Below are 57,671 nucleotides of genomic sequence, written 5' to 3' on the forward strand. Positions count from 1 at the left end.
AGGCAATGAGTTTTTCGGGCACTGGCGCTACTTGGTATTGGCGCTCAAAACCACCTTGGCTGTTTATTTCGGTAACGCCTTTTACTTTTAAAAGCTGCGGGCGAATAACCCAATCTTGTAAAGTACGTAAGTCTTCGGCGTTGTAGGCGGTGCCATCTTCTTTTAACGCATTAGGCGTGGCGTGCACACTATAAGTAAATATTTCGCCTAAACCACTGGCAATAGGACCCAAGTTTGGCTCTACGTTATTAGGTAAGTCGGAGCGAATACTTTGAATGCGCTCACCAATTTGCTGACGCGCCCAATAAATATCGGTGCCTTCATTAAAAATAACCGTTACTTGCGAAAGCCCATAACGCGAAAGCGAACGGGTATAATCAAGCTTAGGTATGCCCGCCATGGCGGTTTCTACCAAATAGGTAATGCGTTGCTCTACCTCTAATGGCGTAAAACCCTGCGCTTTGGTATTAATTTGCACTTGTACGTTAGTTATATCGGGTACTGCGTCTACTGCTAAATTTTGAATGTTGTATACACCAAATCCAGCAAATAAAAATGTAAGCGCAAGCACCAGCATGCGGCGTTTAACCGCAAAAGAAACTATCCAATTAATCATGGTGCCTCCTAGTGAGCGTGGCTTGCGCCGCTTTTTAAAATATCGGCTTTAATGACATAACTATTGTCTGTTACGTATTCGCTACCTGCGTTTAAGCCTGTAAGTACTTCTACCCACTCGCTATTTTTTGCACCTAAGGTAACGGGACGCACTTCAAATACATTGTTTTTACGAACAAACACACTGAATTGACCGTTAAACTCTTGAATTGCTTGTGGCTTTACACGCACGCTGGCATTTATTTTAGCCACACTTACATCGCTATTTATATGCATGCCTGGGCGCCAATGCCCGTCTGGGTTATTAAGCTCTATACGGGCGCGCGCTATGTGCCCGCCAGTCATCATTGGAGCTATAAAAAACACTTTTCCTTGCGTATTTAAATGATGATGTAGGTCGTACACTTTAGCGCTTTGACCAATGGCGAGTTTTTCAATGTTTTCAGGAAAAGCCGATAACTCAACCCATACTTTATCAAGGTTAACTACCTGCATAAGTGCGCTGGTGCTTGCAAGCTCGCCACGCTTTAAGTATTGCTCGGTTACAACGCCGCTAATTGGGCTTTTAATGGGGTAATTTTGCAGTGTTTCGCGGTTGGTTACATTGGCAAGTACTTCGCCTTTTTTAACGTTTTGACCAATGCTTACAAAAATATCACTGATCAATCCGGCATACGGCGCCATTACTTCTACCGTGCCGTGTTGTGTTGGAGCAATAACACCAAAAAGCGTATCGGTAATATCTACTTCACCACTTTGCGCTATCTCGGTTTTAATGCCTGCGCGCTCAATAGCTCGCTCTGTTAACGTGGTTTGCCCTTCGTGTTGATCGTACTCATAGCTAATGCTCTCACTGTTATAATTAGCAGTAACGGTAAGTGCAAACGAATGCGGTTCGTTAATTGATTGCGTGCTCACAAGGTAGTCGCCCTCAGCTGTAAACTGTATATTTTGCGGGGCTTCAACTAAACGTTTTAAACTCATTGTTATGTTTAAGTCGTTTATATTAATTGGCTGATTTTGTTTATAGCCATATACACGTAGCTCAACATTACCTGCAAATTCTTGCAATTTAAGCTCAAGTGTTAATTTAGGGTCAGTTAATAAAAAGCCGCCGTGTGGACCTTGCTTTTGCTCGTGTTGCTCAGTTTCTTTATGACCTGACTCGCCATGCTCAGCAGAGGCAAATGCATGTGTACTTACAAAGCTGCTGGCAAACGAAAGTGATACTAGTAATGCGATTATATTTTTATTCATGATTGATGAGTCTCAATTAAAGATTGGCCTGTTAAACGCTCAAGAGTAAGTAGCACTTGGTACAGCTCTGCGTGAGTTGTAATAAGTGTGCGTTTAGAATCAAAAAGTGCTTGTTGAGCATCAAGCAATTGCAACACCGAAATTTGTCCGCGTTGATAACTTTTTAAGCTTTGCTCAATCAATGTTTGTGCCTGAGGAATAATTTGATCAGATAATAGCTTTGCCTGATTAGCTCGACCTTGATAATAAGCGTACAAAGTACGTACTTGCTGGCGTAGCTGGATGCGCAATTGCCCTTGCTGCTCATTTAAAAGCATGAGCTGACTATTTGCAGCTGCAATATTGCCGCTATTAGAATTGCTTAATTGCAGTGGCATAGAAAACGAAAACACTAACGAGCTGGAGTCATTTTGCTGGTTATAGCGCACGCCTCCCCCTACGTTAATATCGGTTTGTCCGTTTGCTTTTTGTAGTGTTAAGTTGGCTGTTTGCTGTAAATATTGCTGCTGTAATAATGCAAATTCAGGAGCTTGGTTAACCGCATCTAAAAGTGCTTGTGCTGATTTAAGCGCAGTAATTACATTAATATTGCCAGCAAAAGTATCGTAGGGTTGCTCCTCACTCCACAGCTCGTTAAGCGATAAACTTGCTCGCTCAAATTCACTATTAAGCATGGCTTTATCAAGCTCTACTTGGCTAAGTGCATAACGCATGCGCGTTACATCAGCTTGCGACGCAGCACCCGCATTGGCTCTTTGTTCAATCGCTTTAAGCGCCTGGGTAACTACCTGTTTACGTTCACTATTTAAACTTAATAATGTTTGAAATTTAAGCCCTTGATAGTATCGCTCAGCAGTGGTTGCCAATAACGCTAAACGGGTATTTTGATACTGTATTGCTTGGGCTTTAATATTGGCGGTTGCGTAATTAATACGGCTTTGGCGCTTATCGCCCAGCTCTATTAGTTGGCTAAGCCCAAGTGTTATTTCAGCGCCTTGAATGCCACGCGCCTTGTTTGTGCCCAGTAAGTTTTCAGCTTCAATATTCAATACAGGATTAGGCGAAAGAGCAGCTTGAGATTTAAGCGCACTCAATATTTTTTGATGATAAGGGTAGCGTTTTAATACCAGATTTTGTTGTTCGGTATTACTCAGTGCCTGCTTAAGGGTTAATGTTTTAACATTCGCCAAAGTACTAAAAGCAGGTAGCGCGCACATTAGCGCCACCAGCATAATTGGTTTTTTATTCATATAGCGTGTCCGTTTTTTAACAAACAGAGTTAACTTAATCACTACGCCTATTTTAAAAACAAGCGCGATCAAGCAACCTAAATATGTAAATAACTAGCCTAATAGCGCACAAGCGCAGGCAGTTTTTACAAAGTATTTAAAATTAAAAGCTAGCTATAAAAATTTGGTGGCGGTACATCTGGCGGGTAATTTAACCCGTTATAGCACGCAGGCGAAGTTGCTTTACTTTGCTCTGGGCTTATTGAATGGCTAGAGGTGCTGTTGTAGCCACAATGGCAATGTTGGTGGGCATGAATCTCGGTAGTTGATGTTTTATCGCTTTGGTTATCATCGGCTGTGGAGTCGCCTTGCGATAACGAACTGGTTACGTGATCAACGTCTTCTTGCAAATGATACGCAGCACCATCACAGCTAATAAAGCTGTGTACAAGCACTAATAATATCACTATTAAAAAACGGTTTGAGCGCATTACCTACCTAAAACTCTAAAATGCAATTTAAGAAATCGCACAATACCTTAAATTTATTCAAATGTAGAGAGCCGCTAACGTTATTTTCTAAATTCGCTTGGCGACACACCTACCGACTTCTTAAAACGTTTGGAAAAATTAAAAATATTAGAGTACCCCACATAACTTGCCACATGCGAAATTGGCCAAGCCGTGTTTAACAATAAGTTTTTAGCCCGTTCAATGCGTAAATAAATAAGTTGTTGTATTGGACTTTTACCAAATTGCGCTTGGCATAAACGATGCAAATGCGGCGATGAGTAATGCACATGTTCGCACATTACCTCTATTGTCCAATCAAACTGCAAGCGCTTATCTACCTCTTCAAACAGACTAATTAAACGATTATGCGCCGCACCCTGTGAATTATTTTGCAGCGTAGCATTTAAGTAATGACTTAAAATAGGCGTTACGCTTTCGCGTAAATTAGCATTGGGCTCGCTGTATAAAAGCTCCATAGCAAGGTGTAACGGTTCAAGTTTTTGCTCGGTTAATACCAATGCTTGCGCTAAGTTTAAATGCTGCCAACGTTTAGTATTTGCAAGGTTTAACCAAATAACATCCCAATGTTCAGCATCAATTTTCACTTCAAAGCTTTGCTTTGCTGGTAGCACAATAAGTGTATTGGCATTAAGTGTGTACTGCTCATTTTGTGTTGTTAATTTACCCTGCCCTGCAAGCGTATAAAAAAGTGTATGTTCTAGCGGTGCTGAGCGTGCTACGCAATAACGACCCGATAGGTTTGAGCAACCCGCAAGTGCTATTTCAAGGTTTGGCATTTGCGCGAGCGTTTGTGAATCAATAAAGCGTTCTATACAACGCGGACCAATATCGAGTATGTCTTTAATGTTATAGCGCATAATTACAATGATAGTTTTGGACAAATAAAGGAGAGCTTTAAGCATAACCCCTGCGATTATTTTTAGCTATATTTAGCGCATTATAATTGCCCGCTTATGCAATAGGATAAACATGACCTCTTTACAGCACATAATTAATCGCCGAGATTGGGAAAACCCAATTTCAGTACAAGTTAATCAAGTAAAAGCGCACAGCCCACTCAATGGATTTAAAAGCGTTGACCATGCCCGTACTAACACGCAATCGCAAAAACAAAGTTTAAACGGTCAGTGGGACTTTAAATTATTTGATAAACCCGAAGCGGTTGATGAATCGTTGCTAAGTGAAACACTAAACAGCAACTGGCAAAGTATTACAGTGCCTTCTAACTGGCAATTACACGGCTTTGATAAACCTATTTACTGTAATGTTAAGTACCCATTTGCAGTTAACCCGCCTTTTGTACCAAGCGACAACCCTACAGGCTGTTACCGCACTGAATTTAATATAAGCGAAAGTCAGCTAACTCAGCGTAATCATATTATTTTTGAAGGCGTTAACTCGGCGTTTCACCTGTGGTGTAACGGACAGTGGGTGGGTTATTCACAAGATAGCCGTTTACCGAGCGAGTTTGATTTAAGCGAACTGTTAGTTGCAGGCACTAACCGTATTGCCGTTATGGTTATTCGTTGGAGCGATGGCAGTTATTTAGAAGATCAGGACATGTGGTGGCTAAGCGGTATTTTTCGCGATGTTAACTTACTTACAAAACCACAAAACCAAATACGTGATGTGTTTATAACCCCCGATTTAGACGCTTGCTATCGCGATGCAACGCTACATATAAAAACGGCGATTAATGCGCCAAATAACTATCAAATAGCAGTGCAAGTTTTTGATGGCGAACAGGCGCTATGTGAGCCGCAAATTCAAAGTACTAACAATAAACGTGTTGATGAAAAAGGTGGTTGGAGCGATGTTGTATTTCAAACAATTGATATACAAAGCCCTAAAAAATGGACCGCCGAAACCCCATACTTATACCGCTGCGTTGTGAGCCTGCTTGATGAGCAAGGCAATACCATCGACGTTGAAGCTTATAACATTGGCTTTAGAAAAGTAGAAATGCTTAACGGGCAGCTTTGCTTAAACGGCAAACCGCTACTCATTCGCGGTGTTAACCGCCACGAACACCACCCAGAAAACGGCCATACAGTTACTACCGCCGATATGATTGAAGATATTAAGCTGATGAAGCAAAATAACTTTAATGCCGTGCGTACTGCTCACTACCCTAATCATCCACGTTTTTACGAGCTATGTGACGAGCTAGGTTTATACGTAGTAGATGAAGCCAACATAGAAACCCATGGTATGTTTCCTATGGGGCGTTTAGCGAGCGATCCGCAGTGGGCTAGCGCATTTATGTCGCGTTATACACAAATGGTTGAGCGCGATAAAAACCACCCCTCTATTATTATTTGGTCACTGGGTAACGAATGCGGGCATGGTGCCAACCACGATGCCATGTACGGCTGGTCAAAAAGCTTTGACCCGTCTCGCCCAGTGCAATACGAAGGCGGCGGAGCAAATACAACGGCTACCGACATTATTTGCCCAATGTACGCCCGTGTAGATACCGATATAAAAGACGATGCAGTGCCTAAGTATTCAATTAAAAAATGGTTGAGCCTACCAGGTGAAACTCGCCCGCTTATTTTATGTGAGTACGCGCACGCTATGGGTAACAGCCTAGGTAGCTTTGACGATTACTGGCAAGCATTTAGAGAATACCCACGCCTACAAGGTGGCTTTATTTGGGATTGGGTAGACCAAGGTTTATCTAAAACAGACGAAAATGGCGAGCATTACTGGGCTTACGGTGGCGACTTTGGTGATGAACTAAATGACCGTCAATTTTGTATAAACGGTTTATTATTCCCTGACCGTACACCGCACCCAAGCCTATTTGAAGCTAAATACAGCCAGCAACATTTACAATTTACACTGCGTGAGCAAAATAAAAATCAATACAGTATTGATGTATTTAGCGATTACGTATTTAGGGCAACAGATAACGAAAAACTCGTTTGGCAATTAATGCAAAATGGCATATGCGTTGAGCAAGGCGAGCAAGTACTTAATATAGCGCCGCAAAGTACGCACACTTTAACAATTAAAACCAAAACAACGTTTGAGCAAGGCGCACAGTATCACTTAAATTTAGAGTGTGTGCTAATTAACGACTCGCACTTTGCAAACGCTAATCACGTTATGGATACCGCGCAGTTTAAGCTTATAAACAGCAAGAGCTTAAGCTGTAATGTGTTTGCATCAGCTACAGAGCAAAGCGCTATAAGTGTTAATGAAACAGACTCTCACCTAAGTATTGAAGGCGATAAGTTTAAACTTATTTTTAGTAAGCAATCAGGGCTTATAGAGCAGTGGTTACAAAACGATACTCAGGTTATTAGTAGCCCATTAGTTGATAATTTTTATCGTGCACCACTTGATAACGATATTGGTGTAAGCGAGGTAGACAACCTCGATCCTAATGCATGGGAAGCTCGTTGGTTGCGCGCAGGTATAGGACAATGGCAGCGCACATGTAGCTCAATTAATGCAGTGCAATCAAGCGTTGATGTACGTATTACTTGTGTATTTAATTACGAGTTTAATGGCGCGCTACAAGCACAAACACAGTGGTTATATACCCTCAATAATACCGGCACTATTAGCATCAATATTGATGTGCACTTAAACGACACTCTGCCACCAATGCCGCGAATAGGGTTAAGTACAACGCTTAACAAGCAAAGTAATACACAAGTAAACTGGCTAGGGTTAGGGCCTTTTGAAAACTACCCAGATCGCAAAGCCGCAGCACGTTTAGGTTATTACAGCTTGAGCTTAAATGAGCTACATACCCCGTATATATTCCCAACCGATAACGGACTGCGTAGCGATTGCCAATTACTGAGCATTAATAACTTAACCGTAACTGGCGCGTTTTTATTTGTCGCCAGTGAGTATTCACAAAGTATGTTAACACAGGCAAAGCACACTAATGAGCTAATTGCTGATGATTGCGTGCATGTACATATTGATCATCAACATATGGGCGTGGGTGGCGATGACTCGTGGAGCCCAAGCACCCATAAAGAATATTTACTTGAGCAAAAGCAGTATAGTTATTCTTTAACTTTTTCAGCTAAATAGGTTATTTAAACAAAAACAGCGGCCAAATTGGCCGCTGTTTTTTAAATTTATAAACGTTATTTATTAGCTAGTTTTTTAGCTAATACGTTATCAAGCGAAAAACTTCCTGCCCCTTGAATAACAAGTACAGCCATTACAACAAGTAACGTTAAAGCATATTCGTAGCCATTGTTTGCCATAAACAAACCATTACTAATATGCACGCTAAAAATAGCAATCAACATTGTAAAGCCGGCAACAACCGCTGCTGGGCGTGTTAATAAACCAATAACCAAGGCAATACCACCAAAAAACTCTGCACTACCGGCCATCATTGCTAACCAGTAACCTGGCTCTAAGCCAATGCTTGCCATCCATTGCCCTGTGCCTTCAAGGCCATAACCGCCAAACCAAGCAAATAGTTTTTGTGCACCATGCGCCGCTAAAATAAGGCCAACTGGCACTCGTAAAATTAATGCTGCTACGCCTGCTTTTGAGCTTAATATTTTTTGCAATAGTGTCATGAGTTTTTATCCTGTGTAAATTTATAAGGTGTTAGTTCTGCTAACCGATGAACACAGTTTACTATCATCATTTGGAAATGTTAATATCGGTATTATTGGTTAATTATCAATGCAGTGTTTTTAATGTGTTTTATGCACAAAAAAGCCGCTAACTTTAAACGTTAGCGGCTTTTAGTTTTAAGTTACTTAAAAGTGATTAAGCAACTGCTTGCTCTAAAATTTCACGGCTTTCTTTAAGCGTAATTGCTTGGTTTTCACCAAGTGCTAGCATGCCGTGCGCTTCAAGTTTACCAATAATATTGTCAATAGCCGCGGCTTTATCATCGCCATGTTCAGTAAGCACAGTTGCTACGTCAAGGCTGTGGTAAAACGCTTCAATTGCTGCAATTGTTTTCTCAGCTAAGTCGTCAGATTGCTCAAGACCAAATACGTTTTTACCCATTTGCTCTAGTTTTGCTTTTTTAACTGCAAATTGGTTGCGCAGTAAAGAAGGCTGAACAATAGCAAGTGAACGTGCATGGTCAACACCGTAAGCGGCTGTAAGCTCGTGGCCAATCATGTGCGTTGCCCAATCTTGCGATACACCAGAACCAATTAAACCGTTAAGTGCTTGGTTAGCTGCCCACATAAGGTTTGCGCGCCATGCATCGTCTTGGTTTTCAAAGTTATCGCCTAATGATTTAAGTGCTTTTAATAGCGCTTCAGCGTAACCATCTTGTACAAGTGCACCGGCAGGGAATGTTAGGTACTGCTCACACGTATGAACCCATGCATCTACTAAACCATTTACAAGTTGGCGCTGTGGTAATGTTTTCATTACATCAGGGTCCATAATTGCAAACTTAGGTTGTACCGCAGGAGACATAAACGGAAGTTTTTGTTTAGTCGCAGCTTTGCTCACAACAGAACCTTGGTTAGACTCAGAACCTGTAGCTGGAAGCGTAAGTACTGCCCCAATAGGTAATGCGCTAGTTACTTTATGCTTACCAGTAGGAATATCCCAACCTTCGCCATCATAAACGGCAGATGCTGCAATGTATTTAACGCCGTCGATTACAGAACCGCCGCCTACAGCTAGTACAAAGTCGATATCTTGTTCTTTACAAATTTTTACTGCTTGGTCTAACACTTCAATTGTTGGGTTAGCGCCAACTCCCGAGAATTCAACCCAATCAAAGCCTTCAAGTGCTGCTGCAACTTGGTCGTACACGCCGTTCTTTTTAATTGAACCGCCGCCGTACACTACAAGTACTTTTTGATCTTTTGCGATCAAATCAGTTAGTGAGGCAATTTGTTCTTGGCCGAACTGGATAAGTGTTGGATTTACGTAGCTAAATTTCATTATTTTGCTCCTAGGTGACGGTTAAATACTAAATATAATGCTTAGTTACTAACTAAGCCAAACTTCAATGAGTGCATATTAGTGGCAAAACAAACATTAAAAAAGCCCAATAACTCGCAAAAGCTTGCCTAAAACTGTCAATATTGATATTTTACACAAAATTAGTACGATAGTAGATGCTTTAATGTTCTCAATAGCCAACATGATGCAAAAATTTGCAGAGCACAATAATTTACTCAACTTTGAAGGCAACATGGAAACCATTATTCCAGGTGTGTATTTTCATCGCGCAAGTAAAAGCTCGCCACGCCAGCCACTCATATATAACTCAGGTATTATTATTGTTGGCCAAGGACATAAAATAATTCATTTCCCTGAACATCAAATAAAGTATGGCGAAGGTGACTACCTTGTTTTAGGTGTCCCCGTGCCACTTGAGTGCGAAGCTTTTACCGATAACAACCTGCCTGTAATGGGCATTATTATAGATATAAACCCGGTAATGTTACACAAGCTAGTAAACCAAATTGGTACACATAAGCCATTCACCACAGGGCAAATGAGTGGCGTTCAATCGGCTAAAATAGATGGCGTTATGGAGCAAGTAACCCACCGCTTACTTAGCGTGCTTAATAACCCTATTGAAGCAGACATTTTTGGCGAAGATATAGTAAAAGAATTAGTATATCGTGTGCTTTGCGGCCCACAAGGCGACACGTTAATAGGCCTTGCCATGCACGACGGGCACTATGCGCGCATAGCACGTACGCTGTCGACTATGCACAGTAGTTATGCCAATCAAATTACGGTTGAAGGGTTAGCTGAAGATGTAAATATGAGTGTGTCGTCGTTTCATCGTGCTTTTAGGCAAGTAACGTTTGAGTCACCTTTGCAGTATTTAAAAAAAGTACGCTTAGCTAAGGCTAAAGAGCTTATAACCAGTAGTGGAAGCAAGGCAAACGAAGCCGCATTAAAAGTTGGCTATACCAGCCCATCGCAATTTAGCCGCGAATTTAAGCGTCACTTTAATAAAACGCCAAGTGAAATGTTAACTCAATTACATAGCTAAACTACGCTACAAACAATTAGCTAATTGTTACTTTTATAACGTAACAATTAGCTAAACGAGTAAGCTCTGCTACTATAAAAAAGTAGTTGAGTTTGGATGCGCTTATGGCCGATAAAAAAAATCATAAAAATACAGACCCTAATATTTTGCAGGGAGGGGTTAAATATGTATTTCTATTTTTTATCTACCTAATAGCATTTATTAGTAATGCAGCCGACAGTAGCAATGCAGCCGACTTTTGCAATATAACACCTTTAAATAGCCAATCTTCTCTCTCATCTTTACAACTTAATACAGCATCTAAACTTCTGGCCAAACGTGGCACAAACGAATTTCAGCTCAACTGCTCGTTAAAGCATGGTGGCGTACTTTCGTTTTTGCATCCTGGCTTTACATGGCAGCAAAACGATATAATAAAACAGCCATTGAAATCGGGGCAAATTGCCTTTTTAATGGATTCAGGAAGCTTTACTGCCGTTATTACTCTTGAGTCAAAACTCAACTATACACCTCGATTTAAGTGGCAAAATACACAATTGTTTTTTAAAAACACACAACAACATAATCTCATTATGGGTGCTTTTTATGGGCTATGTATTACGCTCATTTTTTACGTATTAATAATGGGCCATAGGCTGCATGACAGTATATTTAAACTATACAGCGCCTATATTTTTTGTATTGGCAGCTTTATTTTACTTCAAGAAGGCCAGCTCTATTTATTCATAACTGAGCACGTTTCATCACTCCTATTTGATTTATATTTACTCAGCGTAGGCCTAACGGTACTCAGTGCTACATGGTTTATGTGCGCGCTGCTTGAACTAAACACAAACTGGCCAAAAACAAGTAAAGCTTTAAAAATTATGGCAAGTATTGTTATGTGCTTTTGTTTAATAAGAATATTGTTCAGCAATATTTTGATTTGGCAAGTAGCGGGCAACATAATGGCTTACGGCTCATTAGTTATTGTTACTGTCATTTTTATTTTAGCAGCACTGCAAGCTCGTAAAGGAATACACGAAGCAACACTTGTTTTTATAGCGTTGAGCTTGGTGCTCGTAAGTATGATATTTAGAGTATTACTTATTAATCAAAATCCATTTATGCAGCGTTACGGATTTATTTTAGCTTTCGCTATAGAATCATTTTTACTTGCTGTGGCGGTGTCTAGAAGAGTAAGTCGAATGCGTATAGCCAAAAAACAAGCAGAGTCGGAGGCGAACTACGATCACTTGTGTAATATTTTAAATAGGCGAGGTTGGAGCAAAAAGGCCAATTTACTCATTAAACAACACAGCGAGCAATCGGGTATTTTGTGCCTAATGTATATCGATCTTGATAACTTTAAACAAATAAACGACACACACGGCCACGATAGTGGCGACAAAGTTTTATGCTGTGTAGCCAATTATTTAAAAAACAGCATGCGAAGAAGCGATGCTGTAGGAAGGATTGGTGGTGACGAATTTGTCGTACTTGCTCACTTTAACAATAACGACGAAGTAAACAGCAAAGTACATGAACTAGAACGCCAGTTAAACGAACTTGTAATAACACTAAACGGCAATAAGATTAATATACACGCAAGTGTGGGGCTTACTAACTTTAATGTTCCACCACACAGTATTGATCAAATTTTAAAGGCTGGCGACAGCGCCATGTATCAGCAAAAAATGCTGCGAAAAGTAAAACCACTGACTTTAGTTGATGGCTAGAGTCTCTTAGTTTAATTACTTAAAGCTGGCGTTGGTTGGCTAAGCTGTTTACGATTTACAAAATAACTAACAACGATAGTAAACAATGTTGAGCAAACCGCTGCGGCTGCATATACCTGCCAAATAACAAAGTTAAGCTTAAGCGCTAAGGCAATTACTGCAAAAAATACACACCCACCTAATGAACCAATAATACCGCCATTAAGAATTTTAAACGTTGAGGCTTGTTTGTCACTAAAGTGAGCAACACTGCCCATCACCGCTAAAATAACCGGAAAGGTAGATATTAATCCGCTCCAAGCAGACCCTATATGTTGTGATATAAACGTAACAAGCACAATAAAACTTGTTACGAGTACCATTTTTACTGGCAGCTCCCAGCGAGCATTTAATGGTTTTGCATCAACTGATATATTTAGCTTTGTGGAGATAACAGTTAAACCGAGTAAAATACACAGCGAAACCACACTCGCCACAATAATATCCACAGGCAAAAATAAAGTAATAATGCTAAATACACACCAAATGCTTAACGCTGTAAAAAGCGACTTAAACACACCAAATCTTCGTGATACAACCAAGTAACTAAAACAAAATAAACCTATACCACTCATACCGTATAAAGATGCCACAGCAGAGTTTGCAGCAAATAGCTTACCTTGCTCCAGCGCTATAAAATAAGATATTGGCCCCGAGGTGATAGGCAATCCAGGAATAATCCCACTAACAAAACTACCAAAGCGCTTTTGGGCATATGTTATCAGTAAAATAAGCAAAGGTGCGATTGTAAGTTTAAGTAGCATAAATAACAATAAAGTATGAGAGTTAAGATTAAGTCTACGCGGCTGTTACTATATTGTAGAGTGAATAAAAATCACTCATATAGTGTGATTTTTTTCACCTATAAATATTAAGTCATTTATCAAAAAACACTGATTAACAGTTATAAAAAAGCCACTAATTAAAGTGGCTATAAGCTTTACTAATACAACTGTATTTATACTTTTTTAAATAAAACCTCTGGGTTTACCATGGTTTTCATTTCAAGCACATTGCCATTTGGATCTTCAATAAAAAACGTTTCTTGCTCAAACTCATCACCAATAAAACGACGGTATGGTTTATCTAGGTATTCAATACCCGCATCTTCAATACGTTTTTTTAATCCATTAAATTCATCTTCAGATAAGTGAATTCCAAAGTGAGGTACTGCTACAGCTCCCATATCTACATCATGGCGAACTGTTGGTAGGCGCTCAACACTTTGGTGCAAGGTAAGTTCATTACCCCAAAAATCTATATCTACCCAGCGACCTTCTTCACTGTTACCCGTTTTACAGCCAAGTACGTCACAATAAAACGCTTTAGCCACTTTTAAATCGCCAGCCGGAATAGCCAGATGCAAACAGTTAGACATAAATTACCCTTGGTTAACTCTTTAATACATTAAATTATCGTTATTATACATAACTTGTGATTTATAGAACATTAACAACGATACTATTAAGCATATTTAATACCTAAAAGTTGTTTGAAAAACACTCTTTTTAGGTTTGTAATTACTTATAACATTTATTTGTTAGAGAGTATTAGAAAGCGCTAAAGGATTAGTTTAAAATGCGCCGCTATGATTAAATTCCTACTTTTAAAATTCATCACTTTCTTTTTAGGCTTTGTAGCTTGCTTTGCGATGCACACTACTTTTGCCTTGCCTTTAGTGATTTCTGCTGCACTAACGGGGCTTATTGGCTCGTTTATTCCTTTTCCTGCGCATTATAAAAACCATCCTTATGCTGCAATTTATGCTGGCAGTTTTGCAGGTATGTGCTCAACCCACTTAATTACCAGTTACTGGGAAATTGCTATTATTTCGCTTATTGGCTCAAGTTTGTATGTGCTTACTATGAATATGTTTACAGGCTTTGGCGGTAAGCTTGGCAGTGTTGCCTTTGCTAGTGTGGCACTTTTTGTATTAGCTAAAGGAATTGTATTATGAGTATTGAATACCCTTTACTGGTACTGCTTGGTGCTTTTTTAACATTTTATTTGGCTAAACATAGCCGCTTTGATGGTGTAAGAGCGTCATCTTCACTGTCTATTATTGCTTATTTAATTTTTAGCGCCTTAAATTTAAACCCCGATTTATACGCAATTGTATTTTTTGGCGGTACATTTATAGGTATGAGCGCCCCACATCGCTTTGGTATTTATACCGTAGCAAGCTCATCTATTTTGTTTTCAATATTATTTGAGTACCTTGTACCAAAGCTTGACGGCTATGGCGGTGCATTAGGTATTAGCGCATTTTTGTCTGTATGTATTTGCCATACTTGTATTTTATTGGGTGCGCCAAGAAGTAAAAAGCCACAATAACTTACTTACGTTTAATACTAGTTGTAGGGTAGCCAAATAGCACTCTACATTTAGCTTTTATTCCCGATGCCTTATAAACACTTTTCAATAAGTGCTCCCACTGATGAAACGTAATAACGACTGGGTTATTGCTATTAAGCTGCCCTATAATTCCGTATTTACAAGGCTTTGATTTATCTTCTTCTACAAAGGTGCCAAATAGCTTATCCCAAATAATAAGTACACCGGCAAAGTTTTTATCAAGGTAACCTGCATTTATTGCGTGATGAACTCGGTGATGCGAAGGCGTATTAAATACTTTTTCAAACCAGCCTAACTTACCTACTATTTGAGTATGTACAAAAAATTGATACGCCAAATTTAATGCAACCACGCTAAATACTGTTAGCGGTTCAAATCCAATTAAAATCATAGGTAGCCAAAACATCCACATACCGGCTACGGGGTACATTAAGCTTTGCCTAAATGCGGTGGTGAAATTCATTTTAGTTGAGCTATGGTGCACCACATGTGCAGCCCACAACCAATGAATATGATGCGATGCTTTATGAAACCAATAATACAAAAAATCTTGCAGTAAAAATGCAAATGCAATACTTAATACACTCACTTCAATATCAAACAATCTATAGTCATACAACCAATTAAATAAAGGCATTAACAGCAGTAACGCAATAGCATCTGCGCCTTGGTGTAATAGCGCTAACACTGTATTTGCTAGGCTATCTTTTATGTCGTAATAGCGCTTAAACTTAATAAACTCACAGCAAACAAATATCAAAAATAACGGGCTAAGAGCGAGCAAAATAATTTCTGAGTTCATACTTTACCCGCCAAAAAATAATTATTTAAATTGTTTAACGCTTGGGTTATATCTTTTGTAATAACATATTTAAGTAATGCATTTGGCATCCACCATGGAGCTGAGCAGCTTATGCAATAGTTAAGTTCGGTAACTAAAGTATTGATGTCTTTATTTGCAGTGAGGTATATATCGCCTCGATGATTAGCTACTGGTTTATCGCCTACTATTTGGTAATGGATATGATTTTGATCGGCACTGATTATTTGCTCTGAAAAAGTTATTTTACCTATTTTTACTTGCCTAACAGATCCTTTTCCGCCTTCTATTTGCCCTTCGTCTTGTGCTTGTAGCAGCGTAAATTTGGCGTTAAAAAATCGATGCAACTGTTGATGATCCAATAGTGTGCTTATTATTTGCTTTGGCTGTGCATTAAGCGTTTGTTTAATTGTTATAAGTATCATTTTTACAGCAAGAGGTTATTAGGCATTCAACTAGCATATAAAAATTTAACGTGGCAAACTTGCTAATACACGACTATTTTTTAGCTTTAGATGACAAATGCACACATTGGCTGATCATTACTTTTCAAGTATTCTTGATTACTTACAAGCGCAAGGCATTAGTACTAAAACGGCTTTGCACGCTATTAGCTTTGACGAATTTAGTAATCAACGTGCCCATCAATTAGCGCCGCGTATTAGTTTAAATAGTTACAATGCTTTATTAGTTTATGGCAAGAAAACACTTAACGATCCTCTTTTTGGTTTTACCCTAGGTCAGCAAATTCGCACTGCTGACTACGGCGTTTTAGGTTACTTAATTGAATCAAGCGATAACTTAAGCAGTGCCATTAAAGCATTGTTAAGCTACGATAGTTTGGTGGCTGATATTGGTAAAGCCAAGTTTGAACTAAATACTGATACAGCAACTATTCGTTGGATTGCTCACCAAAGTTGCAATGAGCATGTTGTTTTACGAAACATGACCGCGTGGGTAAGTGTGATTCGCCAGTTAATAAATTTAACGCTTTCGCCAAGTAGTATTAGTTTCACTTATAATTGGTTGCCATCGCAAAGGCGCGCCCTTGAATCATGGTTTAAATGCCCTGTAAAAAGCAGTGCTGAATATAATCAAATTAGCTTTCCGAGCCATTATTTAACGCTGCCCTTTAAAACCGATAACGCCATTATTAATTCTACTTTTAAGCAATTGTCAGAGCAGCAACTCTCTAACTTTAAAAGCCAGCAGTGCATTGACGATAAAGTTAATCAGTTACTTACAGCTAAAACCACCTTGCAAAACTGCAACCTAATATCCATAGCTAATGCGCTTAATTTAACACCCCGAACGCTACAACGACGCTTAAAACAACAAAACTTAACCTTTGCTCAGCTACTTGAAAAAGAACGTAAAAAACGAGCTAATACCTTAATCGGTAACATGCCACTTGCTGAACTATCTAATATTTTAGGATTTCAAGATCAAAGCTCTTTTAATCGAGCTTTTTTACGCTGGCATGAGTGCTCGCCTTTAAAATTTATAAAAATATCCACATCAAAGTAAGGCCACTGCGTTGTTTATTTACATTAAATAAACATAACGTGTATACCTTTTAACCAGCACTCTTTACACTAGCGATAATATTATTTAAAAAGATTTGTTTATGTTAGTTCGTGTTGTATTTAGTGCCTGTGTATTTATGTTTTATAGCGTCATATGTAACGCAGATACGATCACATTTATAGCTGAAGACCTTCCTCCTTATCACTTTAAAAATCAGCAAGGTGAAGTAAGCGGCGCTTTAGTCGACATTGCCAAAGCAGTTGTGAAGCAAACAAACTTAACCGCTAATTTTGAAATAATGCCTATGGCCCGCGTTTTTAAGGAGCATCAAACAAATACCAACGCCATAATGTTGTCTTTGTTAAAAACCCCAGAGCGGATTAATAAATATACGTGGTTAGGCGAAGTGTATTTTGCAGATGCTTATTTAATTAGCTTAAAAAGCCATGTAGATGAAGTTGTTCACTTAAATTTTGCTAAAGAGTATAAAGTAGCAACCATTCGTGGCTACCTGAGCGAAGCCTACTTAAAGCAAAAAGGCTTTACCGAAAATAACAATTTAATACTGGTCAGTTACTATAATCAACTTTGGCAAATGCTTTATAAAAACCGGATCGACTTTGTAGTAACTAATACACTTACACTTAATAACGAGCTAAAAAGCCTAGGACTCGATCCTAGCCTAATAACAAAACGAATTCATTTAAGCGATCTTCCCTCTTCACTTAATTTTGCAGCAAGTAATCAACTTAATCCTAAAACAGCTAAAGCACTCTCTGACGCATTAAGTAACATTAAAGAAAATGGTGAATACCATGCCATTTTAAACAAGTGGCAACTTTTATTACCAAACACGACTAACATGCAGCACTAACCATAGTTAAAGCCCGACATTAGTTATTGGCAGTGGTTATTTAGTTATTTGCTAAACGCTGCAAAGCAAACTAAAAAGTTAAAAATCTCCTCTCCCCCCAAAAAATAGACTGCGCCTTAGCGCCAAAATCTACGTTATACATCACTAAATGAATAGCCAAGCACATAAAAAACACATACCGCAAACACTTCCATAAAAGCCGTTAAAAAACACCCAAACCAAATTGGTATAACAAAAAAATCATTTAAAAAATATTTAATTTTACTAATTGGTAAGTTTTAATTGTTAAATTGGTATGCTAGATTGAGATTAAGCGATGCCTGTACCGCACAATTTTTACTTCATCACACAGAGACAATAATGATAAAAAATACATCCACATTTAAACTTACGGCTTTAGCCGTTATCACCCCTTTACTTTTTACCGCTTGTTCAAGTACCCAAAGCACTAATCAGCAAAGCGATGCGCCAGTACCTGCAACAAAGTTTGATTTATCTCACTGGAAAATAAATGTACCAGTTGATTTAAACAACGACGGTAAAATTGATGAAATAGATGTAGAAGAAATTCAGACTTACGCACACCCTGATTTTTTCTACCTTGATGAAAAAGGCTACATGGTATTTACCTCCCCTAATAAAGCGCTTACAAGTGCTAACTCTACTAATACCCGTAGTGAACTTAGACAGATGATCCGTGGATCAAATACTAAAATTAAAACTAAACATTCTAAAAACAATTTTGCTTTAGCTGTTCACCCGCTATCTGACCGATTTGGCTCTGTTGGTGGAAAAATGGAAGCAACATTAAAAGTAGATCACGTTGCGCTACGTGCGACTGATCCTGATAAAAAAGCAGCTTACTCGGTTGTTGTAGGTCAAATTCACGCAGGTAAAGATCAAGCTCTTATTGATACCAAGCTTGGTTACGGCTGGGGTAATGAGCCGCTTAAAATTTATTACAAAAAATGGCCAGGACATAAAACAGGCTCAGTTTTTTGGAACTACGAACGTAACTTAGCTAAAACGAATCCTGACCGTACAGACATTACTTACCCTGTTTGGGGTAATACATGGGAAAACCCTAACGAGCCAGGCGGTGCAGGTATTGCACTAGGTGAAGAATTTAGCTACACGGTAAATGTGTATAAAAATGTTATGCACCTTACATTTAGCGCACAAGGCAAAGAAGACGTTAATTACTCTATTAACTTAGGTAATAACGTAGATGCTTATGGCAAAGTGGACGAAAAAGACCATCCACATGGCTACGCTGCAGATTGGCATTACTTTAAAGCCGGCGCTTATAACCAATGTAGTACTAAAAGCGCGAAAGGTATTTGGTACCCAGGTTGTTTAGGTACTGGCGATTGGTCTACAGATAAACAAAATGGCGATTACGCTCAAGTAAGCTTTAGTAAACTAGAGTTGAGCCCTGCGACACCGCCAACAAAATAACGCCTTAGCCTAATACTGCTTCAGATAAGTAATTTTTTAGTGATGTAAACAGTGGCGTTGGTAGATTATTAATATCGCACCAGCGCCACTTTAAACATTTATTAGGTTCTTTAAGCTCAGGCTCTCCGCCTTCAAAATCAGCTTTTACATACAACGTAATATAGTGCTTGTTCTCTGCTGTAAAAATATCATTGGTAAAATCAAGCTTGGTAATTTTACTTACTTTTAAACCTGTTTCTTCAAACACTTCTCGTATTGCACATTGCTCAACACTTTCACCAAATTCTAAATGCCCGCCGGGCGTTGCCCATGTATTTTCACCATGTGCACCTATTCGCTCACCTAATAAAATAGTGTTTTGGCGCATAATAATAACTGCTACGCCTACTCGTACTGTGTTACTCATAAATTTTTTTCACTTATTTTAATTGCCCGCCATGCTGAGCTACACGCTTTATTTTGTCAATTTTGTATTTTTAAAACCAGTGTGTTGTTCAACTTTTAGCCGACCAAGGTCGAATAGCTTGCTTGCTAAAAAAAGCCTACATTTTGTAAGGTCTCTCACACATATCTAGTTTTAGGAGCCTTACATGTCAGGCAAATATCAACAGCAATATAATGAATTCAAGCAAAACCCAGCCGAGTTTTGGCTTAAACAAAGTAACAATATTCCATGGTATAAAGTACCAAAGCAAGCATACACACAAGACGACGACGGGCTTTACCATTGGTTTAGCGACGGGCAATTAAATACTAGTTTTTTAGCGCTAGACCAACACGTTATTGCCGGGTTTGGCGAGCAAACTGCACTGATTTACGACTCCCCTGTCACTAATACAAAGCAAACTTATAGCTACTCACAACTACAACAAGAAGTGGCTAAATTTGCAGGCGTAATACAATCGTTAGGTGTTAAAAAAGGCGACCGCGTTGTTATTTATATGCCAATGATCCCACAAGCTGTTATTGGTATGTTGGCGTGCGCTCGCTTAGGGGCGATTCATTCGGTGGTATTTGGTGGGTTTGCTGCGCACGAGCTGGCTGTACGCATTGATGATGCCAAGCCCAAACTTATACTTAGCGCCTCATGTGGTGTTGAAGTAAACAGCGTTATTGAATATAAACCACTTATTGATAACGCAATAGACTTAGCTGCGCACAAAGTAGAACACTGCATTATTTATCAGCGCCCACAAGTTACCGCCACTCTTAAGCCTAAACGAGACATAGATTGGACTCAGGCAATGCAAACAGCTGCAATCGCAGATCCGGTGCCTGTAAATGGTAACGATCCGCTTTATATTTTATATACCTCAGGCACGACAGGCACACCCAAAGGCGTAGTGCGCGAAAATGGCGGTCACGCAGTGGCAATGCAATACAGCATGGAAACCGTTTATGGTATGAAGCCCGGCGACGTATTTTGGGCAGCGTCTGACATTGGCTGGGTAGTTGGGCACTCTTATATAGTTTACGCACCGCTAATGTATCGCTGCGCGACCGTATTATATGAAGGTAAACCGGTTAAAACACCCGACGCCAGTGCATTTTGGCGCGTGGTTGAAGAGTATAAAGTAAATGCATTATTTAGTGCCCCCACCGCCTTTAGAGCAATTAAAAAAGAAGACCCAAATGCCGATGGTTTTAATCAATACGATACCTCTAGCTTAAAACGTTTGTTTTTAGCCGGCGAGCGATTGGACCCTCCCACTTACGAGTGGCTTAAAGAAAAAACCAAACTGCCAGTGCTCGATCATTGGTGGCAAACCGAAACTGGCTGGGCTATTGCTTGTAACCCTGTAGGGCTTGAGTACTTAGCAACAAAACCTGGCAGCTCTACCGTGCCTACTCCAGGTTTTGACGTGCGAATATTAGATATGGATGGCAATGAATGCGCAGCTAACGAGCAAGGCGCCGTGGTAATTAAACTGCCACTTCCACCGGGTTGCCTACCAACAATTTGGCAAGATACCCCGCGCTTTAAAGCAAGCTACCTAAATGAATACGAGGGTTATTATTTATCTGGAGATGGCGGTTATATTGATGAAGACGGCTACCTATTTATTATGGGCAGAACCGACGACGTTATAAATGTAGCAGGACATAGGCTTTCTACCGGCGAAATGGAAGAGATAGTAGCCGCGCACCCTGCTGTTGCCGAATGCGCTGTTTTTGGTGTGAACGATCCTCTAAAAGGGCAGCTTCCTATGGGAATGATCGTGCTTAAAAATGATTTTATGGGCTCAAGTACCGACGTAGAACAAGCGCTTGTTTTAAGTGTTCGTAATCAGATTGGCGCTATTGCGTGCCTTAAAAATATAGTTAGCGTAGATAGGTTGCCCAAAACACGCTCGGGTAAAATACTGCGTAAAAATTTACGTCAACTAGTTGATGGCGAAGAGCTACAAATACCTTCAACCATAGATGATGCCAGTATCTTTGAAGAAATAAACCAACAACTAACACAAAGATAAACCCAACCAACCTATCTAAAGCCATTTTTATAATGGCTTTTTATTTCATCCTTATATTTGATCCTTTTACTTAAGTTTAGGTTTAGTTTTAAGTTTTAAGTTTTAAGTTTTAAGCTTTAATTAAACCAATCACTGAAATTTTTTGCGACTTTGCGCTTTCTTCTTTTAATAGCGTTATTAATTTAATCTATTTAAAAAAGGAATGGTGTATGCCCCGCTTGCTACAAAAACTATTAACTACAGCCCTATTATTTATAGGCTTTGCCACACAAGCCTATGAAATAGAAGACTTAGGGGACGGCCTCCACCGCTTTATAGACGACAGACACCGCTCCGTATTTTTAATCACTCCTGAGGGCGCAGTTGTTACCGACCCACTTAATAAAAAAGCCGCCACCTGGTTAAAAGAGCAAATTAAAACTCGCTACAACGTACCGGTAAAGTATGTAATTTATAGCCATAATCACAGCGATCATATTTACGGCGCCGAGGTATTTAAAAGCCCGCACACCACTTTTGTAGCGCATAAACTCGCTGCGCAAGATATTAAAAACACACAAATGAAAACCGTAACACCCAACCTTACCTTTGATAACGAGCTACTGCTTACCCTTGGTGATTCAACAGTAAAGCTTAACTATCATGGTCCAAACGATGGTCGTGGTTCGGTTAGTGTATTATTCGAAAAGCAAAAAACATTGTTTGTTGTTGATTGGATTGTTATTGGCAGAATGCCGTGGCAAAAACTGTGGAGTTACGATATTCAAGGCATGATTAACTCAACCCAAGCGGTACTCAAATACGACTTTAATACTTTTGTAGGTGGACATGCCGATATTGGCAGCAAGGCTGATGTAGCGCGTTACTTAAGTTACTTAGAGCTTTTATATAGCCAAGTAACCGCAGGCGTTTTAGCTGGTAATACACTTGACAAAATTAAACAAAATGTAAAGTTAGACCAATTTAGTGACTTTAAGCAGTTTGATGCATGGTTACCGCTTAACATAGAAGGCGTGTACGAGCGTTTAATGGAAGAGTCTGGTATGGGTTGGCGCAGCGATTTGTAAGCTTTAGTCTAATAATCATTGGTATTGCCGTATTTAACGCAATACCAATGTATTCATTAATTAAATAAGGTTATTACTGATCAAACCTTTTTAATCTATCCCAATTACTTTAAGCAGTAACCTACATATAAACCGAGTAAGTAGTACTCCAAAAGCTCGCTAACATTGCCAACATTTACTGCGCCTAGTTCATTTACACAAACCCACGCTTTGGGAATAAACATGCTTTATAGGCTGGGTATATTTAGGTATTTTAAAAACGTCTTAGGTTTACCAAGCATTCATAGGGATTTTTAAAGGTACCTTGCTACCATCTTCATTCTCTAAAAGTAATTGTAAAATCTCTCCAGACTCCTTGCGCATTAATTCTTTTGCTTCACTGGCAGGGCAGCCTGGAATTTTACAATTTTCTATAGAAATTATTTTCTGCCCAGCAACAATCCCTGCTTTTTCAGCGGGTGAATTAGGCTCTACTTTTTCAATAACAAATGATGTTACCGTCGGGCTAAAAAAACCATCAGCGCCAACGTTCCCCGAAATTCCAAGTTTAACCTCCTCTGCAGCCAAGGCATTGAAAGAAATAATTGAGATTAAAATAATTATGAATTTGAACATATGAATTAACACTCCATGTAAGTCTATAGATGGTGAATAATAATTCACCAAAATTTTGATCTAATTAGAAATAGTCAACTGTCATTTTTCTGTTTTATGCTTGTTATGTGATTTATAACGCACGAGCTAAATCAACTTCATATCCTGAATGCTGTAGCTCTTTGATAACGTCCATTTTCCATGCGCCACGATCATCAAAATCATTATAAACGACTCCACTAATGTCATTTGGAGTTTCTATATTTCCCTTAACCAACGCAGTAACTTTTCTTCGTCCCAATCGTCCAATAAAATAGCCATGTTCAAAAACTACATTTTGGCGAGCCCTTGGTTTGCAATCGTCACCGCTTTTAGCTCCTACATCACATGGAGTGTAAAGCACTATTGCATAACCAACATCGCCGTAAGATTCAATTTTTTCAATAATCGTCTGGCTTGAACTAGCCTGCTCATGCAAAATAATTGGTGTTAAACCAATTTTTTCTATGAACCTTGCTAAGGTAACTTTTGCTAATTCATCTTGCCCATGAACTATAAATATTTTCTTATTCGTTTCATTGGAAACTGATGGATAATGAGATTTAGGAGAAAAATTTTTATTCATCTTTTTTACATCTATTTGATAGCCAGAAGGAAGCCCACCCATTTTTTCATGAAAACCAGGATCGACAACTTCATAAAGTTCAACGCCACCATTTGACATAGTACGTTCAATAAAATCACCAGCTTCAATTAATACATCAGATCTATGAATGAAAATTTTATTTTTCTGCACGCTAGCAGCAATATCATCATGCTCTTCGCCACTAGACCGCATAATTCTAACTTTATCTTTAAGTAAATCACCAAATGGCATATCGCCTCCTTGCTTTTTAATCACATAATTATTTGATAGTGGTCGATCCACACGCATTTCTACTCGCGTTACGCTCACATATTTTCTTACTTATAGTTTTAGCAAATTACTTAACACATTACTATCACTAAGTTTTTTATATTCTCAGCGTTAAATTAAATATTTTTGAATGTAAAAAAAGCGTATTAACTAAAATCGACCACCACTTCATAACGCCCTGGCATGTCGTTTACTTCATATACCCAACCATGTCGTTTTATTATTTTTTCGCTTAACTCTAATCCTAAACCGTAGCCAATATTGGTAGGCTTATTTGCGCTATTAGTAACGTGTGACGTATCAGTTTGTGCGCTGCTATTTACTATAATCACGCGGCTACCTTGTTGAGTAATACGCACTTGCCCTTGTTGCGTATGCTGATACGCATTACGAATTAAGTTAGTAAGCACAATGTGGCATGCAGTGGCTTCGGTATTAATAGTCGCACTTTGATTGTCGGTATTTATAAGTACATCAACTTGTTTTGAATTGAGTAAATAATCGAGTTCGTTACCTAAGGTCGTTATTTTTTCGGCTAAGTTTACAGGCCCTGGTGAACCTTGCTGGTCGTCATTTCTGCTAAGCCACAATAACGTCTCGGTTAAATCGCTCATGGTTAAACCGGCGCGTTCAATTCGCTGCAGTGTAAGTTGTTGCTTATCGCTTAAAGGCGCTTTTTCGCTTAAACGGTTCAGTAACTCAACGTTGCTGCGAATAACCGAAATTGGCGTACGTAACTCGTGGCTTGCATAACTTAAAAAGCGCTGCTCTCGCTCAAGGCTATCATGAGCCGAAAGTAAACTGCTGCGCACTAAGGTTGCCAACGTATTTAACTCATTGTAAGTAAAGTCAGGTGGCGCCTGTTGTAAATTTGTTTGATTTAACGATTTAGCCCAACCCCGCAGGGACTCTACCGGTTTTGCTATCTTTTTCATTACCATAAACAAAAAGAAGGTAAACAGCGCTATTGCCGTTATCCCCGTTAACGCTATCCATAATAACCTTTGTATTGGTTTTTCGGGTTTTCCTTTTTTTGGAAGGCGGTTTTCCTCAAGCATAATACGTGATACATAACGAGCTTCACCAGCAGGGTTTTCAAAATACACAACAAAATATAAGTCTTTTGGCATAGAAAAAAACGCTGTTTTTTCTTGGCTTTTTTGCAATATACCTCGCTCTGTAGGCTTTATAAAACGTTTCTTAATCTCATTTGGCACATCCTCCCAACGACTCGCTATTTTAAAACCAATCATTTCTTTCGGTTGCCCGTTTTTAACCTCAGCCGATTGCGAAAGTGCATGCATTACGCCATTCAAGCCTTTGTCTAAACCATCGGTAAAATAGTTAACACTTAAAAACGAAAAACCAATAGCCATTAACGAACTTAAAAGCATCATGCTGACAAAAAAGTACAACCTTAAACTAGGTCTTATTTTCATGCATGTGTCTCATTTTTTAGTTTTAATACAAACCCTACACTGGGAATTGTCTCAAGTACCGCTTGGCAATTAGCTTGCTCTAACTGTTTTCGTAAATGGTAAATATGTACTTTTAGGCTGTTACTGTCGGGCTGCTCGTCTCCCCAAATGGCTTGCATAATTGCGTGTCGGGTAACTGGCTTTTGTTGCTCCCTAATAAGTAATTCTAATAACTTAAAAGTAATGGGTGATAACTTTAAATTGTGCGCCGCAACAGTTGCCGTATGCGCGGTTAAATTAAGCGTTAAATTAGCAAGTGTAAGGCGCTTTACCTCACCACTTTTGCGTTTTGCTAATACTTTAACGCGCGCTACTAACTCTTTCATAGCAAATGGTTTTACGAGATAATCGTCACTACCGGCTGCAAATCCCTCAAGCTTATTGTCGAGGCTATCACGCGCTGTCAGCATTAATACTGGTGTATCAATGCCTCGCTCACGTAATGTTTTGCACATGGTTAAACCATCCATTTTTGGCATGTTTACATCTAATATAATCATTTGATATTGATTACGTTCTATTAAATTTAAGCCCATTACGCCATTACTTGCATGGTCACACTCTATTGACTCAATTTCGAGATAATCAACAATGGTGGTTGCCAAGTCGATGTCGTCTTCAACCAGTAGTACGTTTATCATTAAGAGGCTGTTTCCTGCGTTTTATTTTTAGCACCTAGCGATTTTAGCACAGCATCAATACCGCGTTTAGCGTCGGTTTGAATCATCAATAATGCAGGTATAAGTATTAAGGTAATAACTGTGGCAAACAAAATACCGTAACCAAGTGATGCAGCCGCAGGGATTAAAAATTGTGCCTGAATTGAGGTTTCACTAAGAAGCGGCACCAAGCCTGCGTAAGTTGTAATTGAGGTTAGTAAAACAGCACGCAGACGACTCGTACACGACTCAACTATGGCATCATGCGTATTCATATCCTCTTCTTTTGTTAGTTCGTTAAAACGCGAAACAAGTAATAGGCTGTCGTTTACCACCACACCACTGAGCGCCAATATACCGTTTAATGACAATATGCTAATGGTTAAGTCGTTCCACCAATGCCCAAGTATTGCACCAACTACACCAAACGGAATTGCTACCATGATCAGTAAAGGTTGAACATACGATTTAAGCGGAATAGCCAACAGTACATATATAACTAATAAAGCAGCGACAAACATGCCGTACATTGACCCTGTTGTTTCGTCTTGCTCTTCAGCTTCACCCGCAAAATGAATATTCAAAGTAGGAAATTGCTGAGTTAATTCTGGTATTAAGTCGCGTTGTAAATCAGCCACTAATTCGTTTGGAGCAATCACATCTTTATCTACTTGCGCACTTAAATAAATTGCACGAAGTCCATCAATACGCGTTATTTCATCGTGTTGGTATTCACTGTTAATTGTCGCTACGTTTACAAGCGGTACAACGGTGCCATCAGGCAATCGGATACGCGATTGCATAATATCGGCAGGTGTTTGACGGGCGTTCTCTGGATAACGTACACGTACTTTTATTTCGTCTTTATTACGTTGATAACGCTGTACAATTGCGCCGCCAAAGGCTTGCAGTATTTGCTTTGATAAGCTCGCGGTATCCATACCTAGGGCGCGACCTTGCGCGCTTAGTGTAAATTTTAACTGCGGTTGACCGGGATTTAAATTGTCGTCTATTCCGTTAACCCCTGCCGTATTTTGTAAGTGCTCTTTAAATAGTGCGCCCGCTGCCATTACGGTTTCGTCGTCCCATGCTTTAAGCTCAACTTTAAAATTATCAACCATTTTACGCGTAGCTAATATTTGTAGCTTTTTACTGCCCTCAGGACTTGCGGCTAAGCGCTGCCATTCTTGAGCAAATTCACTTGCAGTGAAAGCGCCATCATCTAATAGCTCAACGCTTACCGTACCACTTGTATCGCTGCTACTAATTACTTGTAAACTGGTTATTTCACTTTTATCTGAATTAAACTTAGTCATTAAGTTTTGCTCAGCTTGTATTGCACTTTGCTCAAGCATTAGTAAGTTTTTGTTTGTTTGACCATAAGCAGCATCAGTTTGCATAACCAAGTTGGCGGATACGGTATCGCCCAGAATGCTTGGGAAAAAACCTACTTTTACTACGCCTGTCATTGGCATACCTATGACGAGTATAAAAAAAGCAATAAACCCAGCAACGACTGCATATCTAAAGCGCAATGAGAGTTCAATAACCTTACAATAAATGTTTTTGCTAAACCAATTTAGACCGCTATCGGCGCCATGTTGTATTTTGGACCATACCCCACTTAACCCTTTTTTAATTTGGCGCTTGGTACTTACATGGGCTAAATGCGAGGGTAATATAAGCTTTGATTCAACAAGCGAAAGCAGTAAACAGATGGTCACTACAGTGGCAAATTGAGAGTAAATTTTACCTAGATTACCAGATACATTCGACAGTGCCATAAATGCAGCAACAGTGGTCAATACCCCAAATATTGTCGGTACAGCTACTTTCATTGTACCCAAAACCGTGTTGTTTATTGTATCGCCATGTTTTTTACGTGTAGTGTAAATACTCTCGCCGACAACAACGGCATCGTCTACTACTATGCCCAGCGCCATAATAAAGCCGAAGGTAGTCATTTCGTTTATGGTCAGTGCGGTGTAGCCATCGGTCATAAAATACAGCGTGCCAAAAAATACAAATGGCAAGCCACCAGCAACCCATAGAGCCACACGTACATTTAAAAATATGGCTAGTATTACAAACACCATAATAATACCGGTCACCGCGTTTTTAGTCAGTAGCGATAAACGTTCGGTGATCATGGTGCTTTTGTCATTCCAGCTTTCTAGCTCTACATTTTGAGGTAATAGACCACTTTCGTGCCACGTTTTTATTACATTATTAGCCTGCTCAACAATGGTGATTATGTCGCTGGTATCACCCATTAGAATTTCAACGCCGACTGCATTTTGTTGGTTATAACGACTTAGTGAGTTGTTATCTTCAGAAAAACTGTCGCTAACAATAGCAACATCACCTAATTTGATTTGCGCGCCAGATGCGGTAGTGAGTAAAACGATATTGGCAAAGTCGCGCTGCCAGTAAGCTTGGTCAGCCGCTTTCAGACGTATAATTTTACTGCTATCGCGTAAACTAGTTGATAGTGGGCTTGATGACTCGTTATTAATCACCTCACTTATGTCACTAATGGTTAATCCATAGGCTTGTAATTTACCTTCATCGATTTCTACTGACATCATCGGATCGAGAACACCCGACTGAGTTACATCAGTAATACCTGATTGCGCTAATAAATCGGCTTTGAGTTTTTCACCTAGGTTTTGTAATGTATGGCGATCTGCATCCCCAAAAAGCTGTAGTGTTAGTGCATGATCTTGCCTGCGCGCTTTATCAATAACAGGTTGCTCAGCATCAACAGGGAAGTTGTTAATTGCATCAACTTGATTTTTTACATCAAAGAGTAGCTCATCGAGTGAATAATCTGTTTCTTTTTCAATGCTAACATGGCTGCCGCTTGCATCAGATGTAGAGGTAATGCGCTTTATACCTTGTACTGTTTCAAGAGCTTCTTCTATTTTGAGCGCAATCCCCTCTTCAGCTTGTAATGCATCACCACTGTCATAAACAACTGACACCGAAACAGTATCAGGCTCCAAACTCGGAAAAGCTTCTTTACGCAAAGTAGAAAGCGACATAATCCCCATTACAATCACGCTTATTAACAATAAATTAGCGGCAACAGAGTTATTTGCAAACCAGTTAATAATACCGTGCAACGGATTATTACTGCTAGGTACTTGAGGTGGTTGATGAGGGCTCATTATTGTACCCCCTCAACAATTGGATTTACCCTCATGTCGTTTAAATAACTAACAAGTGGACGCACAACTACTTTTAAATTACTAACACCCTCTATTGGTGAAATGTATACGTAATCTCCACGCTCAAATACTTTATTGGCTTGTGTGCTTACTAAGTTGTTTTTATCATTCACGTACCAAATTAAGCCATCTTGCGATACCGCTGAAGCAGGCAGTTCAATTACGTTACTTAATTGTTTACCAGCAATTTCAACCGCTAAAAATGTACCTGGTAATAATGGTGTCGCTTGCTCAAACGGTTTATCAAGAGCAACTATAACGCTGCGCTGGCGAGAGCTTTCGTCTAGGTGTTGTTCAAAACGCTCAATGTAGCCAGTCCATTTGGTATTAGTAGCTACATCACTTAAAATCACCTCATTTGACTTATTATTTGCCAGATTTTGCCACTGATTCAATGAAAGCGGCACGGTTATTTCTACTTTGTCAGTGCTGTTTAATGTGGCAAGCGTATCGCCAATACCAACATAAGTACCTAAATCAATATCTCGCGATAAAATAACGCCATCAAATGGAGCACTTAGCTGGGTATTATTTACATCACGCTGTGCTGTTTTAAGTGCATATTGAGCGTCATCAAGCGTGGCTTGCGCGGCTTCTAGCTGCAAGGTTCTAAATACCAGTGGTGAGCTTGGCGCTTGCGTAACACCTGAGCGTTCCCATTCACGTTTTGCTTGTTCCCCTAGATCTTGCTCTTCTTGCAGTGCGAGTTTCGCATCAGCGAGTGTGGCTTTGGCATTTGCGAGGGCTTGTAAGTATTCAGTATTATCTATTTTTGCAAACACCTGCCCTTTAGATACAAAGTTTCCGGTTGCAAACTGCTCACTCATATTAGTCACTTCGCCTTTAACTTGTGCTTTTAAGGTCAGTGTCCAATGCGCCTTTGCTTGACCATGTCCGTTCACATAAGCTTGGTAAGTACCCGCAACAGCATTAATTACCGATACATTTGGTGCAATAGTTCTAACTGTGGCAGATTTTGAGCTATTAGCTTGTTCATCCATTTTTTTAGCGTTATACGCAACAGCAAGCCCTATACTAATAATTGCAACAAGGGTTACAACAACAGGTGTTGGCGAAATTCTCATGACGATACTCCAAGGCCCAAAGCAAGGCCTAAATCTATGCGGTTAGTTAAAAGGGTGTAGTTTATTTGACTAAGTTGAGCTTGCAGGTCGTATACTTTTTGTTGCACTGTTAGCAAATCTAAAATATCAACCAAGCCTTGTTGATATTTACTTTGATAGTTACTAAAACTGCTTTTAGCGCTGGCAAGCGCATTGCTTATTTGTAGTCGTTGCTCGGTTAATGACTGCTCCTGTCCGAGGGCATTTTCTACCTCGTTTACCGCATTTAATAGAGTGTCTTGGTACTGCCAAAATGCTTGTTCAGCATTAAGTTTTGCTATATCAACTTGCGCCCGTAATGCACCGCCTTCAAATAAAGGCGCACTTAAGCTCCCCAATAAACTCCACACTGGGCTGGCTAATAATTCTTGGCTTGGGGTGCTTGCTAAATCACTTAATGACGCTGAAAGCGAAATGCTAGGCAGTAATTCTTTATACGATACATCAACTAAGTAATGCTTTGCCTGAATATCGTAATAAGCACTTTGCAAGTCAGGTCGCCTTGCTAGGTCTTGCGCTGGTAAGGTGCTTAGTGGCTCAATAACGTTTGGTAGTGTTAAGGTATCTGGCAGATACTCAAGTTTATTTGTACCAACAATTAGCATTAAAGCACGTTTTGCTTTTGCTATTTGTTCTTGATAGTTAGCAATGGTTGCGCGAGTAGATGCCGTGCTAGTACGGGCGGTATCAAGCGCTTCTAAATCACCTAACCCATATTGGTAGCGCTCTACAATACTTTGCTCATTATTTTGTAAAACAACTAAACGTTGTTGCTCTATATCGAGTAAATTTTGCTGCAAAATAATATTTAAATAAGTACGAATAACACTCGCTACTAATGTGTCTTTAGCACCTTGATAAGTAGCTTGGTTACTGGCAATAGTCATATCTTGCGCGGCTACGTTGTCAGCAATTTTTTGCCATATATCGGCTTCCCAACTTATACCTACTGATGAGCTATATTGCGTGCCTTCGGTCTCACTGCGCTGCGCGTCAAATCCTGCATCTACACTAAACCACTGACTTGCAGCGGTTACATCACGCTGTGCATAGGCTAGTTTTAATGCGACATGCACTTGATTAAATGATGGATTATTAGCAATCGCTTGCTCAATAAGCGAGTCAAGTCCATCTACATCTACCAAATCGGTAATATAATTTACGTGCTGTGCATTACTTTGTGCATACTCCCAATTAGTATACTGCTCTAGCGACTGCTCAGTACTTTGACCTTGATAACTTGGCTGACTACTACATGCAGCAAGCGTGCAACTAAGTGCAAGTAAAAAACCGGTTGAGTGCTTTGTAAAATAAACCATTTAACTATGCCTAATTCATACCATTACACATAGCTTATTAGGTCGAGGGTTAAGGAGGGGTTAAATGATTTAATCTAAATATTGGGTTGCTAATTTAACAGTAAAAAGTAATCACTTTAGATGTTTTACATCGTTATAAATTTTGCAGCTGCTCTATCAACCACTTATGAATTGGGCTGTTGTTAGTACGTGGATGCCATGCAGCTATTACTTTAAATGTAGGAGGCAGAGCTTCTATTTTTAGTTGCTTAACTTTGCTATTTGGTAATAATCTTGATGGGTAAAACGCTAACATATCGGTTGTATGTAAAATGTCGGGCACGGCTGAAAAACTCGGTACCGACATAACAATATTACGTTTTAGCCCTTGGCTTTCAAACCATTGATCGTGCGAACCACGCAAATTAGCGCGCGATGGCGATACCACTAGCTGTGAATGCTTTGCAAATTGCGCCAAACTCAAAGGCTCAGTGTAAGTAGTGTTACCTATACCGGTAATACACAAATGCTGCTCTTCAAACAAAGTAATATAAGAAAGATTGTCAGGTATAAATTCTGGAAAGCTAATCAATAAATCAAGCTCGCCTGCCGTTATAAGTTGATTAACGTTATCGGATGCAAAGTCGCGCACTATCAGCTTTAAACCGGGGGCTTCGCGACGGGTAATATTAAATAATTGCGGTAGTAAAGCCTGCGTGGCATAGTCGGTTGCGCTTATGGTAAACACGCCTTTATAGGTTTGCGGACTAAACTGCTCGGGCTCTAGTAACGACTCTAATTGCTTTAAAATATGATTAACTGGCGTCTTGAGTCCTTGCGCTTTAGGAGTAGCAACCATGTTATTGCCTTGGCGAATAAATAAGCGATCGTCAAATAAATCTCGTAGCTTTCGTAGTTGCTCACTAATGGCTTGTTGCGTTAACCCCATTTTTTTAGCTACTTGCGACAGATTTTGCAGCTCTAACAAGCTACTGAGCACTCTTAACTGTTTTATATCGAGCCGACTAATACCATTCATAATTGTATGCTGTACAAAAAAGTGTTGTTTCAAATTGTATCTTTAAATCTCTATGCTGCCAACGTTGCTTAACCACTATTTAAGCCTTTATTTGCTTTATAAGAGAATTTAAAATGAAATCAGAATCAGTTAATACCGCCCCTTTATTCTCATCAATTGAGCTTGGCCCTTTTACTCTTAAAAACCGTATTGTGATGCCACCTCTTACTCGCTCTCGCAGCACTCAGCCTGGCAATATTCCTAATGAATTAATGGCTGAGTATTATGCGCAGCGCGCATCGGCTGGCTTTATGGTTACCGAAGGCACGCAAATAGAACCTCGTGGCCAAGGCTACGCTTGGACACCTGGTATTCACTCGCAAGCACAAATTGAAGGCTGGAAAAAAGTAACACACGCAGTACACGCCAAAGGCGGTGTTATTTTTGCTCAGCTTTGGCATGTAGGGCGCGTATCGCACACCACACTGCAACCAAATTCAGGTAAACCAGTTGGCCCTTCAGATATTGTGGCTGACAATGTAAAAGTATTTATTGAAACCGCACCAGGTGAAGGCGCATTGGCTGACCCAAGTGACCCCCGTGCACTAAGTACTACTGAGGTTGGCGAGCTGGTAAACATGTATGCGCAAGCTGCACGTAATGCTCTAGAAGCAGGCTTTGATGGTGTGGAGCTGCATTGTGCTAACGGGTATTTAGTTAATCAGTTTATTTCTGAGCATACTAATAACCGTGACGATCAATACGGTGGAACACTTACTAATCGCCTACGTTTTTTAAAAGAGATTGTTGAAGCAGTAAGTGACGTTGTAGGCGCTAACCGTTTAGGTGTTCGCTTTGCTCCTTTATTTGAAAGTACAGATGAAACACGAGTGTATCTAGGACTTGTTGAATCAAACCCTCATCATACTTATGTACAAGCCGTTAAAGTGCTTGAGCAAGCTGGCATTGCTTACTTATCAATAGCGGAAGCTGATTGGGAAAATGCTCCTGATTTACCACAAGAATTTTATAAAGCAGTACGAGCCGAATTTTCAGGTCGCATTATTTATGCTGGTAAATACACAGTAGAAAAAGCAGTGCGTATTTTAGGTGAAGGTTATGGTGACTTATTTGCATTTGGTCGCCCGTTTATCGCTAACCCTGATTTACCAGAGCGTATAGCGAATAATTGGACGTTTAACGAAGCCGATGCAGCCACTATGTATGGCGGTACCGAAGTGGGTTATAGCGATTACCCGTTTTATCAAAAGTAGTCAACCTAAACTCTAAACGATATATGGGATTGGTATAGAACCGATACGGTTTTATACCTGGTACCTTAATTAAGCTACCTGTTTTGAGGTAAGAAAACGGTGTTGATAACACAGCTAAAATTTTGTTATTAGTTGTTCTCGACAATTGCTCTATCATTGCTCTACCTTCTGCATTTATGCAGTCGTATAGCAGTCATTTTTTAATAAAGTTAACGCTAGATTTAACCTCTCAAATTGATTAAGTATTACTGCGCAATGGTATTAGCGTCAAGAATAGTAAAGATAAGTAAAAGGGTGTAAAGCCTCCCTACAGTTGCCCTGCATGCAGTTGGCATTCAGTTTCAAACGTCAATACTAGCCATGTTAACCACAAACGAGGCAATATTATGAAACTTACATTTATACTACCTGCACTATTAGTTATGGGCACTTTATCTAGTTCTGCATTTGCAGCACCACATGATAGATATACAAAGCAAGAATATAAAAAGGTTCAGCTAAAACGAGAACTGAAAAAAATTAACCAAACTAAGGTAGTTTGGTATGTTCCAGTTAAAGTTGTTAAAAGAAACGTTAATAACACAGCATTTGTTAAAGTTAATGTCATAACGTATCACCCTAGCCTTAAATTTATTAAAAGATAAATGCGCACTTTAAAATATAAAGTCATGTTTGCGGCAATAAACAATGCGCCGCAAACTTAGCTTTTTACACCACTTAAACTCTATTATTGGTATTATCACATCTAAAAGTGCACGGAAATAACGTTTTCTAAGCACAACAAAAAAGTCCAAGTACATAATTTAATAGCAATATTATTAAAATATCTCTCATAATAAATATACTTAAAAAGAACAGAATTACCCTTAAAAATCGTCAAAAACTAGAGATTATGTCAAGAACCGTCAGTAAAATGTAAAAAGCTGTAAGCATAGCTCCGTTTGCTGTTGTATGTCAGTTAACATTCAGTTTGAACCGCTAGTATTGAACCCAGTTATGTAAAAACATAAACGAGGCAATACTATGAAACTTACTTTTTTACTACCTGCACTGCTAGCCATTGGCGCAGTATCAGGCTCTGCGCTTGGAGCACCAAACGAGCGAGAGAATGATAAAAGCTTTAAACGTGATCACGACAAACGTGTTGAATATAAACGCGATGAACGCCGCCATGAAAAAAAGCAGCGTATTGAACATAAAAAAGAAAAACGAGAAGACCGTAAGCAAGAAAAACGTAGACTCGCAAAGCACAAGCAGGAAAAGCGTGAACAATACCGCTACAACCAGCGCAAATATAACTATTTAACAAACCATCATAATTCAGTCTCTTACAGACAAAATCGATTTATAAATCATTTGCCGCGCAATAGTGCCTCTATTAGATTTAATGGTATTTCGTTTACGTTTAATGACGGCCTTTACTACCGTAAAGCTAAAAGAGGCTACCATGTAGTTACACCACCTAGAGGCCTACGTATTAATACGTTGCCAAGAAATTACAGGCATTTTAAGCGCCATAATACGACTTACTACACTTATCAAAATGTGTACTACGTCGCAAATAATGACGGCTATACAGTGGTTGATGAGCCACCAACCCGTCTTAATCAGGCAATAAAAGTGGGGAATGTGAATGATTATAGCTTGGGCCAAACTTACGATTCATTGCCTCAGGCAGCACAGGCCGTAATAATTAACTCGCAGCAGTATTTTAAATACGGCGATATTTATTTTTTACCGCAAATAAGTGGTGACGATATAAAATACCTTGCTATAAAGCTAGGTTAAATCCGCTATAAATTAAAAGGCCTTGCTACCAATAGCAGGGTCTTTTTCATTTCCCCTGTAGGTAATAACTTTAAGTAATAAAATCAATTCCCTCTCTAAGCATTAACATAACTTAGTATTTGTAAGCTTTTTTGCTAAACTACCCCGCATATTAATAGTGAGAGTGTATTTATGTCGGGTGAGTTTCCACGTGCTGGTTTTTGGCGCCGTTTTGCGTCGTTAGTTTACGATACGTTAGCCATTATTGCGTTTGCGATGTTAACTGTAGTGCTGTATTTATTTGCAGTACAAGGGCTTATTTCTCTCGATGTAATTAGTTTAAATGGCGCAGAGGATGTATCTGCCTTTATTCAAAATTCAAATCTTCTTTCGGGTATTCGTACCGCCCTTTTAATTATTGTTACCTTAGTATTTTTTGGCTACTTTTGGACTAAAAGCGGGCAAACCATTGGCATGCGTGCATGGCGTTTAAAAGTACAAACTCTTGAGGGTAATTTAATTAGCTGGCCGCAATCAATTATCCGCAGCGTTAGCGCTTTACTCGGTTTAGGTAATTTGGTGGTGTTAGTCGATTTTAAAAACAAAAAAGCACTGCAAGATTACATCTCTAAAACAGAAGTTATTGCGCTTACTAAAGAAGAAAACAGACGTATTTATAGTGAGCTTGATTAATACTAACTTTTCAAATCGTGAGTTAAGCGGTAATTAAGCAGTAGTTAAAAAGCAAAAAGGGTGACCAGTGGTCACCCTTTTTCGTACTTCGAATAAGTAAATCTATACCCGTTTATTCATCAAATAGGTCGCAAAGCCTATAAATATAATACTGGGCAATACCGCACCTATAATGGCAGGTATTTGGTAAACCATAACTACAGGGCCAAATATTTCATTAGTTAAGTGAAACACAATCCCCGTTACAACGCCCATGATAATACGTGCGCCCATTGTTACTGTACGCAACGGGCCAAATATAAACGACAGCGCCACCAGCAGCATTACCGCAACAGATATAGGCTGCATCAACTTACGCCATAGAGCCAGTTCGTAGGTACTTGTGTCTTGTTCGTTTTGCTCTAGGTAACTTAAATATGACCAAAGCCCAGTGAACGAAAGCGACTCTGGTTTTACCGAAACAACCCCTAACTTTTCAGCTGTGAGTTGCGAAGGATAAAACTCTTCAGGCAGTTGCTCTGTTGTCGTTTTTTCGCTAGTGATAATAACTTTGTTAACGTCACGAAGTAGCCAGCCATCTTTTCGGCTCAGTGCATCTCTTGCTTTAGTAATTTGGGTAAGCTCTAACGATTTATCAAAGTGGTACATATGCACCCCGTTAAGCCTGCCGTTTTCATCAACGTCTTCAATATTAATAAAGTTGCTGCCGTCTTTAGCCCATACACCTTTTTGTGTATTAAACACATCGCCGCCATGTATTGCTTGGTTACGCATTTCTTTAGCGTGCAATTGTGCTTCAGGTGCGCCCCATTCGCCAAGTGCCATCATGCATACAGCCATGAATACGGCGGTTTTCATCACTGAGCCAATTATTTGTAAGCGCGACATACCAGCGGCTTGCATTACTACCAGCTCGCTGTTTGAGGCAAGCGCCCCTAAACCCGTTAAGCCACCTATCAGCGCAGCCATCGGAAAAAACACCACTAAATCGCCGGGTATTGTGTAAAGCGTATAAAGCATTGCAGTCATTAAATCGTAACTGCCGCGCCCTACCGACTTTAACTGGTCGATAAATTTAATTAAGGTGCTAATGCCAACAAGCACTAGCAACGCAAAGCCTGTTGTTTGTAAAACACTACGGCCTAAATACCAATCAAGCGTTTTCATCATGCGCCTAACTCCCGCTTAGTTATAACGGCTTTAAGCCAAGCGCCCAGTGGTCGCCCTTTTATAATTAATAACCCACCTATAAACAATGCGCTAAGATGAATCCACCACAAGCCGATTGAAGGCGGGATTTTGCCATCTTCAACTGCAAATTTAGCGGCATTTAGTAAAATAAAGTAGCCTAAGTACAAGCTAATAGCAGGCACTAGTTTTGCAAATTTACCTTGGCGAGGGTTAACCACACTTAGCGGCACTGCCAATAAAGTAAGTAACGGGATGGAAAGCGGGATAGCTAATCGCCACTGCCACTGCGCTATAGATTCTGACGTATTAATTGCGAGTAATTGATTGGTTGGCACAGCCTCTAACTTACGACGCTGGTGCTCTATTTCTTGTTCTCGTATTTGTACGCTGTAACCATCAAATTCTGTTAAATTAAGTGCAGGCGTTGTGCCGTCAGTCTCGTAGCGTTTCCCGTCAGTCAGCACTAGTTGTTGTTCACCATTTACGGCTTCAACCACAACACCTTGCTCTGCATATACCAAGCGCGCTAGGTTGCCTTTTTCGCTATCGGGTAACTGCGCAACAAATACCTTATTGAGCTCTTTGCCGCCCTTTTCAATATTATGAATAAACACCACGGCTTTTTCGTTACCGGTTTCTTGGAACCGCCCAGCCCGAAGTGCCGATAACCCAGCATCTGCTTTGGCTTGTTCTTTTAATTGATACTCTTGCTCGCTTGCCCACGGCGCTATATACATAGTTAGTGCAGCAGCTAATATGGCAAGTCCAACGCTTGATATAAGCGTTACGCGCACAACATACCATTCACTTACGCCACAGGCTTTAAGCACGGTCATTTCGCTGTCTGCATAAATACGGCTGTAAGCCAAAATAATACCTAAAAATATACTCAGCGGTAGTATTAGCGAGGCTAGTTGTGGAAGTTTTAGCGCAATCATCGATAGCACTAATTTAGCAGGAATACTGCCCTCAGAGGCATCGCCTAAAATACCAACTAACTTTTGTGACAAAAAAATCGTCATCAAAGTTAAAAATACGGCGACCTGCGATTTTAAAACCTCAGCGGTCAAATAACGAAAAATTAGCAATGCTCGCCCCTGTTAAACATGGAATATCACTACGATAGTGAGAATTGAATAGTCAAATAGCTATTTTACCTAATTAATACTGGCAAATAGGCTATTATTATAAGCCATCAAAATTAATTATCCTACCTAAGTGCACGATATAATGTTGCATTAGTAGCCCTTAAGCATATAAAGTTCAATTACACAGTAAGAGTCTAACAAAATCAGCTAAAATAAGAATTATCCTTACATGAGTTACGTAGATAAGACTAGAAAATACTTTTTTAGCCCCAACTTACTAACTTAAATGACTCAAAATCAGGAGTGACAATGGAATTTAACGTAAAAAGTGGTAGCCCAGAAAAACAGCGCAGCGCATGTATTGTGGTTGGCGTTTACGAGCCACGTAGGTTATCCCCCATTGGTGAACAACTCGATAAAATTAGTGATGGCTATATCTCTAATTTACTTCGCCGTGGCGACTTAGAAGGTAAGCCAGGCCAAGTTTTATTATTACATCATGTACCCAATGTATTAAGCGAGCGCATATTGCTTGTTGGTTGTGGTAAAGAGCGCGAGCTTGATGATAAACAATATAAACAAATTATTTCTAAAACTATTAATACCTTAAACGAAACAGGTTCTATGGAAGCAGTCTGCTTTTTAACAGAGCAACACGTTAAAGGTCGCGACACTTACTGGAAAGTACGTCAAGCAGTAGAAACAACGCAAGATTGCTTATATACGTTTAACCAATTAAAAAGTAAAAAAGTAGACCCTCGTCGTCCACTTCGTAAAATGGTGTTTAACGTACCAACACGACGCGAACTAACGATTGGCGAAAGTGCTATTGAGCATGGTTTAGCCATTGCTGCAGGTAGTAAGTTGTGTAAAGACGTGGCTAATATGCCACCAAATATTTGTAACCCAGTGTACTTAGGCGAGCAAGCGCAAGAGTTGGCAACTAATTTTGACAACATCACTGTTGATATTATTGGCGAAAAGCAAATGGCAGAACTAGGTATGAATTCTTACCTAGCTGTTGGCCGAGGTAGTGATAACGAATCAATTATGTCGATTATTAACTACAAAGGCGCGGCTGACGACCAAGCCCCTATTGTACTTGTTGGTAAAGGCTTAACGTTTGACTCAGGCGGTATTTCATTAAAACCAGGCGAAGGCATGGACGAAATGAAATACGACATGGGCGGTGCTGCAGGTGTTATTGGCGCAATGCGTGCACTTGCACAAATGCAATTGCCAATTAACGTTATTGGTGTTTTAGCTGGTTGTGAAAACATGCCTGGCTCAAACGCGTATCGCCCGGGTGATATTTTAACAACAATGTCGGGGCAAACAGTTGAAGTGTTAAACACCGACGCTGAAGGTCGTTTAGTATTGTGCGACGCACTAACGTACGTTGAACGCTTTAATCCTGATACAGTGATTGACGTAGCAACGCTTACTGGCGCTTGTATTGTAGCCCTTGGCGCGCATGCGACTGGTTTACTATCAAACCATAACCCACTTGCACACGATTTATTAAAAGCGTCTGAGCAAAGTGGTGACCGCGCATGGCAGTTACCATTATGGGATGACTATCAAGATCAACTAGATAGCCCATTTGCTGACTTTACGAACTTAGGTGGACGCTCTGCGGGTACTATTACTGCAGCATGTTTCTTATCTAAATTTACTAAAAAGTATAATTGGGCACATTTAGATGTTGCCGGTACAGCTTGGCGCAGTGGCGCTAAAAAAGGCGCAACGGGTCGTCCTGTTCCTATGCTTACTCAGTATTTACTAAATAGAGCTGGTGTAAGTGAAGCCGCTCAAGATTAAACGTTTAGTTTAAATTAATATCTGTTTATAAGGCGCCGTTTGGCGCCTTATTTATTTGTGTATTAATTGAAGCAAACCCCGTTATATGGCAAAATCTGCCTCTTAATTTATGTATATCAATTTGGTATGCATTCAATGTCATGGGAAACCCCGATACAATGAACATGAACGCTAAATTTTTCGTTCTAAAGCAACAAGATGAGTCTAAAGCTAAAGCTGAAGATCATTTTGCTTTGGCTGCTCAAATTGCGGCCGAACAGTATCGAAATGGGCAGCGTGTGTTTATTTGTGTCAACGATAACGAAGCAGCCTGTGCCATTGATGAAATAATTTGGGCATTCGACCCCGATAGTTTTGTGCCACATAATTTACAAGGTGAAGGCCCTAAAGGCGGCGCACCGGTAGAAATTGGTATTACGCCACCTGTTGGCAATCGTAAAGTTTTAATTAACTTGGCTACTCAGTTACCGGATTACATTCGTCGGTTTAACCAAGTTTTTGATTTTGTACCCGTAGAACCAGCTGCTAAACAAGCAGCCCGCGAGCGTTTTAAAAAGCTACGCCAACTCGGTGCCAATCTCACCACGCAAGATATAAATAGCTAGCCAATCAGGCAAACTAACCAACTAATTTAAGTACTTATTTAAGGTTCTGTGTAATGGATAAAACCTACAATCCGCAAGATATTGAACAGTCTCTATATCAAGACTGGGAACAAAAAGGCTACTTTAAGCCATCTGGCCAAGGCGTACCGTATTCAATTATGATCCCGCCGCCAAATGTCACTGGTAGTTTACACATGGGCCACGCCTTCCAAGATACAATAATGGATACCCTAACGCGTTTTAAACGTATGCAAGGTAACAACACATTATGGCAAGTAGGTACTGACCACGCAGGTATTGCAACGCAAATGTTGGTTGAGCGTAAACTGCATGCCGAAGAAGGCAAAACACGCCACGATTTAGGCCGCGAAGATTTTATTAATAAAATCTGGGAATGGAAAAAAGAATCGGGTGGCACTATTACCAAGCAGCTTCGTCGCCTAGGCGCATCGGTTGATTGGGATCGTGAACGTTTCACAATGGACGATGGCTTATCTGAAGCCGTTAAAGAAGTGTTTGTACGCCTTCATAAAGAAAACCTAATTTACCGTGGCAAGCGCCTAGTAAACTGGGATCCTAAATTACACACTGCTATTTCTGATCTTGAAGTTGAAAACAAAGACAAAAAAGGCCACATGTGGAATTTACGTTACCCACTAGCTGATGGCGTTAAAACGCAAGACGGTAAAGACTACATAGTAGTCGCTACAACCCGTCCAGAAACCATGCTTGGCGACTCGGGTGTTGCAGTAAACCCAGATGACGAACGCTACATAGATTTAATCGGTAAAGAGATTTTATTACCAATCGTTAATCGTCGTATTAAAATTGTTGCTGACGAACATGCCGATAAAGATAAAGGCACAGGTTGTGTAAAAATAACACCAGCGCACGACTTTAACGATAACGAAGTGGGCAAGCGTCATCAAATGCCGATGATCAACATTTTCGATAAAGACGCCGCTATTTTAACGCAAGGTGAAACATACACCTTTGACGGTAAAGAGCTTGAGTTTGACGCGCCAATTCCTGAGCGCCTACATGGACTTGATCGTTTTGCTGCACGTAAAGCAATTGTGGCAGAATTTGAAGAGCTAGGCCTACTTGAAAAAATTGAAGACCATGGTTTAACCGTTCCTTACGGCGATCGCTCTGGTGTGGTAATTGAGCCACTACTTACCGACCAATGGTATGTACGTGTTGCACCACTTGCTGAACCTGCAAAAGACGCAGTTAAAAACGGCGACATTCAATTTGTACCTAAGCAATACGAAAACATGTATTTTTCGTGGATGAACGACGTACAAGATTGGTGTATTTCACGCCAGCTTTGGTGGGGTCACCGCATCCCAGCTTGGTACGACAATGAAGGTAACGTATTTGTTGGTCGCGACGAAGCTGAAGTACGCCGTGAAAACAACATTGCAGACAGCGTAACATTAAGCCAAGACGAAGACGTACTTGATACGTGGTTCTCATCAGCGCTTTGGACGTTCTCTACACAAGGTTGGCCAGAAAATACCGATGATTTAAAAACCTTCCACCCGTCTGACGTGCTGGTAACGGGTTTTGATATTATTTTCTTCTGGGTTGCGCGCATGATTATGATGACGCTGCACTTTGTGAAAGACGAAAATGGCAAACCACAAGTTCCGTTTAAAACCGTGTATGTAACCGGCTTAATACGTGATGACAATGGCGATAAAATGTCTAAGTCAAAAGGTAACGTACTTGACCCACTAGACATGATTGACGGCATTGAACTTGAAGACCTAGTACAAAAACGTACTGGTAATATGATGCAGCCAAAACTTGCCGCTAAAATCGAAAAAGATACGCGTAAAGTATTTGCTGGCGGTATTGAAGCACACGGCACCGACGCCCTTCGCTTTACCCTTGCTGCAATGGCATCAACCGGTCGTGATATAAACTGGGATATGAACCGCCTAGAAGGTTACCGTAACTTCTGTAATAAATTATGGAACGCGAGCCGTTACGTATTAATGAACACAGAAGAGCTAGATTGTGGTTTTGCAAGCGGTGCTGATAAAGAGTTCTCATTAGCTGACCGTTGGATTTTAGGTCAATATGAAGCTACCGTTAAAACCTACACAGAACATCTAGATAACTACCGTTTTGACTTAGCTGCTAACACGCTTTACGAATTCACTTGGAACCAATTTTGTGATTGGTACTTAGAGCTAACTAAACCAGTATTGTTTAAAGGTAATGAAGCACAGCAACGTGGTACACGCCATACGCTAATAACGGTACTTGAAAGCTTACTGCGTTTAATGCACCCAATGATGCCATACATCACTGAAACTATTTGGCAGCGTGTTGCACCACTTGCAGGCCTTGAAACAGCAAACACCAGCATTATGGTTCAGCCGTTCCCTGTATATAATGAAGCAAGCGTTGATGCCAAAGCAATGGAAGATTTAGAGTGGGTTAAACAATTCATTTTAGCTATTCGTAATATTCGTGGAGAAATGGATATTAGTCCAAGTAAACCGCTTAGCGTGTTACTTGCTAATGCATCGAGCGACGACATGCGCCGCATTGAAGAAAATAAATCATTTTTAGCATCACTTGCAAAAATTGAAGAGTTCACAATGCTTGAAAACAAAGATGACGCACCAGCATGTGCAACGTCTTATGTTGGCAACCTTGAGATCATGATCCCAATGGCAGGCTTAATTGACGTAGAAGCTGAGCTTTCACGTATTAATAAGCAACTCGAAAAAGCTGAAAAAGGCCTAGCACAAGTGCAAAACAAACTTGCTAACGAAAAGTTTGTTAATAATGCGCCAGAAGCTGTACTTGCTAAAGAAAACGCAAAACTAGCTGAGTTTAGCGATGCTAAAACTAAGTTACTCGAGCAAAAAACTAAAATAGAAAGCTTATAAGCTTTCATAAAAACGCCTATTAACATCATTTAATAGGCATTAAAAAAGCCGCTCACTTTAATAAGTGAGCGGCTTTTTTGTGCCCAGAGCCTAAGCTCTAAGCATTTATACAAATATTAGAATTTGTAGTTGTATTGAGCGCCAATAAGTACTGCATTACCTTCTGACTCAAACTCAAATCCATCTTCTTCAAAGTTCTGAGTTTTACCACGGATAATACTTACACCTAAATCAACATTTGATTGCTGGTCAATTGCGTAGTTACCGCCAAATGAGAACCAAAAACGATCTGTATCTGGGATAGAGATCGACAGGTGATTTTGTGATACTGGAGACTGATCAAATGCTACACCAGCACGAAGTAATAAGTCTTCGCTATATTGGTAATCAGTGCCTACTGAATAGCGGAAAGAATCTGAGAAATCTTCTGTTTTTTCAAAACCTTGCTCTGGAGTCAAACCAACTTCAGCTTCTAATTTGTCAAAGCTGCTCCAACCTGTCCATGCTACGCTGTAATGTAAACCTAACTTTTCATCTAACTGGTGTGAGCCAGAAAACTCAGCCATAGCAGGTAAAGTTATATCAACAGAGCCTGAGCGCTCAGCAATACCACGTGCAGTACTTGAGTAAGTACCTTCAAACGTTATATCTGTTTCTGTACGATAATTAAAACCAAAACGACTGTTTTCGTCTAATTGATACATTAGGCCAACATTTAAAGCGTATCCAGTGTCATCACCTTCAAGATTTACAACTTCAGTTTGGGCCGGGTAAGGTAATGGAGTCTCACCTAAATGTCGAACAATTTCGGCCTCTGCATAAACCACATTCAAGCCAATACCATAGCTAAACTTTTCAGTAACTTTATAAGCAACGCTTGCATTTAAGTTAACAGTAAATATTTCTGTTTTACCTGCAATCTGTCCTGCTGCATAGTCATCATCAAAGTCTGTTGATAAACCAAAGTTAGAAAATGCACCAAAACCAAGTGAGATTTTATCGCTGTAAGGCATAGTAAAGTAAGCTGCTGGTACCACTGCACTTGGTGCAATGCTATCGTCATCTAATGATGACTCATCAATACCTGCTGGGGCACTTTCACCTTCTAAGCTTACATCTGGAATTACGCCAATAGCAGCAACACTTAACTGCTTATCTTTAAATAAAGTCATTAGTGCTGGGTTACGTGCAACTACAGACGCGTCGTCTGCGATAGAAGCCTCACCAGCGTATGCACGGCCTAAACCCGATGCATTTTGCTCTGATAATTGAAACGCGGCTGCAAAACTATCAGCCGAAACAAATGCAAGCGAAGCTGCAATAAGAGTTTTAGAAAATTTCATTGTTGAGTCCTTAACCAAACTGACTGTTTGGGTACTATGTGTGTTGTTATTAGGATTTAAAGCGTGGTTACACTACCTTAATTTTTTGTAAAAAACCCTATGAATGCGTCAAAAAACGGTAAAAAACATGTTTTTTAACGACATCTTAACAACTATTTAAAGCTCATCGGATGAGAAGTGTGGTATTAGAGTAAACACTCTAAATGTAATTAATTATCATTTAGATTGACTTGGAATTAGTAGCCACTTACACTCATTATAAAATCGCAAAGGAAGTAAAACTGTGATCATTTTATTTATTATTACAGGGTTAATATTTTGTGGGGCGAGTGTATTTTGCTTTTACAAAGCAAATTACTGTGCATGTACTCAAGCAGGACAATGCGATAACCCCGTAAACCATTATTGGTTAGGGGCAATGTTAAATGCGTTGATCTCTTTAGCGCTGTGTTGTTTTGCATTGCACGTAGAGCTAGGTACTTTGTTATGGCTAACACTGATGGGAAATTGCTTTCTAGGGGCGTTTATTTCTGCAAAGCAAACTAAAAAAAGACAATGTAGTAAAACTAATTCAACAAATGCTCTTTTAGCAGGCGAGACAAATTAATCTGATAATCTAAGGGCTTAACACTTGCTAGTATTTTAAGCTCTTGAGTATGATCGCTTAAGTCTATGTCTTTAGGTGTAACATGATGGTTATGCTTAGCGTTATAAAATAGCTTGATTTTAGGTTTAATAGGATTAAGTATATTCCCCTCAAGCACTAGCGCTAAACGCTCATTCGTTAGTTTTACAATAGTTCCTACCGGATGAACCCCTAAGCATTTTATAAACCGCTGCACTAACTCACCATCAAACAAGTGTTTATTGGCTAATAAATAGCGCAATGCATTTATAGGTTCATCACCATCTTGATGCATTCTATCGGCAGTCATTGCATCGTACACATCTACAATTGCCATTATACGGGCTGGGCGACTTAACTTTTCAGCCTGCAGACCTCGCGGATAACCCGAGCCATCTAAGCGCTCATGATGATTTACTATCATATCGAGCATGAGCGGTGTTATGCCCTTTTCACCTTTAACTAAACCTAATCCCTGCGCTACATGCTTTTTAATCGCAGCCAGCTCATTATTAGTAACCTTGGTTGGCTTTGAAAATATACCTTGAGGTAACTTTGCTTGGCCTAAATCATGAAGTAATGCCCCCATAGCAAGCTCTTGTACAACAGCCTGCTCATACCCCAAATATTTAGCAAATACAGCGGCAAAAATGGCGCAGTTGATCATATGACGCCAGTTATAGCTGTGTTTATCTTTTATACGAGTAAGAATAGTCATGGCGTTAGCGTTGCGAAAAACAGAGCTAACTATCTCGCAGGCTATTTCATCAAGCACTTTTATATTAACACTCAGGCCAGATGTTAAATCGCCATATAACGATTGTAGCTTTCGGCCGTGCTGATCGTAATTTACAGTCGCTTTAGCAAATTCTTGTTCAATTGAAATTGCTATAGGTGTTTTTTTTACTTTTTGTTGGCTATTAGATGTTTTAGGTGTGCTTTGCGGCTTATATTTAGCAGGAATAGCCGCATCGCCTTTAGTAAAATCTATAAGTAGCTCTAATACACCTTCAGAGACTAAGCGCTTAATAATAGAGTTATCTCGTACCAAGCCACTGGTCTTAATTTTTATGCTGTTAATCCCTTCATGTTGTTTAGTAACGCTATCAACGTACATACCAGGAGTAAGCTCAGACACAGGTAAAGTAATTAGCATAAAGGCGGGATTTTTCTATTAAGGAATATGTACCTTAAATAGCATTAATTAAGCCTAAAAGTCTAGCTTTTGAGTTGTAAGTAGTTATATATAACTAAAAGTATTATTTACAGCCATGCCAATTGTTACTTTAAGTTATTTGGCTTATTAATAATTAAACACCTTCACCTCAGCTACGCTTGAGTATCTATCGCTAAGAGCAGACGGTTTAGTTAACAGGATTATCTAATCATTATAAAAAAGCGAACTTTGTTAACCTTTATTGAACACAATATTGTTTTGTCTCGGTCCAGTATATACAGCACTTAATAACAACTGCTTTAAATACTTAAGAGTACTAATATATGACAAAACTAAACCAACCCGTATCAAACCTAAGTGTCGCGGCAATAAACACAGCCTCGCCTTTGGGTCATATATTAAAAGTAGCTGCTCCACTGCTCGATAGCCTATTGGGCATAAATAAACTGCGTAATATTTATCTATCTAATAATTTATCGGGTTTGGATAAACAAGAATTTAGTGAAAAGCTTTTAAATGTATTAGGTATTAACGTACTTGGTGCACAAGGTGTTATTAACAAAATACCAAAGCAAGGCCCTTGCATAGTGGTATGCAACCACCCTTATGGCATGGTTGAGGGTGTCATAATTGCAAAATTACTCACTCACTATCGCAGTGATACAAAAGTAATGGCTAACGTTGGCTTAAAAATATTTAAAGAAATTAAAGACTATTTTATTTTTGCTAATCCACTAAAACCAAAAGCAGCTATTAATACCAGCGCAATTAAACAGTGTTTTAGTCATGTTAAAAATGATGGCCTACTTGTGGTTTTTCCTGCGGGCAGACTGTCATTTTTTCAATCAGAAAAGCAACGTGTAACCGACGGAGAATGGAATCGCTTAGCAGCTCAACTAGCTTTAAAAACAAAAGCACCTTTATTACCGGTATTTATTAGTGGTCAAAATAGCTCTATGTTTTACCGTTTGGGACGTATTTACTACCGATTTAGATTATTAATGCTAATACGCGAATTACTAAAAGTTCAAAAAAGATCTATTAACTTAAGTGCTGGTAATTTACTTACACCCAAACTATTAAATAAGTTTGAAAAAACTGACGATATAAACGCACTTGCACGCCTGCAGTGTTATTTAAACGATGAGCGTTTTATAGTGCCTTGGCAAGAGGATAACCAATCAACGCAGCTCAAAGCTATTATACAGGGCGTTGATAAAACAAAAATGACAAATGAGCTTGCCAACTTACTAAGCGAGCAGCACTTGCTCGACTTTAAAAGTTACTCCGTTTATTACGGTTATCAAGAACAAATACCTGATTGCGTTGCTGAAATAACACGCCTTAGAGAAATAACCTTTCGTACACTAAACGAAGGAAGCGGCGAGCCATGCGATACAGATAAGTTTGACGCAACTTATATGCATTTATTTATTTTTGATCATAAAAATGAAGAGATCATTGGGGCTTATCGCATTGGGCAAACTGACTTATTACAAAAAAATAGCGACGTAAACGCCCTTTATTTGTCGCAGATGTTTAACTTTGAACCCTCGTTTATTAATCAGCAACAACCCTGCCTAGAAATGGGCCGCTCGTTTATAGTTCAAAAACATCAAGGCAGTTACCATGGCTTATTGCTGCTATTTAAAGGGATTGGTGCGTTTATGGCGCAAAACCCACGTTATAGAACCTTGTATGGCACGGTTTCACTAAGTAAGCTTTATGACCCTCGTTCTGTCGCAATTATTGACCATATCATGGTTAATAATAAACAAGGTGTTAGCGCCAATACGCCTTTTAATAATAAGATTCACCCTGAATTTGAAGACTTCACTAGTAATCATACGTTAGATATCGAACATGTATCAGCGTTGGTTATGGGAATCGAAGAAGATAAAAAAGACATACCGATTTTATTAAAACAATATCACAAGCTAGGCGCCCAATTTCATTGTATGGGGATTGATAGCAACTTTAATCACACGCCAGGATTACTTTTAAGTGTGCATTTACCAAGCGCACCTGGAAAGCTACTTAAGCTCTACCTTGGCGATAAAAAAGATGATTATATAAACCACTCGTAATTTTTACCTGCTATATTAATACAGCAGGTAAAATACAGTTAACAAAAAAGTCGATGTAATTAATTACATCGACTTTTTTGTTTTTAATTATGTAATAGTTATGGCTATAAAAATATTTAGGGTCTGTTGATCTTTCAAGGTTAAATTTGCAGCAGTCTGTTTGGTATTTAGGCAAGGCAGAGCCTATACAGTGTGGTTATTCCCCATAAATGGGCGATAACGTAGCATTAATGCCAAACAGGCGCTGCCCAAAGGGTTCTTCCTAGGGGCTATTTACTCTTTGTTGCCTGCATGGATGTAGGTAAGGGGCGTGAGCAGGACGCGGAAGCTTTGCTCGGTTTTTACTTAGCCCACTAGGTTACAAATCTCGCGCCGCAATTAAATAGCTTCTAGTTTGAACAAATTTTAATCCGCAAAGTTCAACAGACCCTAATTAAGCTGCAGCCACTTTTAAACAACTAATGCTGCTAATGAGCTGAGACTGCTTATCAAAATAATTAAAACGTATAGTGTTACCAACTTTAATATGGCTAATACTGACCGTCATCGCGTCTTCTCTTTGCATATTTACACCATATTGGCCTTGTTCAGCTTTGCTGTAATGAAATGCTAAAAACTGCTCACTTGCAGGATGTCTTAAATCAATCAGTTGCTTAAACTGTTGTTTACGCTTTTGTGCCACCGTTTCTAGCTCAACACCAGATGACGTTGCAAGCGATTCAACTTGGCAATCGATTAATTGTTTTGTGTCCCACCGAACAAAAAACACATTATTGTTATTTAGCGATAACTCATCCGGAAAAATACACAATTTAAAAGGCGCATAACCCGATAAATCCATATTTTGTAACTGAGCCAACACAGGGGTTTTATTACTCAGTAAATGCGGTATTAAAAGGCCTCTACTGTGCTTTACCGCAGTTATATCAAATACACTTTGGTAATCGTTTAATAAAGCTAATGTTTGCCCCCAATGCGAGACACCAAGCCAAGTACCTCCTCCTTGCGGATCAATGGGATAAATTGCTTTACCTTTGTGTTTACTTGGAGCGATTGCCGTTTGTCGTGTTTTTTGCTCATCACGATTAAAAAATAACTCGTAGCCATCATCAGTTAAAAAGTAACTTAGCGTACACATTCTAATTTTGCATCGACTTTGGTTGTACTTGTTGGCTATTTTCTCTTAAAAAAGTAGCTGTACTTGGTGCTAAACCAAAGTTTTGATCGAGCTGCGACTTTTGCGCAAAGCTAATTTGCGAAATCATCGCATAATGATGTACAGCATGGCTGCCTACAAAAATAAGCTCTCGCGCAAGTGAGGTTGTTACTGTTTGTACATTTTTACTTTTAATCGATACTTCGCTTGAAAGTAATAACGGGGTATTAAAGTCATCACTACTGAGTTGTTCAATCCAGGATGCTATTTCAGCAATTTTGTTTATTGCAGCTTTTGGAGAGCTTTCAATATCGCCTCCTCTTAAGCGGCAATCATAATCTATTTCTTGCGAGCTAATACCGAGCATTAACGATTGATAATGATCGATAATATGGCGCATATGGGCTCCTGCAGAGCTAATGAAGTTAGGAGTAACGACTTGTGAATAGTCCTCTTTAGTTACACCTTCAAGATAAGCATGTCCTTGAGCTAGTATCTCTAATTGACTATTTAACATTGAATCGGTTTTCCTCATTTATTACTAAATCACGTATGCAAAAAGTACAAAGTGAATTTTTAATTCGCTCGTTTTGCAGTGTATAAATAACTAGAAAGCGGTTTTTAAAATTAACTTTCAAAGTTTATGCGGTAAGTGCATTTTTAAATACAAAAGTAATTAATGAGAAGCTAGATAATGTAGAAGGGGATAATTAATAAATGTAAAAGCAAATGGCGCTCTCGGTAGGGATCGAACCTACAACTCAGCCTCCGGAGGGCCACGTGATATCCATTTCACCACGAGAGCACATTTGTTGCCGCCACACCAACTCGCGATATCAGTGCTTTAGCACCTGCAATGATAAAGATATATTTTAATAAATACCAGTAACATCAGCTTATATGCTTATTAATTAAACTCTTTTAAATAAAACACTTCACAATGTCTTAAAAACAGGCTATTTATTCTTATTGAATAAGAAACAGTAACGGTTTGGCAACATTGAAACTATGATTGTCGCTGTGAAAATGGATTTAATACGAGGAAGTAATGATGAGTTTAATGTCTACTGAGCAAGTTGCTGAGTTTTTAGGTGTAAAAGCAGAGCGTGTAAAACGCCTAGCTAGAGAAAGTTTATTAATTGCTAAATCAGAAGATGAAAATGGTGAGCCACAATTTGATGCAGCCGAAGTAACAAAATACAAAGAGCTCGCCGAGCGCTTTGGTGGTCTTTAACTTCCACAAAAAGTATTATTAACGAGTTTAGTTAGCTGCGCGCGTAACATTACAGATTCATTAGTTATGCTGCGCTCCTCATACCAACCAATACATAACACTAAAAAAAACAGCTTATAGTAATTCAGCTTATCCATTGAAAGGTTAAACGTTTTTGTTTTATCAACGCTATTTTTATAGCTATTTAACAACGCTGTTTTACTGTGCTCATTAAGATTAAAGCTCACTGCAAGCGCCGCTAAATCAAAATATACATCGTTAGTTTGTGCGTATTCAAAATCAATTAAATACATGCCTGAACCATTTACAATAATATTGTCTTTTACTAAATCGTTATGACAAAAGCCTTCATTAAATTGCATTGTTGCAACTGCTTTGAGAGCCTGCTCTATTTGAGGTTTATATTGGATATATACATCGGTGCTTTGATAAAATAGCAGCTCTTTAGCTATATCCATTCTCGCGGTAGGCACCGCGTATTTATGCACTTGAGCAAGTTTATTAATAAAGCTGAGCGTTATATCCGATTGCGCGCTCTTGCCTTCAATATAATTAAATACTGCACGACCGCTTTCTTTATCAAGCCAAATAGGCGCTGGGCATATATTAAAGTCACTTAAAAAGTGCTGCGCTTCAAGGCCGGCATTTGGCCAATGGCTTTTATAACACTTTAATAAATACCCTTGTTGCTCGGTACGTATCAAAAAATTATCGTTACTAAAGCCATTAAGTAATCGCTCGCTTGAAACAATGCTTGTAGGCTCTACAAACGCGCTGCATATTTTTACTAACTCAGTATGCTCAATCATTAATTAAAGCTGTGCTAGAGGCTTAGCTTGGCTTTGCTCGTACTCTTCGTACCAGGTTTTAAAGCCCCACGCTGCCATAATGGTATAAAATATAAAGAGCGCTAGTGTTGGGTAATAGCCTTTTTCGTAATATAAGTACATAGAAGCGGCATCTATTACAATCCAGTACAGCCAGTTTTCAAGGACTTTTTTAGCAACTAAGTAAGTCGTTACTACAGCAAAACACGTTGTAAAACTATCAAGGTAAGCAAAGTCGGCATGAGTGTAGTTTTGCATAACATAACCAATAGCAATTGCAGCTACGGTTGTTAAACTAATTAAAACAGCATGGCGATTCATCGACCACGACGTAATATTTAAATTTGCAGCTTTGCCTTTTCGCCATACAACCCACCCAAATACAGCCATATACATATAATAAAAATTAAGTAATGACTCCATAAGTAATGCGCCATTCCAATACATTATTGTATAAATAAGGGTGCTAAAAAATGCTGCAGGCCAACACCATAAGCTTTCTTTTATTGCTAATAATAAATAAGCCATCGACAACCCTACCGCAATATATTCCCAATGCGACATTGCTGTAAAACCACTTAGGGTTTGTGTTAAAAAGTCCATATTATGCAGTTACCGTTTAGTTGTGCCGATTGTTATACCAATCTGCTTATATACGGGGTCTATTTAACGTTAAGAAAATTACGCTAGAACTAGGCAAAAACTTTTGTATCTAGTTGTTCTAAATAAAAAATTTTTAACGACGTTATAGTGCAATTTAATTCGTTAAATTGATCAAAGATTTATGCAGGTTGGTATTATAGGTTATTCAGGCGATAAGTCGCCAGAGAGAAACTTACATACAAAAATAGCTTTACCAAATTCTTCATATGAACGTTTAATTTCGGTACTTAGCACCTGCATTACTAAATCGTAGTCACCAAATATTTGCGTTGATAACGTATTAGTAATCACTTTTAAATCATCGTATTCGTTTAATCTATCAATAAAGCCCTGAATAAACGGGATGTAATCTTGGTGAAGTGGATATTTACTGATCTCTACAGATAATTTCATTTTTGACTCTTTATTTTAATTACCAATTACAACAAGTCATTCAATGCTAGAGCCGTTATTAAATACAGTGTAAAATCACTGCAACACTCAATTGAAATGAGCTTAATATGGCACGTAGAATAACCTACAAATTTAAAAACGAACCACGCGAGATTAATTTCGCCAAAGATAAATACCATGACATGTATGAAGCAATTGCTGCTGCCGAAGGTATTGATTTAACGAGTTACTTAAGCATGGTACAGCAAATAGAAATGACCTCAAAAGGGTCTGCTTCTGTTCGTAACTTTCGCGATCAAGAATTTGCCCGTATGGGCTTTAGCGACATTTACTTTATAAAAGAGTAAGCGCTGCTTTATAGTTAATTTATATTAACGCTGATATTCATAACTTACACGTGGTGTAATATTACACAACAGCTCGTAAGGTATGGTATCAGCGCATAGTGCTATTTCTTCAACGGGTAGCTCAGGGCCCCACATAGTAACCCTGTCGCCTACTTTAATATTGTGCTCGTTAGCGCCTATATCAACGCTAATCATATCCATAGCTACACTACCTACAATACCATAACGCTGCTCGCCTATTATAACGGGCGTCCCCTCTTTAGCGTGCCGAGGGTAGCCATCACCATAGCCCATAGCAACAACGGCTAACTTGGTTGGTTTATCACTTTTCCAACGACCGCCATACCCGACCGCTTCATTGGCTGGCACATTACGCACTGCAATTACACGTGTAGTTAAGCGCATAACTGGTTTTAATTTGTGTTGCTGCCCAATGCTATTTGCCATAGGCGATACGCCATACAGCATAAGCCCTGGCCGTACCCAATCACCATGGCCATTTGGCCACGCGATAATACCCGCTGAATTTGATAAGCAATGCGCTTGGTCTATGCCATTCACTAAGTTATCAAATAACGTAATTTGTTGAACCGTTTTAGCATTATCAACATCATCAGCACAGGAGAAGTGAGTCATTAAATTAACGGTATTTTTAGCATTAGGCGTTTTTTGTAAGCGGTTATAAAACTCTTCAAACTGCTCTGGCGCAATACCTAATCGATGCATACCTGTATTTACTTTTAACCAGCATGTTATTGGCGCATCAAGCTTTGCTTTTTCAAGCGCTGCTAATTGGTATTCATCGTGAATAATAGTTTGAAAGTTATTAGCAAGTAAAATAGGTATATCGGCTTTATTAAAAAAGCCCTCGAGTAAAACTATTGGCTTTGTTAAGCCCCCAGCTCGAAGCGCTAAAGCTTCATCAATGCGCGCCACAGCAAATGCGTCAGCATCATTCAAATGCTGCGCAATCGTTACTAAACCATGGCCGTAAGCATTTGCTTTTAGCACCGCCATTACTTTACTGTTTGGTGCAAAGCACTTAACTTGCGCTAAATTATGCGCAAGTGCAGCTAAATTAATTTCAGCAGTAGCTAAGCGCATTAGTAATCGTCATCTACCGCTGGTCCCGCGTAATTATCAAAGCGAGAAAATTGACCTTGGAATGTTAAACGCACTTTACCAATTGGACCGTTACGTTGTTTACCTATAATAATTTCGGCAATACCTTTGTCGGTACTGTCTTCGTTATAAACTTCATCACGGTAAATAAACATGATTAAATCGGCATCTTGCTCTATCGACCCTGACTCACGTAAATCTGAGTTAATTGGGCGTTTATCAGCACGTTGCTCTAGTGTACGGTTAAGCTGCGAAAGCGCAACAACCGGACATTTTAGCTCTTTTGCCAATGCTTTAAGTGAACGCGAAATTTCAGCAATTTCGAGCGTTCGGTTATCAGCTAAACTTGGTACACGCATTAATTGCAAGTAATCGACCATGATCATACTAATACCACCATGGTCGCGGGCTATACGCCTTGCACGAGAGCGCACATCGGTAGGTGTTAAGCCCGATGCATCATCAACGTACATTTTACCTTTTTCCATCAACAAGCCCATTGTTGATGAAAGTCGTGCCCAATCGTCATCATCTAATTGACCAGTACGTACCTTAGTTTGGTTAATACGGCCAAGAGACGCTAACATCCTCATCATAATTTGTTCTGAGGGCATCTCTAGCGAGTAAATTAGCACAGGCTTGTCTTGAGTCATTGCAGCATGTTCTGCAAGGTTCATCGCAAAGGTGGTTTTACCCATAGATGGACGCGCTGCAACAATAATTAAGTCAGAAGGCTGTAAGCCCGTCGTCATTTTATCAAGATCGGCATAACCTGTACTTACACCCGTAACACCATCTTGTGGTGATTGATAAAGCTCTTCTATTTTATCAACGGTTTTTTCAAGGATGCTATGAATGCTTTGCGGGCCTTCATTATTTTTTGTACGTTGCTCAGCTATTTTAAACACTTTGCTTTCGGCAAAATCGAGTAAGTCGTGACTAGTACGCCCTTCGGTATTAAAACCCGCTTCTGCAATTTCGTTCGCTACGCCAATCATTTCACGTACAACAGCACGTTCGCGTACAATACTTGCGTAAGCGTCTATATTGGCAGCACTTGGCGTGTTTTTAGCTATTTCGGCTAAATAAGCAAAGCCACCAATTCCTGCCAGTTTATTATTTTTTTCTAAACTTTCAGAAATAGTAATTAAATCTATCGGATCGCCAATCTCAGCAAGTGCCGTCATCGCCTCAAAAATTAACTTGTGCGTGCGGGTATAAAAATCCTGTGATACAACAAGTTCAGCTACGCGGTCAAAAGCTTGGTTATCAAGCATTAAGCCACCTAAAACAGATTGTTCAGCTTCTATTGAATGGGGAGGAACTTTAAGAGTATCGACTTGCTTATCTGGTTTGGCCATAACTTCACAGTACTAAAATTGAATGGCTCTATTCTATCGACTTGCAGGGGCTGTGCAAATAGAAAAGCAGGAAATCTTTTCCTGCTTTTTGTAATCGTGAAGGTGAATGAGCCTTATTTAGTACGAAGCTCTATGCGACCGCTAATCGTATCCATTTCAACATTAGCATTACCACCATTAATGCTAAATTCTAAATCACTGGCTGGGCCGTATTTAGCTTTACTGACTTTATCGCTAGTCACTTTATTAATGATTTTGCCATTAGCGTGGGCTTTAATTTCAAACTTTGCTGATACACTTTTTGGGAAGTAAAAATCAGCATCGCCACTTACCGATTCAAAACGTACATCACCGCCCTTTAAAAGCTCTTTAATATGTACTTCGGCTTCGCCATTCACCGTGTTAATACGTAAGTTTTTAATTGACGATAGCGTAAAATCTATATCGCCATTTACGTTTTCAAGGCGCACATCATTGGCACTTGAGGTTGATTTAATATCGCCATTAACAGCGCTAAAACGTAGTTCACCACTTGATTCTCTATCGTTAATTTCGCCATTTACGGTTTCAAATTGAATATTCCCACTTAGGTTTTCTGCATTTACATCACCATTTACGGTGGTGAGCTTAATGTTGCCAGTAATATCATCTACCGTAATTTCGCCATTAACCACATCAACTTCAGCGCCGTTTTTTAGCTCTTTCGCAGTCACCGATACATTAACACCAGCAAAC

General features: G+C 39.5%; 53 protein-coding genes and 1 tRNA gene (2 of these 54 cut by a window edge). 21 read left to right on the forward strand and 33 right to left on the reverse strand.

All coding sequences use genetic code 11. From position 1 onward, the window contains the following. The 5 genes from GQR55_RS02045 to GQR55_RS02065 all read right to left on the reverse strand — a co-directional run. Positions 1 to 616, reverse strand: the beginning of a protein-coding gene (locus GQR55_RS02045; RefSeq protein WP_166419259.1) for a CusA/CzcA family heavy metal efflux RND transporter. It extends 2,531 nt beyond the left edge of the window; only the first 616 of its 3,147 coding nucleotides appear in the window; it begins with the start codon at positions 614 to 616; the stop codon falls past the left edge of the window. Positions 617 to 624: 8 nt separating this feature from the next. Beyond that, positions 625 to 1,872 (reverse strand): efflux RND transporter periplasmic adaptor subunit, encoded by a 1,248-nt coding sequence (locus GQR55_RS02050; RefSeq protein WP_165740915.1) that lies wholly within the window; start codon positions 1,870 to 1,872, stop codon positions 625 to 627. Further along, positions 1,869 to 3,122 (reverse strand): TolC family protein, encoded by a 1,254-nt coding sequence (locus GQR55_RS02055; protein ID WP_166419260.1) that lies wholly within the window; start codon positions 3,120 to 3,122, stop codon positions 1,869 to 1,871. The genes GQR55_RS02050 and GQR55_RS02055 overlap by 4 nt, the downstream gene beginning before the upstream one ends. A 149-nt stretch (positions 3,123 to 3,271) precedes the next feature. Further along, complete coding sequence (locus GQR55_RS02060; RefSeq protein ID WP_008135125.1) at positions 3,272 to 3,592, reverse strand: hypothetical protein; 321 nt, start codon at positions 3,590 to 3,592, stop codon at positions 3,272 to 3,274. Between the two features lie 80 nt (positions 3,593 to 3,672). Beyond that, positions 3,673 to 4,491, reverse strand: coding sequence for a helix-turn-helix domain-containing protein (locus GQR55_RS02065; protein WP_007378231.1), 819 nt, complete (start codon positions 4,489 to 4,491; stop codon positions 3,673 to 3,675). Positions 4,492 to 4,603: 112 nt separating this feature from the next. Here GQR55_RS02065 and GQR55_RS02070 point away from each other — a divergent pair, with 112 nt between their 5' ends. Beyond that, complete coding sequence (locus tag GQR55_RS02070; protein WP_166419261.1) at positions 4,604 to 7,690, forward strand: beta-galactosidase; 3,087 nt, start codon at positions 4,604 to 4,606, stop codon at positions 7,688 to 7,690. 56 nt (positions 7,691 to 7,746) lie between these two features. Here GQR55_RS02070 and GQR55_RS02075 read toward each other — a convergent pair whose 3' ends face one another. Beyond that, positions 7,747 to 8,193, reverse strand: coding sequence for a DoxX family protein (locus GQR55_RS02075; protein WP_166419262.1), 447 nt, complete (start codon positions 8,191 to 8,193; stop codon positions 7,747 to 7,749). 196 nt (positions 8,194 to 8,389) lie between these two features. Beyond that, on the reverse strand, positions 8,390 to 9,535 hold the full coding sequence (locus GQR55_RS02080) for an iron-containing alcohol dehydrogenase (protein ID WP_166419263.1): 1,146 nt from the start codon (positions 9,533 to 9,535) through the stop codon (positions 8,390 to 8,392). A 184-nt stretch (positions 9,536 to 9,719) separates the two neighbouring features. Here GQR55_RS02080 and GQR55_RS02085 point away from each other — a divergent pair, with 184 nt between their 5' ends. After that, complete coding sequence (locus GQR55_RS02085) at positions 9,720 to 10,604, forward strand: AraC family transcriptional regulator (protein ID WP_166419264.1); 885 nt, start codon at positions 9,720 to 9,722, stop codon at positions 10,602 to 10,604. A gap of 104 nt (positions 10,605 to 10,708) precedes the next feature. Then, positions 10,709 to 12,322, forward strand: coding sequence for a diguanylate cyclase (locus GQR55_RS02090; RefSeq protein WP_166419265.1), 1,614 nt, complete (start codon positions 10,709 to 10,711; stop codon positions 12,320 to 12,322). Positions 12,323 to 12,333: 11 nt separating this feature from the next. Here GQR55_RS02090 and GQR55_RS02095 read toward each other — a convergent pair whose 3' ends face one another. Together GQR55_RS02095 and GQR55_RS02100 are read right to left on the reverse strand one after the other, a co-directional pair. Continuing rightward, positions 12,334 to 13,125, reverse strand: a complete 792-nt coding sequence (locus tag GQR55_RS02095; protein WP_166419266.1) for a hypothetical protein — start codon at positions 13,123 to 13,125, stop codon at positions 12,334 to 12,336. A 194-nt stretch (positions 13,126 to 13,319) separates the two neighbouring features. Beyond that, on the reverse strand, positions 13,320 to 13,739 hold the full coding sequence (locus GQR55_RS02100; RefSeq protein ID WP_002962853.1) for a VOC family protein: 420 nt from the start codon (positions 13,737 to 13,739) through the stop codon (positions 13,320 to 13,322). Positions 13,740 to 14,012: 273 nt separating this feature from the next. Here GQR55_RS02100 and GQR55_RS02105 point away from each other — a divergent pair, with 273 nt between their 5' ends. Both GQR55_RS02105 and GQR55_RS02110 read left to right on the forward strand, forming a co-directional pair. Further along, positions 14,013 to 14,318, forward strand: coding sequence for a hypothetical protein (locus GQR55_RS02105; protein ID WP_007587218.1), 306 nt, complete (start codon positions 14,013 to 14,015; stop codon positions 14,316 to 14,318). Beyond that, complete coding sequence (locus GQR55_RS02110; RefSeq protein WP_166419267.1) at positions 14,315 to 14,695, forward strand: hypothetical protein; 381 nt, start codon at positions 14,315 to 14,317, stop codon at positions 14,693 to 14,695. Before GQR55_RS02105 ends, GQR55_RS02110 begins: the two co-directional genes overlap by 4 nt. 1 nt (position 14,696) lies before the next feature. On the opposite strand, the gene GQR55_RS02115 is transcribed toward GQR55_RS02110, so the two are convergent. Together GQR55_RS02115 and GQR55_RS02120 are read right to left on the reverse strand one after the other, a co-directional pair. Further along, positions 14,697 to 15,518 carry a sterol desaturase family protein gene (locus GQR55_RS02115; RefSeq protein WP_166419268.1) on the reverse strand — a complete coding sequence of 274 codons (822 nt, stop codon included), beginning with the start codon at positions 15,516 to 15,518 and terminating at the stop codon, positions 14,697 to 14,699. Next, complete coding sequence (locus GQR55_RS02120) at positions 15,515 to 15,961, reverse strand: SRPBCC family protein (RefSeq protein WP_166419269.1); 447 nt, start codon at positions 15,959 to 15,961, stop codon at positions 15,515 to 15,517. Before GQR55_RS02120 ends, GQR55_RS02115 begins: the two co-directional genes overlap by 4 nt. 97 nt (positions 15,962 to 16,058) lie before the next feature. On the opposite strand from GQR55_RS02120, the gene GQR55_RS02125 reads away from it, so the two are divergent. From GQR55_RS02125 to GQR55_RS02135, 3 genes are all read left to right on the forward strand, one after another. Continuing rightward, positions 16,059 to 17,063 carry an AraC family transcriptional regulator gene (locus GQR55_RS02125; RefSeq protein WP_166419270.1) on the forward strand — a complete coding sequence of 335 codons (1,005 nt, stop codon included), beginning with the start codon at positions 16,059 to 16,061 and terminating at the stop codon, positions 17,061 to 17,063. 100 nt (positions 17,064 to 17,163) lie between these two features. After that, a complete protein-coding gene (locus tag GQR55_RS02130; protein WP_166419271.1) occupies positions 17,164 to 17,937 on the forward strand; it encodes a transporter substrate-binding domain-containing protein in 774 nt (257 codons plus the stop codon). A 360-nt stretch (positions 17,938 to 18,297) separates the two neighbouring features. After that, positions 18,298 to 19,395 (forward strand): polysaccharide lyase family 7 protein, encoded by a 1,098-nt coding sequence (locus GQR55_RS02135; RefSeq protein WP_166419272.1) that lies wholly within the window; start codon positions 18,298 to 18,300, stop codon positions 19,393 to 19,395. Between the two features lie 4 nt (positions 19,396 to 19,399). On the opposite strand, the gene GQR55_RS02140 is transcribed toward GQR55_RS02135, so the two are convergent. After that, the gene (locus GQR55_RS02140) at positions 19,400 to 19,801 is read right to left on the reverse strand and encodes an NUDIX hydrolase (RefSeq protein WP_166419273.1); all 402 of its coding nucleotides are present in this window, start codon (positions 19,799 to 19,801) and stop codon (positions 19,400 to 19,402) included. Between the two features lie 184 nt (positions 19,802 to 19,985). On the opposite strand from GQR55_RS02140, the gene GQR55_RS02145 reads away from it, so the two are divergent. Further along, positions 19,986 to 21,869, forward strand: coding sequence for a propionyl-CoA synthetase (locus GQR55_RS02145; protein WP_166419274.1), 1,884 nt, complete (start codon positions 19,986 to 19,988; stop codon positions 21,867 to 21,869). 209 nt (positions 21,870 to 22,078) lie between these two features. Continuing rightward, positions 22,079 to 22,936 carry an MBL fold metallo-hydrolase gene (locus tag GQR55_RS02150; protein WP_166419275.1) on the forward strand — a complete coding sequence of 286 codons (858 nt, stop codon included), beginning with the start codon at positions 22,079 to 22,081 and terminating at the stop codon, positions 22,934 to 22,936. A 270-nt stretch (positions 22,937 to 23,206) separates the two neighbouring features. Here GQR55_RS02150 and GQR55_RS02155 read toward each other — a convergent pair whose 3' ends face one another. From GQR55_RS02155 to GQR55_RS02190, 8 genes are all read right to left on the reverse strand, one after another. Continuing rightward, complete coding sequence (locus GQR55_RS02155; protein WP_166419276.1) at positions 23,207 to 23,551, reverse strand: PDZ domain-containing protein; 345 nt, start codon at positions 23,549 to 23,551, stop codon at positions 23,207 to 23,209. 112 nt (positions 23,552 to 23,663) lie between these two features. After that, positions 23,664 to 24,407 (reverse strand): nucleotide-binding protein, encoded by a 744-nt coding sequence (locus tag GQR55_RS02160; RefSeq protein WP_225305743.1) that lies wholly within the window; start codon positions 24,405 to 24,407, stop codon positions 23,664 to 23,666. A 185-nt stretch (positions 24,408 to 24,592) separates the two neighbouring features. Further along, entirely contained in the window at positions 24,593 to 25,885 is a 1,293-nt protein-coding gene (locus GQR55_RS02165) for a HAMP domain-containing sensor histidine kinase (RefSeq protein WP_166419277.1), read from the reverse strand. Next, on the reverse strand, positions 25,882 to 26,565 hold the full coding sequence (locus GQR55_RS02170) for a response regulator transcription factor (protein WP_166419278.1): 684 nt from the start codon (positions 26,563 to 26,565) through the stop codon (positions 25,882 to 25,884). Before GQR55_RS02170 ends, GQR55_RS02165 begins: the two co-directional genes overlap by 4 nt. After that, entirely contained in the window at positions 26,565 to 29,753 is a 3,189-nt protein-coding gene (locus GQR55_RS02175) for an efflux RND transporter permease subunit (RefSeq protein WP_166419279.1), read from the reverse strand. The genes GQR55_RS02170 and GQR55_RS02175 overlap by 1 nt, the downstream gene beginning before the upstream one ends. Beyond that, a complete protein-coding gene (locus GQR55_RS02180) occupies positions 29,753 to 30,898 on the reverse strand; it encodes an efflux RND transporter periplasmic adaptor subunit (protein ID WP_166419280.1) in 1,146 nt (381 codons plus the stop codon). The genes GQR55_RS02175 and GQR55_RS02180 overlap by 1 nt, the downstream gene beginning before the upstream one ends. Then, positions 30,895 to 32,256, reverse strand: coding sequence for a TolC family protein (locus GQR55_RS02185; RefSeq protein ID WP_166419281.1), 1,362 nt, complete (start codon positions 32,254 to 32,256; stop codon positions 30,895 to 30,897). Before GQR55_RS02185 ends, GQR55_RS02180 begins: the two co-directional genes overlap by 4 nt. 133 nt (positions 32,257 to 32,389) lie before the next feature. Beyond that, positions 32,390 to 33,307, reverse strand: a complete 918-nt coding sequence (locus GQR55_RS02190; RefSeq protein WP_206012013.1) for a LysR family transcriptional regulator — start codon at positions 33,305 to 33,307, stop codon at positions 32,390 to 32,392. 80 nt (positions 33,308 to 33,387) lie between these two features. Here GQR55_RS02190 and GQR55_RS02195 point away from each other — a divergent pair, with 80 nt between their 5' ends. The 4 genes from GQR55_RS02195 (at position 33,388) to GQR55_RS02210 (ending at position 36,987) form a co-directional block, all read left to right on the forward strand. Continuing rightward, a complete protein-coding gene (locus GQR55_RS02195) occupies positions 33,388 to 34,527 on the forward strand; it encodes an alkene reductase (RefSeq protein WP_166419282.1) in 1,140 nt (379 codons plus the stop codon). A gap of 386 nt (positions 34,528 to 34,913) precedes the next feature. Then, a complete protein-coding gene (locus GQR55_RS02200; protein WP_166419283.1) occupies positions 34,914 to 35,171 on the forward strand; it encodes a hypothetical protein in 258 nt (85 codons plus the stop codon). Positions 35,172 to 35,550: 379 nt separating this feature from the next. Continuing rightward, positions 35,551 to 36,315, forward strand: coding sequence for a DUF6515 family protein (locus GQR55_RS02205; protein ID WP_166419284.1), 765 nt, complete (start codon positions 35,551 to 35,553; stop codon positions 36,313 to 36,315). A 171-nt stretch (positions 36,316 to 36,486) separates the two neighbouring features. Next, the gene (locus GQR55_RS02210; RefSeq protein WP_007587274.1) at positions 36,487 to 36,987 is read left to right on the forward strand and encodes an RDD family protein; all 501 of its coding nucleotides are present in this window, start codon (positions 36,487 to 36,489) and stop codon (positions 36,985 to 36,987) included. A 102-nt stretch (positions 36,988 to 37,089) separates the two neighbouring features. Here GQR55_RS02210 and lptG read toward each other — a convergent pair whose 3' ends face one another. After that, positions 37,090 to 38,157, reverse strand: a complete 1,068-nt coding sequence (lptG, locus tag GQR55_RS02215) for an LPS export ABC transporter permease LptG (RefSeq protein ID WP_166419285.1) — start codon at positions 38,155 to 38,157, stop codon at positions 37,090 to 37,092. Continuing rightward, entirely contained in the window at positions 38,154 to 39,266 is a 1,113-nt protein-coding gene (gene lptF, locus GQR55_RS02220; protein ID WP_166419286.1) for an LPS export ABC transporter permease LptF, read from the reverse strand. The genes lptG and lptF overlap by 4 nt, the downstream gene beginning before the upstream one ends. A 309-nt stretch (positions 39,267 to 39,575) precedes the next feature. On the opposite strand from lptF, the gene pepA reads away from it, so the two are divergent. The 3 genes from pepA (at position 39,576) to GQR55_RS02235 (ending at position 44,601) form a co-directional block, all read left to right on the forward strand. After that, positions 39,576 to 41,087, forward strand: a complete 1,512-nt coding sequence (pepA, locus tag GQR55_RS02225; protein ID WP_024604878.1) for a leucyl aminopeptidase — start codon at positions 39,576 to 39,578, stop codon at positions 41,085 to 41,087. A gap of 158 nt (positions 41,088 to 41,245) precedes the next feature. Then, on the forward strand, positions 41,246 to 41,692 hold the full coding sequence (locus GQR55_RS02230; RefSeq protein WP_166419325.1) for a DNA polymerase III subunit chi: 447 nt from the start codon (positions 41,246 to 41,248) through the stop codon (positions 41,690 to 41,692). Between the two features lie 53 nt (positions 41,693 to 41,745). Next, positions 41,746 to 44,601: a valine--tRNA ligase gene (locus tag GQR55_RS02235; RefSeq protein ID WP_166419287.1), complete on the forward strand. Its 2,856-nt coding sequence runs from the start codon at positions 41,746 to 41,748 to the stop codon at positions 44,599 to 44,601. A gap of 116 nt (positions 44,602 to 44,717) precedes the next feature. Here the strand turns inward: GQR55_RS02235 and GQR55_RS02240 are convergent, their stop codons facing one another. Beyond that, positions 44,718 to 45,944, reverse strand: a complete 1,227-nt coding sequence (locus GQR55_RS02240) for an outer membrane protein transport protein (protein ID WP_166419288.1) — start codon at positions 45,942 to 45,944, stop codon at positions 44,718 to 44,720. Between the two features lie 283 nt (positions 45,945 to 46,227). Between GQR55_RS02240 and GQR55_RS20145 the strand changes: the two genes are divergently transcribed. Beyond that, positions 46,228 to 46,551 (forward strand): hypothetical protein, encoded by a 324-nt coding sequence (locus GQR55_RS20145; protein WP_166419289.1) that lies wholly within the window; start codon positions 46,228 to 46,230, stop codon positions 46,549 to 46,551. Here GQR55_RS20145 and GQR55_RS02250 read toward each other — a convergent pair. Then, positions 46,511 to 47,725, reverse strand: coding sequence for an HD domain-containing phosphohydrolase (locus GQR55_RS02250; RefSeq protein ID WP_166419290.1), 1,215 nt, complete (start codon positions 47,723 to 47,725; stop codon positions 46,511 to 46,513). The genes GQR55_RS20145 and GQR55_RS02250 overlap by 41 nt on opposite strands. A gap of 344 nt (positions 47,726 to 48,069) precedes the next feature. Here GQR55_RS02250 and GQR55_RS02255 point away from each other — a divergent pair, with 344 nt between their 5' ends. Next, entirely contained in the window at positions 48,070 to 49,833 is a 1,764-nt protein-coding gene (locus tag GQR55_RS02255; protein WP_166419291.1) for a GNAT family N-acyltransferase, read from the forward strand. A gap of 433 nt (positions 49,834 to 50,266) precedes the next feature. On the opposite strand, the gene GQR55_RS02260 is transcribed toward GQR55_RS02255, so the two are convergent. The 3 genes from GQR55_RS02260 to GQR55_RS02270 form a co-directional block, all read right to left on the reverse strand. Next, the gene (locus tag GQR55_RS02260; protein ID WP_166419292.1) at positions 50,267 to 50,971 is read right to left on the reverse strand and encodes an NRDE family protein; all 705 of its coding nucleotides are present in this window, start codon (positions 50,969 to 50,971) and stop codon (positions 50,267 to 50,269) included. 1 nt (position 50,972) lies between these two features. Continuing rightward, the gene (locus GQR55_RS02265) at positions 50,973 to 51,506 is read right to left on the reverse strand and encodes a DinB family protein (RefSeq protein ID WP_166419293.1); all 534 of its coding nucleotides are present in this window, start codon (positions 51,504 to 51,506) and stop codon (positions 50,973 to 50,975) included. 213 nt (positions 51,507 to 51,719) lie between these two features. Further along, positions 51,720 to 51,794 (reverse strand) — tRNA-Arg (locus tag GQR55_RS02270). 246 nt (positions 51,795 to 52,040) lie between these two features. Here GQR55_RS02270 and GQR55_RS02275 point away from each other — a divergent pair. Continuing rightward, complete coding sequence (locus GQR55_RS02275; RefSeq protein WP_166419326.1) at positions 52,041 to 52,223, forward strand: helix-turn-helix domain-containing protein; 183 nt, start codon at positions 52,041 to 52,043, stop codon at positions 52,221 to 52,223. Here the strand turns inward: GQR55_RS02275 and GQR55_RS02280 are convergent. From GQR55_RS02280 to GQR55_RS02290, 3 genes are all read right to left on the reverse strand, one after another. Continuing rightward, positions 52,220 to 53,032, reverse strand: a complete 813-nt coding sequence (locus tag GQR55_RS02280) for a phosphotransferase (protein WP_166419294.1) — start codon at positions 53,030 to 53,032, stop codon at positions 52,220 to 52,222. The genes GQR55_RS02275 and GQR55_RS02280 overlap by 4 nt on opposite strands. A gap of 3 nt (positions 53,033 to 53,035) precedes the next feature. Next, positions 53,036 to 53,653, reverse strand: a complete 618-nt coding sequence (pnuC, locus tag GQR55_RS02285; RefSeq protein WP_166419295.1) for a nicotinamide riboside transporter PnuC — start codon at positions 53,651 to 53,653, stop codon at positions 53,036 to 53,038. A gap of 201 nt (positions 53,654 to 53,854) precedes the next feature. Then, positions 53,855 to 54,106: a hypothetical protein gene (locus GQR55_RS02290; RefSeq protein ID WP_101164132.1), complete on the reverse strand. Its 252-nt coding sequence runs from the start codon at positions 54,104 to 54,106 to the stop codon at positions 53,855 to 53,857. A 107-nt stretch (positions 54,107 to 54,213) separates the two neighbouring features. Here GQR55_RS02290 and GQR55_RS02295 point away from each other — a divergent pair, with 107 nt between their 5' ends. Beyond that, a complete protein-coding gene (locus tag GQR55_RS02295) occupies positions 54,214 to 54,453 on the forward strand; it encodes a DUF2960 domain-containing protein (protein ID WP_077537056.1) in 240 nt (79 codons plus the stop codon). Between the two features lie 24 nt (positions 54,454 to 54,477). Here GQR55_RS02295 and alr read toward each other — a convergent pair whose 3' ends face one another. From alr to GQR55_RS02310, 3 genes are all read right to left on the reverse strand, one after another. After that, complete coding sequence (gene alr / locus GQR55_RS02300) at positions 54,478 to 55,557, reverse strand: alanine racemase (RefSeq protein ID WP_166419296.1); 1,080 nt, start codon at positions 55,555 to 55,557, stop codon at positions 54,478 to 54,480. Continuing rightward, a complete protein-coding gene (gene dnaB, locus GQR55_RS02305; protein ID WP_007587308.1) occupies positions 55,557 to 56,936 on the reverse strand; it encodes a replicative DNA helicase in 1,380 nt (459 codons plus the stop codon). Before dnaB ends, alr begins: the two co-directional genes overlap by 1 nt. Positions 56,937 to 57,049: 113 nt before the next feature. Then, positions 57,050 to 57,671 carry the 3' portion of a DUF4097 family beta strand repeat-containing protein gene (locus GQR55_RS02310; RefSeq protein WP_166419297.1) on the reverse strand. It continues 317 nt past the right edge of the window, so only the last 622 of its 939 coding nucleotides appear in the window; its start codon lies beyond the right edge, outside the window; it ends in the stop codon at positions 57,050 to 57,052.

The sequence above is a fragment of the Pseudoalteromonas sp. Z1A8 genome (assembly GCF_011378855.1).
In the GTDB taxonomy this organism is placed as follows: domain Bacteria; phylum Pseudomonadota; class Gammaproteobacteria; order Enterobacterales; family Alteromonadaceae; genus Pseudoalteromonas.

Coding starts and splice junctions, on each gene's coding strand:
- GQR55_RS02110 (WP_166419267.1), top strand. CDS start 14,315: ATGAGTATTGAATACCCTTTACTGGTACTGCTTGGTGCTTTTTTAACA.
- GQR55_RS02280 (WP_166419294.1), bottom strand. CDS start 53,032: ATGATTGAGCATACTGAGTTAGTAAAAATATGCAGCGCGTTTGTAGAG.
- GQR55_RS02105 (WP_007587218.1), top strand. CDS start 14,013: ATGCACACTACTTTTGCCTTGCCTTTAGTGATTTCTGCTGCACTAACG.
- GQR55_RS02065 (WP_007378231.1), bottom strand. CDS start 4,491: ATGCGCTATAACATTAAAGACATACTCGATATTGGTCCGCGTTGTATA.
- GQR55_RS02150 (WP_166419275.1), top strand. CDS start 22,079: ATGCCCCGCTTGCTACAAAAACTATTAACTACAGCCCTATTATTTATA.
- GQR55_RS02130 (WP_166419271.1), top strand. CDS start 17,164: ATGTTAGTTCGTGTTGTATTTAGTGCCTGTGTATTTATGTTTTATAGC.
- GQR55_RS02075 (WP_166419262.1), bottom strand. CDS start 8,193: ATGACACTATTGCAAAAAATATTAAGCTCAAAAGCAGGCGTAGCAGCA.
- GQR55_RS02120 (WP_166419269.1), bottom strand. CDS start 15,961: ATGATACTTATAACAATTAAACAAACGCTTAATGCACAGCCAAAGCAA.
- GQR55_RS02205 (WP_166419284.1), top strand. CDS start 35,551: ATGAAACTTACTTTTTTACTACCTGCACTGCTAGCCATTGGCGCAGTA.
- GQR55_RS02260 (WP_166419292.1), bottom strand. CDS start 50,971: ATGTGTACGCTAAGTTACTTTTTAACTGATGATGGCTACGAGTTATTT.
- GQR55_RS02265 (WP_166419293.1), bottom strand. CDS start 51,506: ATGTTAAATAGTCAATTAGAGATACTAGCTCAAGGACATGCTTATCTT.
- GQR55_RS02135 (WP_166419272.1), top strand. CDS start 18,298: ATGATAAAAAATACATCCACATTTAAACTTACGGCTTTAGCCGTTATC.
- GQR55_RS02055 (WP_166419260.1), bottom strand. CDS start 3,122: ATGAATAAAAAACCAATTATGCTGGTGGCGCTAATGTGCGCGCTACCT.
- dnaB (WP_007587308.1), bottom strand. CDS start 56,936: ATGGCCAAACCAGATAAGCAAGTCGATACTCTTAAAGTTCCTCCCCAT.
- GQR55_RS02100 (WP_002962853.1), bottom strand. CDS start 13,739: ATGTCTAACTGTTTGCATCTGGCTATTCCGGCTGGCGATTTAAAAGTG.
- GQR55_RS02210 (WP_007587274.1), top strand. CDS start 36,487: ATGTCGGGTGAGTTTCCACGTGCTGGTTTTTGGCGCCGTTTTGCGTCG.
- GQR55_RS02165 (WP_166419277.1), bottom strand. CDS start 25,885: ATGAAAATAAGACCTAGTTTAAGGTTGTACTTTTTTGTCAGCATGATG.
- GQR55_RS02125 (WP_166419270.1), top strand. CDS start 16,059: ATGCACACATTGGCTGATCATTACTTTTCAAGTATTCTTGATTACTTA.
- GQR55_RS02085 (WP_166419264.1), top strand. CDS start 9,720: ATGTTCTCAATAGCCAACATGATGCAAAAATTTGCAGAGCACAATAAT.
- GQR55_RS02240 (WP_166419288.1), bottom strand. CDS start 45,944: ATGAAATTTTCTAAAACTCTTATTGCAGCTTCGCTTGCATTTGTTTCG.
- GQR55_RS02295 (WP_077537056.1), top strand. CDS start 54,214: ATGGCACGTAGAATAACCTACAAATTTAAAAACGAACCACGCGAGATT.
- GQR55_RS02145 (WP_166419274.1), top strand. CDS start 19,986: ATGTCAGGCAAATATCAACAGCAATATAATGAATTCAAGCAAAACCCA.
- GQR55_RS02195 (WP_166419282.1), top strand. CDS start 33,388: ATGAAATCAGAATCAGTTAATACCGCCCCTTTATTCTCATCAATTGAG.
- pnuC (WP_166419295.1), bottom strand. CDS start 53,653: ATGGACTTTTTAACACAAACCCTAAGTGGTTTTACAGCAATGTCGCAT.
- GQR55_RS02230 (WP_166419325.1), top strand. CDS start 41,246: ATGAACATGAACGCTAAATTTTTCGTTCTAAAGCAACAAGATGAGTCT.
- GQR55_RS02140 (WP_166419273.1), bottom strand. CDS start 19,801: ATGAGTAACACAGTACGAGTAGGCGTAGCAGTTATTATTATGCGCCAA.
- GQR55_RS02290 (WP_101164132.1), bottom strand. CDS start 54,106: ATGAAATTATCTGTAGAGATCAGTAAATATCCACTTCACCAAGATTAC.
- GQR55_RS02060 (WP_008135125.1), bottom strand. CDS start 3,592: ATGCGCTCAAACCGTTTTTTAATAGTGATATTATTAGTGCTTGTACAC.
- GQR55_RS02175 (WP_166419279.1), bottom strand. CDS start 29,753: ATGAGCCCTCATCAACCACCTCAAGTACCTAGCAGTAATAATCCGTTG.
- alr (WP_166419296.1), bottom strand. CDS start 55,557: ATGCGCTTAGCTACTGCTGAAATTAATTTAGCTGCACTTGCGCATAAT.
- GQR55_RS02275 (WP_166419326.1), top strand. CDS start 52,041: ATGAGTTTAATGTCTACTGAGCAAGTTGCTGAGTTTTTAGGTGTAAAA.
- GQR55_RS02250 (WP_166419290.1), bottom strand. CDS start 47,725: ATGCTAATTACTTTACCTGTGTCTGAGCTTACTCCTGGTATGTACGTT.
- pepA (WP_024604878.1), top strand. CDS start 39,576: ATGGAATTTAACGTAAAAAGTGGTAGCCCAGAAAAACAGCGCAGCGCA.
- GQR55_RS02255 (WP_166419291.1), top strand. CDS start 48,070: ATGACAAAACTAAACCAACCCGTATCAAACCTAAGTGTCGCGGCAATA.
- GQR55_RS02115 (WP_166419268.1), bottom strand. CDS start 15,518: ATGAACTCAGAAATTATTTTGCTCGCTCTTAGCCCGTTATTTTTGATA.
- GQR55_RS02235 (WP_166419287.1), top strand. CDS start 41,746: ATGGATAAAACCTACAATCCGCAAGATATTGAACAGTCTCTATATCAA.
- GQR55_RS02170 (WP_166419278.1), bottom strand. CDS start 26,565: ATGATAAACGTACTACTGGTTGAAGACGACATCGACTTGGCAACCACC.
- GQR55_RS02090 (WP_166419265.1), top strand. CDS start 10,709: ATGGCCGATAAAAAAAATCATAAAAATACAGACCCTAATATTTTGCAG.
- GQR55_RS02050 (WP_165740915.1), bottom strand. CDS start 1,872: ATGAATAAAAATATAATCGCATTACTAGTATCACTTTCGTTTGCCAGC.
- GQR55_RS02080 (WP_166419263.1), bottom strand. CDS start 9,535: ATGAAATTTAGCTACGTAAATCCAACACTTATCCAGTTCGGCCAAGAA.
- GQR55_RS02070 (WP_166419261.1), top strand. CDS start 4,604: ATGACCTCTTTACAGCACATAATTAATCGCCGAGATTGGGAAAACCCA.
- GQR55_RS02095 (WP_166419266.1), bottom strand. CDS start 13,125: ATGCTACTTAAACTTACAATCGCACCTTTGCTTATTTTACTGATAACA.
- GQR55_RS02200 (WP_166419283.1), top strand. CDS start 34,914: ATGAAACTTACATTTATACTACCTGCACTATTAGTTATGGGCACTTTA.
- lptG (WP_166419285.1), bottom strand. CDS start 38,157: ATGATGAAAACGCTTGATTGGTATTTAGGCCGTAGTGTTTTACAAACA.
- GQR55_RS02160 (WP_225305743.1), bottom strand. CDS start 24,407: ATGCCATTTGGTGATTTACTTAAAGATAAAGTTAGAATTATGCGGTCT.
- GQR55_RS02185 (WP_166419281.1), bottom strand. CDS start 32,256: ATGGTTTATTTTACAAAGCACTCAACCGGTTTTTTACTTGCACTTAGT.
- GQR55_RS02180 (WP_166419280.1), bottom strand. CDS start 30,898: ATGAGAATTTCGCCAACACCTGTTGTTGTAACCCTTGTTGCAATTATT.
- GQR55_RS02155 (WP_166419276.1), bottom strand. CDS start 23,551: ATGTTCAAATTCATAATTATTTTAATCTCAATTATTTCTTTCAATGCC.